Annotated in this window: 49 protein-coding genes and 2 tRNA genes (2 of these 51 cut by a window edge); 22 read left to right on the forward strand and 29 right to left on the reverse strand. The window is 67.7% G+C overall.

The features are described from left to right. Positions 1–495, reverse strand: partial view of a peptidylprolyl isomerase gene (locus J7I98_RS12270; protein ID WP_214920682.1) — the 5' portion only. It extends 33 nt beyond the left edge of the window; the window shows 495 of its 528 coding nt (coding positions 1–495); the start codon lies at positions 493–495; its stop codon lies beyond the left edge, outside the window. A gap of 311 nt (positions 496–806) precedes the next feature. Between J7I98_RS12270 and J7I98_RS12275 the strand changes: the two genes are divergently transcribed. The 3 genes from J7I98_RS12275 (at position 807) to J7I98_RS12285 (ending at position 4,131) form a co-directional block, all read left to right on the forward strand. Beyond that, positions 807–1,529, forward strand: a complete 723-nt coding sequence (locus J7I98_RS12275; protein ID WP_308377733.1) for a DUF5324 family protein — start codon at positions 807–809, stop codon at positions 1,527–1,529. A gap of 159 nt (positions 1,530–1,688) precedes the next feature. Then, positions 1,689–3,446, forward strand: a complete 1,758-nt coding sequence (locus J7I98_RS12280) for a histidine kinase (RefSeq protein ID WP_214920684.1) — start codon at positions 1,689–1,691, stop codon at positions 3,444–3,446. A 25-nt stretch (positions 3,447–3,471) separates the two neighbouring features. Next, the gene (locus J7I98_RS12285) at positions 3,472–4,131 is read left to right on the forward strand and encodes a response regulator transcription factor (protein WP_214920735.1); all 660 of its coding nucleotides are present in this window, start codon (positions 3,472–3,474) and stop codon (positions 4,129–4,131) included. A 56-nt stretch (positions 4,132–4,187) separates the two neighbouring features. Here the strand turns inward: J7I98_RS12285 and J7I98_RS12290 are convergent. Continuing rightward, positions 4,188–4,260 (reverse strand) — tRNA-Ala (locus J7I98_RS12290). A gap of 163 nt (positions 4,261–4,423) precedes the next feature. On the opposite strand from J7I98_RS12290, the gene J7I98_RS12295 reads away from it, so the two are divergent. Further along, complete coding sequence (locus tag J7I98_RS12295; protein ID WP_214920685.1) at positions 4,424–4,972, forward strand: DNA-binding protein; 549 nt, start codon at positions 4,424–4,426, stop codon at positions 4,970–4,972. A 31-nt stretch (positions 4,973–5,003) separates the two neighbouring features. Beyond that, positions 5,004–6,374, forward strand: coding sequence for a serine/threonine-protein kinase (locus tag J7I98_RS12300; protein ID WP_214920686.1), 1,371 nt, complete (start codon positions 5,004–5,006; stop codon positions 6,372–6,374). A 25-nt stretch (positions 6,375–6,399) separates the two neighbouring features. On the opposite strand, the gene J7I98_RS12305 is transcribed toward J7I98_RS12300, so the two are convergent. From J7I98_RS12305 to dnaA, 12 genes are all read right to left on the reverse strand, one after another. Next, positions 6,400–7,746 (reverse strand): hypothetical protein, encoded by a 1,347-nt coding sequence (locus J7I98_RS12305; RefSeq protein ID WP_214920687.1) that lies wholly within the window; start codon positions 7,744–7,746, stop codon positions 6,400–6,402. After that, entirely contained in the window at positions 7,743–9,665 is a 1,923-nt protein-coding gene (locus J7I98_RS12310; protein WP_308377734.1) for a VWA domain-containing protein, read from the reverse strand. Before J7I98_RS12310 ends, J7I98_RS12305 begins: the two co-directional genes overlap by 4 nt. A gap of 199 nt (positions 9,666–9,864) precedes the next feature. After that, positions 9,865–9,999 carry a DLW-39 family protein gene (locus tag J7I98_RS12315; protein ID WP_003958712.1) on the reverse strand — a complete coding sequence of 45 codons (135 nt, stop codon included), beginning with the start codon at positions 9,997–9,999 and terminating at the stop codon, positions 9,865–9,867. Positions 10,000–10,170: 171 nt separating this feature from the next. Next, positions 10,171–10,244, reverse strand: a tRNA-Ile gene (locus J7I98_RS12320). 61 nt (positions 10,245–10,305) lie between these two features. Next, complete coding sequence (locus J7I98_RS12325; RefSeq protein WP_308377735.1) at positions 10,306–10,908, reverse strand: DUF3566 domain-containing protein; 603 nt, start codon at positions 10,906–10,908, stop codon at positions 10,306–10,308. A gap of 93 nt (positions 10,909–11,001) precedes the next feature. Further along, positions 11,002–13,644, reverse strand: coding sequence for a DNA gyrase subunit A (gene gyrA, locus J7I98_RS12330; RefSeq protein WP_214920689.1), 2,643 nt, complete (start codon positions 13,642–13,644; stop codon positions 11,002–11,004). A gap of 49 nt (positions 13,645–13,693) precedes the next feature. Then, positions 13,694–15,796, reverse strand: coding sequence for a DNA topoisomerase (ATP-hydrolyzing) subunit B (gyrB, locus tag J7I98_RS12335; protein ID WP_214920690.1), 2,103 nt, complete (start codon positions 15,794–15,796; stop codon positions 13,694–13,696). A 269-nt stretch (positions 15,797–16,065) separates the two neighbouring features. Then, positions 16,066–16,617 carry a DUF721 domain-containing protein gene (locus tag J7I98_RS12340; RefSeq protein WP_251020499.1) on the reverse strand — a complete coding sequence of 184 codons (552 nt, stop codon included), beginning with the start codon at positions 16,615–16,617 and terminating at the stop codon, positions 16,066–16,068. Between the two features lie 116 nt (positions 16,618–16,733). Then, positions 16,734–17,864 (reverse strand): DNA replication/repair protein RecF, encoded by a 1,131-nt coding sequence (gene recF / locus J7I98_RS12345; RefSeq protein ID WP_214920692.1) that lies wholly within the window; start codon positions 17,862–17,864, stop codon positions 16,734–16,736. 30 nt (positions 17,865–17,894) lie between these two features. Beyond that, complete coding sequence (gnd, locus tag J7I98_RS12350) at positions 17,895–18,773, reverse strand: phosphogluconate dehydrogenase (NAD(+)-dependent, decarboxylating) (protein WP_214920693.1); 879 nt, start codon at positions 18,771–18,773, stop codon at positions 17,895–17,897. A 177-nt stretch (positions 18,774–18,950) separates the two neighbouring features. Next, positions 18,951–20,081, reverse strand: coding sequence for a DNA polymerase III subunit beta (dnaN, locus tag J7I98_RS12355; protein WP_214920694.1), 1,131 nt, complete (start codon positions 20,079–20,081; stop codon positions 18,951–18,953). Positions 20,082–20,922: 841 nt separating this feature from the next. Further along, entirely contained in the window at positions 20,923–22,737 is a 1,815-nt protein-coding gene (gene dnaA, locus J7I98_RS12360) for a chromosomal replication initiator protein DnaA (RefSeq protein WP_214920695.1), read from the reverse strand. A gap of 360 nt (positions 22,738–23,097) precedes the next feature. Here dnaA and rpmH point away from each other — a divergent pair, with 360 nt between their 5' ends. The 9 genes from rpmH to J7I98_RS12405 all read left to right on the forward strand — a co-directional run bounded on the left by rpmH (position 23,098) and on the right by J7I98_RS12405 (position 29,904). Beyond that, entirely contained in the window at positions 23,098–23,235 is a 138-nt protein-coding gene (gene rpmH / locus J7I98_RS12365; RefSeq protein WP_078606731.1) for a 50S ribosomal protein L34, read from the forward strand. Positions 23,236–23,255: 20 nt separating this feature from the next. Continuing rightward, positions 23,256–23,630, forward strand: a complete 375-nt coding sequence (rnpA, locus tag J7I98_RS12370; RefSeq protein ID WP_214920696.1) for a ribonuclease P protein component — start codon at positions 23,256–23,258, stop codon at positions 23,628–23,630. After that, positions 23,627–23,968 carry a membrane protein insertion efficiency factor YidD gene (gene yidD / locus J7I98_RS12375; protein WP_214920697.1) on the forward strand — a complete coding sequence of 114 codons (342 nt, stop codon included), beginning with the start codon at positions 23,627–23,629 and terminating at the stop codon, positions 23,966–23,968. Before rnpA ends, yidD begins: the two co-directional genes overlap by 4 nt. A 3-nt stretch (positions 23,969–23,971) precedes the next feature. Further along, complete coding sequence (gene yidC / locus J7I98_RS12380) at positions 23,972–25,207, forward strand: membrane protein insertase YidC (protein ID WP_214920698.1); 1,236 nt, start codon at positions 23,972–23,974, stop codon at positions 25,205–25,207. Positions 25,208–25,221: 14 nt separating this feature from the next. Next, positions 25,222–25,734, forward strand: coding sequence for a R3H domain-containing nucleic acid-binding protein (locus J7I98_RS12385; protein ID WP_214920699.1), 513 nt, complete (start codon positions 25,222–25,224; stop codon positions 25,732–25,734). A gap of 105 nt (positions 25,735–25,839) precedes the next feature. After that, positions 25,840–26,556 carry a 16S rRNA (guanine(527)-N(7))-methyltransferase RsmG gene (gene rsmG / locus J7I98_RS12390; RefSeq protein ID WP_214920700.1) on the forward strand — a complete coding sequence of 239 codons (717 nt, stop codon included), beginning with the start codon at positions 25,840–25,842 and terminating at the stop codon, positions 26,554–26,556. Positions 26,557–26,809: 253 nt separating this feature from the next. Further along, complete coding sequence (locus J7I98_RS12395; protein WP_214920737.1) at positions 26,810–27,886, forward strand: ParA family protein; 1,077 nt, start codon at positions 26,810–26,812, stop codon at positions 27,884–27,886. Continuing rightward, positions 27,883–28,980 (forward strand): ParB/RepB/Spo0J family partition protein, encoded by a 1,098-nt coding sequence (locus J7I98_RS12400; RefSeq protein ID WP_214920701.1) that lies wholly within the window; start codon positions 27,883–27,885, stop codon positions 28,978–28,980. The genes J7I98_RS12395 and J7I98_RS12400 overlap by 4 nt, the downstream gene beginning before the upstream one ends. Before the next feature lie 306 nt (positions 28,981–29,286). Further along, a complete protein-coding gene (locus J7I98_RS12405) occupies positions 29,287–29,904 on the forward strand; it encodes a GNAT family N-acetyltransferase (protein ID WP_214920702.1) in 618 nt (205 codons plus the stop codon). Between the two features lie 78 nt (positions 29,905–29,982). Here J7I98_RS12405 and trxA read toward each other — a convergent pair whose 3' ends face one another. From trxA to J7I98_RS12440, 7 genes are all read right to left on the reverse strand, one after another. Then, on the reverse strand, positions 29,983–30,330 hold the full coding sequence (gene trxA / locus J7I98_RS12410) for a thioredoxin (RefSeq protein WP_214920703.1): 348 nt from the start codon (positions 30,328–30,330) through the stop codon (positions 29,983–29,985). Between the two features lie 45 nt (positions 30,331–30,375). Then, positions 30,376–31,350 (reverse strand): thioredoxin-disulfide reductase, encoded by a 975-nt coding sequence (trxB, locus tag J7I98_RS12415; RefSeq protein WP_214920704.1) that lies wholly within the window; start codon positions 31,348–31,350, stop codon positions 30,376–30,378. A 124-nt stretch (positions 31,351–31,474) separates the two neighbouring features. Continuing rightward, positions 31,475–32,353, reverse strand: coding sequence for a zf-HC2 domain-containing protein (locus J7I98_RS12420; protein WP_214920705.1), 879 nt, complete (start codon positions 32,351–32,353; stop codon positions 31,475–31,477). Next, a complete protein-coding gene (gene sigM / locus J7I98_RS12425) occupies positions 32,350–33,054 on the reverse strand; it encodes an RNA polymerase sigma factor SigM (protein ID WP_214920706.1) in 705 nt (234 codons plus the stop codon). The genes J7I98_RS12420 and sigM overlap by 4 nt, the downstream gene beginning before the upstream one ends. Positions 33,055–33,082: 28 nt before the next feature. Next, positions 33,083–34,798, reverse strand: a complete 1,716-nt coding sequence (locus tag J7I98_RS12430; protein ID WP_214920707.1) for a protein kinase family protein — start codon at positions 34,796–34,798, stop codon at positions 33,083–33,085. A gap of 121 nt (positions 34,799–34,919) precedes the next feature. Next, a complete protein-coding gene (murJ, locus tag J7I98_RS12435) occupies positions 34,920–37,100 on the reverse strand; it encodes a murein biosynthesis integral membrane protein MurJ (RefSeq protein ID WP_214920708.1) in 2,181 nt (726 codons plus the stop codon). A 136-nt stretch (positions 37,101–37,236) separates the two neighbouring features. Next, positions 37,237–39,528, reverse strand: coding sequence for a DUF6049 family protein (locus J7I98_RS12440; protein ID WP_214920738.1), 2,292 nt, complete (start codon positions 39,526–39,528; stop codon positions 37,237–37,239). Positions 39,529–39,709: 181 nt separating this feature from the next. Here J7I98_RS12440 and J7I98_RS12445 point away from each other — a divergent pair, with 181 nt between their 5' ends. Then, on the forward strand, positions 39,710–41,152 hold the full coding sequence (locus J7I98_RS12445; RefSeq protein WP_214920709.1) for a CCA tRNA nucleotidyltransferase: 1,443 nt from the start codon (positions 39,710–39,712) through the stop codon (positions 41,150–41,152). Positions 41,153–41,263: 111 nt separating this feature from the next. Here J7I98_RS12445 and J7I98_RS12450 read toward each other — a convergent pair whose 3' ends face one another. The 4 genes from J7I98_RS12450 to J7I98_RS12465 all read right to left on the reverse strand — a co-directional run bounded on the left by J7I98_RS12450 (position 41,264) and on the right by J7I98_RS12465 (position 45,043). Further along, positions 41,264–41,641, reverse strand: a complete 378-nt coding sequence (locus J7I98_RS12450) for a hypothetical protein (RefSeq protein ID WP_251020502.1) — start codon at positions 41,639–41,641, stop codon at positions 41,264–41,266. Between the two features lie 239 nt (positions 41,642–41,880). After that, positions 41,881–43,146 (reverse strand): MFS transporter, encoded by a 1,266-nt coding sequence (locus tag J7I98_RS12455; protein ID WP_214920710.1) that lies wholly within the window; start codon positions 43,144–43,146, stop codon positions 41,881–41,883. Positions 43,147–43,224: 78 nt separating this feature from the next. After that, positions 43,225–44,307, reverse strand: coding sequence for an inositol-3-phosphate synthase (locus J7I98_RS12460; RefSeq protein WP_214920711.1), 1,083 nt, complete (start codon positions 44,305–44,307; stop codon positions 43,225–43,227). Positions 44,308–44,359: 52 nt separating this feature from the next. Next, complete coding sequence (locus J7I98_RS12465; RefSeq protein ID WP_214920712.1) at positions 44,360–45,043, reverse strand: PadR family transcriptional regulator; 684 nt, start codon at positions 45,041–45,043, stop codon at positions 44,360–44,362. 366 nt (positions 45,044–45,409) lie between these two features. Here J7I98_RS12465 and J7I98_RS12470 point away from each other — a divergent pair, with 366 nt between their 5' ends. Both J7I98_RS12470 and J7I98_RS12475 read left to right on the forward strand, forming a co-directional pair. Further along, entirely contained in the window at positions 45,410–48,094 is a 2,685-nt protein-coding gene (locus J7I98_RS12470) for a transglycosylase domain-containing protein (protein ID WP_214920713.1), read from the forward strand. An 84-nt stretch (positions 48,095–48,178) separates the two neighbouring features. Then, positions 48,179–49,663, forward strand: coding sequence for a glycosyltransferase family 87 protein (locus J7I98_RS12475; protein WP_214920739.1), 1,485 nt, complete (start codon positions 48,179–48,181; stop codon positions 49,661–49,663). A 64-nt stretch (positions 49,664–49,727) separates the two neighbouring features. On the opposite strand, the gene J7I98_RS12480 is transcribed toward J7I98_RS12475, so the two are convergent. The 3 genes from J7I98_RS12480 to J7I98_RS12490 all read right to left on the reverse strand — a co-directional run bounded on the left by J7I98_RS12480 (position 49,728) and on the right by J7I98_RS12490 (position 52,375). Further along, positions 49,728–50,759, reverse strand: coding sequence for an alanine racemase (locus J7I98_RS12480; RefSeq protein WP_214920714.1), 1,032 nt, complete (start codon positions 50,757–50,759; stop codon positions 49,728–49,730). A gap of 70 nt (positions 50,760–50,829) precedes the next feature. Then, positions 50,830–51,948, reverse strand: coding sequence for a peptidoglycan bridge formation glycyltransferase FemA/FemB family protein (locus J7I98_RS12485; protein ID WP_214920715.1), 1,119 nt, complete (start codon positions 51,946–51,948; stop codon positions 50,830–50,832). A gap of 112 nt (positions 51,949–52,060) precedes the next feature. Then, positions 52,061–52,375 (reverse strand): hypothetical protein, encoded by a 315-nt coding sequence (locus tag J7I98_RS12490; RefSeq protein WP_214920716.1) that lies wholly within the window; start codon positions 52,373–52,375, stop codon positions 52,061–52,063. A gap of 266 nt (positions 52,376–52,641) precedes the next feature. Here J7I98_RS12490 and rpsF point away from each other — a divergent pair, with 266 nt between their 5' ends. The 4 genes from rpsF (at position 52,642) to rplI (ending at position 54,346) form a co-directional block, all read left to right on the forward strand. Then, positions 52,642–52,932 (forward strand): 30S ribosomal protein S6, encoded by a 291-nt coding sequence (gene rpsF, locus J7I98_RS12495; RefSeq protein ID WP_006604399.1) that lies wholly within the window; start codon positions 52,642–52,644, stop codon positions 52,930–52,932. 75 nt (positions 52,933–53,007) lie between these two features. Next, the gene (locus J7I98_RS12500; protein ID WP_214920717.1) at positions 53,008–53,601 is read left to right on the forward strand and encodes a single-stranded DNA-binding protein; all 594 of its coding nucleotides are present in this window, start codon (positions 53,008–53,010) and stop codon (positions 53,599–53,601) included. Between the two features lie 43 nt (positions 53,602–53,644). Next, positions 53,645–53,881 (forward strand): 30S ribosomal protein S18, encoded by a 237-nt coding sequence (gene rpsR / locus J7I98_RS12505; protein ID WP_003949403.1) that lies wholly within the window; start codon positions 53,645–53,647, stop codon positions 53,879–53,881. An 18-nt stretch (positions 53,882–53,899) separates the two neighbouring features. Beyond that, positions 53,900–54,346 carry a 50S ribosomal protein L9 gene (gene rplI / locus J7I98_RS12510; RefSeq protein ID WP_214920718.1) on the forward strand — a complete coding sequence of 149 codons (447 nt, stop codon included), beginning with the start codon at positions 53,900–53,902 and terminating at the stop codon, positions 54,344–54,346. Positions 54,347–54,442: 96 nt separating this feature from the next. Here the strand turns inward: rplI and J7I98_RS12515 are convergent, their stop codons facing one another. Next, entirely contained in the window at positions 54,443–55,780 is a 1,338-nt protein-coding gene (locus J7I98_RS12515) for an MATE family efflux transporter (RefSeq protein ID WP_214920719.1), read from the reverse strand. A 458-nt stretch (positions 55,781–56,238) separates the two neighbouring features. Here J7I98_RS12515 and dnaB point away from each other — a divergent pair, with 458 nt between their 5' ends. After that, a protein-coding gene (dnaB, locus tag J7I98_RS12520) for a replicative DNA helicase (protein WP_214920720.1) crosses the window boundary here: on the forward strand, positions 56,239–57,671 show its 5' portion. Its footprint extends 43 nt past the window's final position; the window shows 1,433 of its 1,476 coding nt (coding positions 1–1,433); its start codon is at positions 56,239–56,241; its stop codon lies beyond the right edge, outside the window.

The raw sequence follows: 57,671 nt of genomic DNA on the forward strand, positions 1-57,671 counted from the left end.
GACGTCGTCGAGCGGACGGTCGGTGCGCGGGTTGGTCGGAACGTTGATGATGGCGTCCACGACCTTCTGGCTGGCCGGGTCCGTGACCTCGCCGAAGATGGTGTGCTTGCGCGTCAGCCAGGACGTCGGCGAGACGGTGATGAAGAACTGCGAGCCATTGGTGGCCGGGCCCGCGTTGGCCATCGCCAGCAGGTACGGCTTGTCGAAGGCGAGGTCCGGGTGGAACTCGTCCTGGAACTGGTAGCCGGGGCCGCCCGTGCCGTTGCCCAGCGGGTCGCCGCCCTGGATCATGAAGTCGCTGATCACCCGGTGGAAGACGGTGCCGTCGTACAGCCTGTCCCTGGTCTTCTCGCCGGTGGCCGGGTTGGTCCACTCCCGTTCGCCGGTGGCGAGCTCGACGAAGTTCTTGACCGTCTTCGGCGCGTGGTTCGGCAGGAGCCGGACCTGGATGTCGCCGTGGTTGGTCTTCAGGGTGGCGTAAAGCTGCTCGGCCACGATCTGCCTTCCTTAAGTGCTCACTTGCGTCCTGCGATCCTCCCACGGACCGGTTTGTGACGAGTAGCGCCGAACCGGCGCGCGGGACGCCGAACCGTGGCATTGTCGTCCGCAAGCTCCCCTTGCACCGTATTGCCCCAAGGTCTGCTTCATTGCCCCCGAGGTCTGCTCCCAGCACGCCCGAGATTGCCCCGAGTCGCCTTCCATGACCCGGATGCCCGCCCGCACATGCCGCGAAGGCGACCGGGAGGCATGATTTCGAAATGGGTGGAAAGGCGAAATACCGAACCGCCACCAAGGAGGAGGATTCAGTGACCCGCATCGACAGCGTGCGCGCCGCATCCGAATCGGCGAAGGGAAGCGTGCTGCACGCCGCGGAAGTGGTGGCGCCCTACGCCGGTACGGCCAAGGACCAGGCCACGCGTTACGCGCACGACGCCCGCGCACGGCTCGCGCCCAAGATGTCCCATGCCTCGCATCAGGCAGCTCGACAGGCCCGTGTCCAGTACAAGGCGCATGTGGTGCCGCGGATGGAACACGCCCGCGCACATGTGCCCCCGAAGGTCGACCTGGCCGCCCGCAAGGCCGCCGTCCGCACCAAGCACGCTGCCCGGCAGGCCGCCGACTACACGGTGCCCCGGGTGGAGCACGCGGTGGCGGCGGCAGGACCCGTACGCGAGGAGGCCGCCGCGCGCAGTGCGGCAGTGCTGGCCGCCCTGCGAGGACAGGTCACGCAGAAGGAGATCCGCAAGCTCGTCAGGAAGCACGAGCGGCGGGCCAGGGCCGGACGGATGGCCAAGGGTCTCGCGGTAATCGGCGTGCTGGCGGGCGGTGCCTTTGCGGCCTGGAAGTGGTGGGACAAGCAGGCCAACCCGGACTGGCTGGTCGAGCCCCCGGCGGCGACCGAGGTGTCCGACCGTGCGCCGCTGGCCTCGGTCGACGGCAGCGCCCAGGACACGCTGGACCCGGAGGTGCAGGCCAAGCAGGCCGAAGCCGAGGCGGAGGCGGCGAAGCGACGCGACGAGAACCAGTGACGTAACGGCTGACGTAACGGCTGAAGTCCGTACGTCCCGTACGTCGACGGGTGTCCGGGAGGCTTGTGGGTCTCCCGGGCACCCGTGTTCTCTTTCGTATCGGCAGAGCGCGACGAAGGTCGGCCGCGGCCGACACCGCCCACTGCCTAGAGTGCGGCCGTGGACGTGTCATCGAAATTCCGGGCCGCACAGCAGTGGCTCGCGGGCCCCGAGCCCTGGTCAACGCGCCGGATCGCGGGCGAGGTCGTGCTCGCCGCGATTCTGGCGCTACTGGCGGCCGGGACCCAGGAATTGATGGGCAGTACGGGACCGGCCCAGCTCGGTACGGCCCTGGCCGTGGCCGCCCTGTCGCTGCTGCGGCGCCGCCTGCCCGCGAGCGTGCTGGTGGGTGCCGGCGGGACGGCAGCGCTGGTGGCAGGGTTCGCCGCGCTGCTGGTCGTGGCGGGGTGGTCGGCGGGGCGCCGGATCGCGGGGGCAGGGCGGGCGCTGGCCGCGTTCACCGCTTCGTACGTCCTGTTCCTCACGGTCGGAGTGGTCTCCGAGTGGCCGGACTTCACGCCGCCGACGCTGATCCTCTTCAGCACGCTCTACTTCCTGGCCACGACGGTCGTCCCCGGCCTCGCCAGCCGCTACTGGACCCAGCGCCGCACCTTGCTGCACACCCTCCAGGAGCACAACGCCCAACTGCTGCGTGAGCGCGCCATGGTGGCCGGCCAGGCACGGCTGCGCGAGCGGCAGCGGATCGCCCAGGACATGCACGACAGCCTGGGCCACCAACTGGCACTGATTTCCGTGCACACAGGAGCGCTCGAAGTCGACCCGGCGCTGACAGACCGGCAGCGGGAGGGTGTCGGCGTACTGCGGAACGCCTCGGTGGCCGCGATGCACGAGCTGCGCGAGGTCGTCGGCATCCTCAGGGACGGGGTGGAGCGGGACCCGGGCATCGCACACGGTCCACCGCCGCCCGCCGACGACCCGCATCCGGCGGCGCGCGGCGCTGCGGGCATCGAGGGCCTGGTGGCGGCGGCGCGGGCGGCGGGCAACGGCGTACAGCTGCGGCGTACGGGCGAGCAGCGGCCGCTGGCCGCAGCTGCGGATCACGCGGCGTACCGCATCGTGCAGGAGGCTCTGACGAATGCGTACAAGCACGCCCCCGGCGCGTCGATCACCGTGGAACTGCGATACGAACCCGACTCCCTCGTCGTCGAGATCGCGAACGGGCCCGCCCCGGCGGACGCCCGCGATGCCGTCAGCGGCGGTCAGGGCCTGACGGGGCTGCGCGAGCGGGCGCGGCTGGTCGGCGGCATGGTCCATGCGGGGCGTACGGACGGCGGGGGCTTCCGGGTCGCGGGCGTCCTGCCGTACGGCACGGACGGCGCGCAGCAGACCAAGGAAGCGGCGCCTTACGCAGGGCCTTACGCAGCGCCTTTCGTCGACGCGGAGGACGACTTCCGGCAGCAGTCGCCGACGGTGCTTCTCGGGAACGGTGGTCCGGTCATGGACTGGACCGTTTCACAGAGGGAGCTGGCAATGGGCGGCAAGGGCACGGGGCGTACGAATGGGGTCGTGCTGGGCTGCGGGATAGCGGCGGGGGCCTTGCTCCTGCTGATGGTCGCGGGCGCTTTCGGCCTCCTCTTCATGGCGGACTCGCTGGACAAGGGCATGATCGAGCCGAGCCAATACGAGGCTGCGAAGGTCGGTACGGCCGAGTCGGAGGTCCGCGACGAACTGCCGGACGGCGAGTCGTTCCTGGCATCGGGGCTGCAGGACAAGGGGCCCACGGCCCCGAAGGGTTCCAGCTGTCTCGTCCTGATGTCCTCGGAGACCGGCGACAGCCCTACGGCAGAGCCGGTGTTCCGGTTCTGCTTCAAGGACGGCAAGCTGATCGAGAAGAAGTCGTACGACGTCGAGCGATAGATGAGCGGTGACTGTGGAAGCACACGTGACGGGTCCGCGCGTCAGAGTCGTGATCGCCGACGACGAGCCCCTCATCCGGGCCGGGATCCGGATGATCCTCACCTCGGACCGGGGGATCGAGGTCGTCGCGGAGGCGGCGAACGGCCGCGAGGCCGTCGAACTGGCGCGCTCGCACGCGGCGGACGTGGTGCTGCTCGACCTTCAGATGCCGGTGATGGACGGGCTCACGGCGCTGGCGGAGCTGGGCAGGGCGGTGCCCGCGGCGCGCGTGATCGTACTGACGACCTTCGGCGAGCGGGAGAACGTTCTGCGGGCGCTGGAGCACGGGGGCGCGGGGTTTCTCCTGAAGGACTCGGCGCCCGCCGAGCTGATCCGGGCGGTACGGGCGGCCGCGGCCGGGGACGCGTATCTGTCGCCCGGCGCGACCCGGCACGTGGTGGAGCAGCTGGCCTCGGGCCGGGCGCCGGCCCGCGCCGAGCAGGCGCGGCGGCAGGTCACGGCGCTGAGCGGGCGGGAGCGGGATGTCCTCGCGCTGCTCGGCGAGGGCCTGTCCAACGCGGACGCCGGCAAGCGGCTCCATATGAGCGAGGCCACAGTGAAGACGTATGTCAGCCGGATCCTGGCGAAGCTGGAGTGCGACAACCGGGTGCAGGCGGCGCTGCTCGCCAGGGACGCAGGGCTGTGAACCACAAAAAATACCCCTCTGACCTGCGTAAACAGGTCAGAGGGGTATCTGCGCTGTGGAGCCTAGGAGATTCGAACTCCTGACATCTGCCTTGCAAAGGCAGCGCTCTACCAACTGAGCTAAGGCCCCGGGAATGGGTGGACGTGACCGGTCGGAAACTGCACCGTGGCCACCGCCGCAGACCAGAGTACCGGGTCTCCCCCCAGATCTTGCAAAAGGATTGGGACTCCCCGTGCGCGACCACGCTCCGTAAGATGCTCGGCGAGGTTCGCAGCAGCGAAGGGGAGACGCAATGGATGCAGCGCAACAAGAGGCGACAGCTAGAGCACGAGAGCTTCAGCGCAGTTGGTACGGGGAGCCGTTGGGGGCGCTCTTCCGTCGGCTGATCGACGACCTCGGCCTGAATCAGGCCAGGCTCGCGGCGGTGCTCGGTCTGTCCGCACCCATGCTGTCCCAGCTGATGAGCGGCCAGCGCGCCAAGATCGGCAATCCTGCCGTGGTGCAGCGCGTCCAGGCTCTGCAGGACCTGGCCGGCCAGGTCGCCGACGGCAGCGTCAGTGCCGTCGAAGCCACCGACCGGATGGAAGAGATCAAGAAGTCACAGGGCGGTTCCGTGCTGAGCAACACCGGTCAGACCACTGCCAGTTCCGGAGCCCCGACCGTACGACGCGTGGTGCGCGAGATCCAGTCGCTGCTGCGCTCGGTGGCCGCCGCCGGCGACATCATCGATGCGGCGGACACTCTCGCCCCGACCCATCCAGAACTGGCAGAGTTCCTCAGGGTGTACGGCGCAGGGCGCACCGCGGACGCGGTCGCCCACTACGAGGCGCACCAGAGCTGAGAGCAGCGGACCGGGGAGCGGGCACAGCGCAATGGGTGAGATCTTCGCTGGTCGGTACGAGCTGATCGACCCGATCGGGCGCGGTGGAGTCGGCGCCGTCTGGCGGTCCTGGGACCACAGGCGTCGCCGTTATGTGGCGGCAAAGGTGCTGCAGCAGAGCGATGCGCACACGTTGCTGCGCTTCGTCCGCGAGCAGGCACTGCGGATCGACCACCCCCATGTGCTCGCCCCGGCCAGCTGGGCCGCGGACGACGACAAGGTGCTGTTCACCATGGACCTGGTGGCCGGCGGTTCCCTGGCGCATGTGATCGGGGACTACGGCCCGCTGCCGCCCCGCTTTGTCTGCACCCTGCTCGACCAGCTCCTTTCCGGTCTGGCCGCGGTGCACGCCGAAGGTGTGGTGCACCGCGACATCAAGCCGGCGAACATCCTGCTGGAAGCCACCGGCACCGGGCGGCCGCATCTGCGGCTGTCCGACTTCGGTATCTCGATGCGCAAGGGCGAGCCCCGCCTCACCGAGACCAACTATGTGGTGGGGACGCCCGGTTATTTCGCGCCCGAGCAGATGCTGGGCGCGGAACCGGACTTCCCGGCCGACCTGTTCGCGGCCGGCCTGGTCGCCCTTTATCTGCTGCAGGGTCAGAAGCCGGACTCCCAGGCTCTGGTGGAGCACTTCGCGACGTACGGCACGCCGGGCGCCCCCCAGGGCATCCCGGAGCCCCTGTGGCAGGTCATCGCCGGGATGCTGCAGCCCGATCCGCAGGCCAGGTTCCGTACGGCGACGGGTGCGCGCAAGGCGCTGACCACGGCCGTCGAGATGCTGCCCGAGCCGGCGCCGGGCGAGGAGCCGGTGGAGATCTTCGACCAGATCGGGCCGCTGCCGCCCGGCTTCGGCCCGGCAGGCCCGGAGGCGCCCGCTGCCGGCCCCGGAAGCTTCGTACAGAACGCCCAGGGCCAGGCACAGGAGCATGCGCAGGGCCATGCACAGGGCGGCCGGCAGGCGCCCGTACAGCAGCCCGCCGCGCCCGCCCCCATGTCGGAGACAGGCAGCTTCCACCTGGCTCCGCCGCCGCAGCAGCCCGCCTACCCCAGCCCGCACCCGCACCTGGCGCAGCCGTCGACTCCCCCCACATCGACGCCCACGTCCGCACCCGCGCATGCGCCCTCCCCCCTCTCCGGCGCGGCACAGAACCCCTCCCAGAGCCCCGTGGCCGCGGTCCAGTACGAACAAGCCCTTACTCGTCCATACACCGCTCAGGGCCCGGAGGTTCCCACTCCGGCTCACGCTCCCGTCCCGGCCCCGCACACGCGCCCGGGACCGCCCCCGAAGGTGACGGTCCCGGTGCTGCTGCTGGCGCTGGTCTGTTTCGCGGTGGGCATCTGGGCGCTGACCCAGACCTGACGCCCGCCCAGTACGCCGCTGGTGTCTACCAGGCGGCGGGCGGCCCGTACTGCGTGGGCGCCCCGCTGTCGGCCCCCTGCCCCGCACTGGGCGCTCCCGCCGCCGCGCGCCGCCTGGCGACGAACATCCACACGCCGAGTCCGAGCACCAGCACAGTGCCCGCCCCGATCCCGGCCGCCGCGACGAGCCGCATCGTGCCGCTCTTCTCCGCCTCGGACGAGCTCTGCCCGCTCTCGGCCGCGCTCAGGTCGTCGTCGGTGACCTGAAAGTCACCGGCCGGTCCCGCGTAACCGGGCGCGCTCTTCGTGTCGCCCTTCACATTCAGCCGCAGCGACAGGCCGAGCGGTTTCGACCCGAACTCCTTCTCCACAGCGGGATTGAGACTGACCCTCAGGTAGTACCAGCCCGCGAAGCGCATCCCGTTGACGGAGTCGTTCGAGTCGAAGCGGTTCTCGTACGCCACGGGCGGCAGCGGATCCAGCGCGGTCGACTTCTGCTTGCCGTCGTACGCGACGTCGGACGTACTGTCGACGAGCCCCCGCGCCGGGTTGTACACCGCCATGGCGAGAGCGTTGGGCACGTACCCTTCGCCCGCCGCGCTGCTCAGGTCGGCGCTGGCGAAGAGCTGCTGCCCCCAGTCGACAGGCACCTTGTAGAACAGCGTCTCGCCCGGCTTGATCTTGTCCCGCCATTCGCCCTGCTTCAGCCCGGGAGCACTGAAGAAGCTCGTCCCGCCCCGGCGTTCCTGCGGCCCGCCCGTCGGCGGCTCGGGGGAGGCGCTGGGCCAGTTCTCGGGCGCGGCCGTGGGCCCGGCCGCCTTCAGCCCCGGCTCCGTCAGATGCCGGATCTCCAGTTCCCAGGGCTCACTCGACGAAGTGGCCTCGCTGTTCCGCTCGACAAGGACGTAGTACGTGTCGGCCTCCTGGCAGGAGGTGCTGTCCTTGTCGATGGTCCGGTGTGCGTAGGTGCCCACCGGCCGCGCGAATTCGGCGGACTGGAACTGCGCGGTGCCGTAATTGCAGGAATTCCCGTCGCGGTCCTGGAGCGTCACCTTGAGCTCGTCGGCGTACGACACCTTCGTGCCGAGCTTGGGCACCGCCGTGGCCGACACATAGGCGTTGGACTTCGCGTCGAGGACCACCCGGTAGAAGAGCTTGCCGCCCGGCTTGATGGAGTCCTTGTACGTACCGCCGGCCTTCAGCTGCTCGGCATCGGTGTTGACCACCGCGCCCTTGACCGGCTGCGCGGACGGCTCGTAGGTGTACGGACTGGGCTCCCCCGCCGCCCACGCCTGTCCCGGCAGAGCCGCCACCGCACACAGTGCCGCCAGCGCGGCCGGCGCCACTCTTCCCCTGCTGCGCTGCCTCTTCACGCGCCACCCCTTGTCGTCTTCATGGCCGACCTGCGCCGCATCGCCGCGAACACGAGCCCCGCGGCCAGGACAACCGCGCCGCCCGCCACCGCGGCGGTCACAGTGCCGGTCCATCCTGCCCCGGCAGCCTCACCACTGTCTGCGTGGGCCGCCGAACCACCCTTGTTGTCCGCTTTCTTGTCCGACTTCGCCACGACGGGCGCGTCGTGCTGCGGCCCCGCCAGCTCGTCACCGATCACATCCACCCGCAGTACGACGCCGACGGCCGCGTTCTCGGCGAACTTCGCGGCGTTCGGTCCGAGCGAGACCGCGATGAAGTACTCGCCCGCCGAACGCACCGGCACGACATGGGACGAGGTCTCCCAGCGGTTCGTCCAGGCCACCGGCACGGTGCCGAGGTCGACCGCGGCCGGCTTGCCGAGATACATCCGGTGGTCGTTGAACTCGCTGCCGCCCGCGATCGGTTTGCGGCCCGCGCTGTACGCCGCGGTGTCCACGAAGCTGGTCTCCGTGCTGCTCTCCTCCAGCGTGGGCTCATTGCCGAAGTCCACGGCGTAGCGCAACTGCTGCCCCCAGCCGACCCGCACCTTGTACCAGCGGGTCTGGGCGGGCAGCAGCTGGTCGCGCCATACGCCATTGTCCAGCGCCCTGGCGTCGTTGAAGCCGGTGCCGCCCTCGACGTCCTTCGGATCACCTGCGGGCGGTACGGCGTCCTTGCCCGCCTTTCCGTACTCGGTCGCGGACTCCGCGGGCACGGTGCCCTCGGCGAGCGGCTGCTCCGTTCCGTACCGGAGCTCGAAAGGCCAACGCGCCCGGTCGGAACCAGAATCGCTTGTGCGGTGTACAGAAAGTAGATAGCGCCCGGCCGGGTCGCAGAACCGGTCACCGTCGGAGGAGGGGATGCGGCTGACAGCAGTGGTGAGCACCATCGCACCCTCGTCCTGCCCGAAGTGCTCCTGCGCGCTGTCGCAGGTCGAGCCGGACTTCCCGGTGGAGGTGAGCTTGAGCTCGATCCCGTCCCCGTAACCGGCCTTGACTCCCAGCTGCGGCACGGCAGTCACCGCAAGGTCGGCGGCCGACTTCTCGTCGAGCTGCGCCGCGTACCAGCGGGTCTCGCCGGGCCCGATGGTGTCGGTGTACTGGCCGGGCGCGATCCGGGCAGCGCCGGTCGCACTCGCACCGCCCTCGATGTGCTCGCCCCGGAACCGGTAGCCGTTCGCGGAGAGTTGGGAGGCCCGCTGGAGCTGCCTGGCCAGCGCATCGGCGTCAGGCGCGTCGTAGTACGAGCCGTGGCCGGCCTCAGCGATGCATTCGAGCTGCTGCCTGGCCCTGCCTCGCACCTGGAAGCCGATGGCGTCGATCCGCAGGTCGACCCCGTCCTCGCCGAGCTGCTTGGCGACCTCGCAGGGCTGCGGCGTCCCACAGGTGTCCTCGCCGTCGGAGATCAGCAGGATCGTGCGCCGCCCGAGCGCGCCGCCGGCGGGCTTCGGCAGGTCCTGTGCGGCCTTCTGCAGGGACAGCCCGACGGGGGTGTCTCCCTTGGGCTTCACCCCGTTCACGGCCTGCTTCATCGCATCGCGGTCCAGCGGCCGTACGGGCCGTACCAGCCGTGTGTCGGTGCAGCCGGAGGCCCGGTCGGCGCCGTACACCCGCAGTCCTGTGGGGTAGCCGTCGGGAAGCGTGTCCACAACGGTGGTCACCGCCCCGCGGGCAGCCTCCATCCGTGTACGTCCCGTGCCGTCGTCGTCGGCCATGGAGCCGGAGGAGTCGAGCACCATCACCAGGCTGCTCCTGCCGTCCGCCCCCTCCGCCTGCCCCGTTCCGTCCGCGGCCACGGCGGGCAGCGGCCCCGCCACAACACCGAGCAGCGCCCCGCCGATCAGCGCGGCCGCCGCCCAGCGGCCAAGTCGTGCCTTCACCCGTTCCCCCTCCCCGGGACCCTTCGCACCAAGATCCCACCGCTTTGCTTATGCAAGTTATTGATTTGCGTCGGCGAATTCAAGAGGGAGGTGTCACGGTCCCGCAACAACGACTCGCCGCACCCGCACACACATCCCGCGGACAGCACAAAGCCCCGGTCGCTCGGCGACCGGGGCAAGTGTTACGGACTACTGGGTCTCACACACCCGAACCTGCGGGCACGGAGTCAGTCGCCTCCGTCCACAGATCCTGCTCGGCGCGATCCGCCTGGATCTGGCGGTACACGAGGAGCCCGCCGATGGCGGCCAGTGCGACCAGGAGAAGCTTCTTCACCGCGCGACCTCGTCTTTCCTTGACGTAGGAGACATCTGGCGCCCGACTATACACACCGACCGATACCGATCGGTGACCTAGTTCCCACCCGATTCGGGCCGTCCGCAGACACGCAAAAGGCCCGGTAGATCTTTCGATCTACCGGGCCTTCGACCTTTATCAGGTCCGCGGTGGGGCTAACAGGATTTGAACCTGTGGCCTCATCCTTATCAGGGATGCGCTCTAACCAACTGAGCTATAGCCCCGCGCTGCCCCTGAAGATTAGCGCACCTCGGGGGCAGTACCAAAATCGGTTCCGCCCGCTTCCTACTCGTCCTCGGCGAGCGTCAGCTCCACGCCGCCGACGAAGCCTGCGGACAGGTTGTAGATGAACGCGCCGAGCGTCGCGAGCGCCGTGGCGAGCACCACATCGATCATCGCGATGACCGACGTGAAGATCAGAACTCGCGGCAGCGAGAGGAAGGACTGCAGGTCGAAGCCGTTGCTCTCGTTCGAGCCCGTCGCCTCGCTGATCGTCCCGCCCACCGTGGAAAAGACGCCCATGGCGTCCATGACCATCCACAGCACCGCGGCCGCCACCACCGTGCAGATGCCCAGCGCGATGGAGAGCAGGAAGCTGACCTTCATCACCGACCACGGGTCGGCCTTGGCCACCCGCAGCCGCGCCTTGCGCGTACGCGGCGTCGTCTTCGCGCCGGTCCGCGGGCGGCGCACCGCTGCCGCCGCCTGCTGCCCGGGGCGCTGCTGGCCGCCCTGCGTACCGCCGGCCTGAGGCGACGGGTACGCCTCCGGCGGGTGGTACGGCTGCGTCGACTGGCCCTGCCCCTGCTGCTCACGCTCACCGGGCAGCGCCCCGCCGCCCGCGTACGCGTCGTACTGCTGGGGCTGAGGCCCTCGGGTATCGGTCACAGTCCCCCCCTGGGAGTCCGCGGCAGAGCCACGGGCACCGGATGATCCAGAACCGGAAGCGGTCGCTCCGGCGCCCGTGGCTCCACTCACGCTTTACTCCTCGTGCTCCCCGGCCGAAGGCTGGGCACCTTCGACGGATTCGGCAGATTCGGCAGAAGCCTCGGCCACATCGCCTTCGACCGCATCGGCATCGGCCTCTTCGGGACCGTCCACCTCGTCAGCCTCGCGACCGGCCTCGGCATTGCGAGCGATACCGACAACGGCGTCGCGCTTGCCCAGGTTGATCAGTTGGACGCCCATGGTGTCACGGCCCGTCTCCCTGACTTCGTTGACTCGCGTACGAATCACACCACCGCCGAGTGTGATGGCGAGGATCTCGTCCGTCTCCTCGACCACCAGCGCGCCGACCAGCGAACCCCGGTCCTCCACGATCTTGGCGGCCTTGATACCCAGGCCGCCGCGACCCTGAACGCGGTACTCGTCGACGGGGGTCCGCTTCGCGTACCCACCATCGGTGGCGGTGAACACGAACGTACCGGCCCGGACGACATTCATCGAGAGAAGCTCGTCGCCTTCGCGGAAACTCATTCCCTTGACACCCGACGTCGCACGCCCCATGGGCCGCAGCGCGTCGTCCGTCGCCGTGAAGCGGATCGACTGGGCCTTCTTGCTGACCAGCAGCAGATCGTCCTCGGCCGACACCAGCTCCGCGCCGATCAGCTCGTCGTCGCTGCCGTCCGCGGTCTCCCGCAGATTGATCGCGATGACGCCGCCCGAACGGGGCGAGTCGTAGTCCTTCAGCGACGTCTTCTTCACCAGGCCGCCCTTGGTGGCCAGGATCAGGTACGGCGCCGCGTTGTAGTCACGGATTGCCAGGATCTGGGCGATCTTCTCGTCCGGCTGGAAAGCCAGCAGGTTGGCGACGTGCTGGCCGCGCGCGTCCCGGCCGGCATCCGGCAGCTCGTACGCCTTGGCCCGGTACACCCGGCCCTTGTTGGTGAAGAACAGCAGCCAGTGGTGCGTCGTCGATACGAAGAAGTGGTCGACGATGTCGTCCTGCTTGAGCTTCGTACCGCGAACACCCTTGCCGCCGCGCTTCTGCGAGCGGTAGTCCTCGGTCTTCGTCCGCTTGACGTAGCCACCATTGGTGATGGTGACGACGATGTCCTCCTCGGCGATCAGGTCCTCGATGGACATGTCACCGTCGAAAGGCACCAGCTTGGAGCGGCGGTCGTCACCGAACTTCTCGACGATCGCGGACAGTTCCTCGCTGATGATCTGCCGCTGACGCTCCGGCGAGGCGAGGATCGCGTTGTACTCGTTGATCTTCGCCTGGAGCTCGTCGTGCTCGGCGACGATCTTCTGGCGCTCCAGAGCGGCCAGCCGGCGCAGCTGCATCTCCAGGATCGCGTTCGCCTGGATCTCGTCGATCGACAGCAGGCCCATCAGGCCCTCGCGCGCGACATCGACCGTGTGGCTGCGCCGGATCAGCGCGATGACCTCGTCGATCGCGTCCAGCGCCTTGAGCAGACCGCGCAGAATGTGCGCCCGCTCCTCCGCCTTGCGCAGGCGGAACTTCGTACGCCGGACGATGACCTCGATCTGGTGCGTGACCCAGTGCCGGATGAAGGCGTCCAGCGACAGCGTGCGCGGCACGCCGTCCACCAGGGCCAGCATGTTGGCGCCGAAGTTCGTCTGCAGATCGGTGTGCTTGTACAGGTTGTTCAGGACGACCTTCGCGACCGCGTCCCGCTTCAGGACGATGACCAGACGCTGGCCGGTCCGCGAGGACGTTTCGTCACGGACGTCCGCGATGCCGCCGACCTTGCCGTCCTTCACGAGGTCGGCGATCTTCTGCGCGAGGTTGTCCGGGTTCGTCTGGTACGGAAGCTCGGTGACCACCAGGCACTGGCGGTTCTGGATCTCCTCGACCGCGACCACCGCGCGCATCGTGATCGAGCCACGGCCCGTCCGGTACGCCTCCTCGATGCCCTTGCGGCCCACGACCAGCGCACCGGTCGGGAAGTCGGGGCCCTTGATGCGCTCCATCAGCGCATCGAGCAGCTCCTCGTGACCGGCGTCCGGGTTCTCCAGGAACCACTGCGCACCGGCCGCCACCTCCCGCAGGTTGTGCGGGGGAATGTTGGTGGCCATACCGACTGCGATGCCCGCCGAACCGTTGATCAGCAGATTCGGGAAGCGCGCCGGCAGAACCGTCGGCTCCTGGTTGCGGCCGTCGTAGTTGTCCTGGAAGTCGACGGTCTCCTCGTCGATGTCCCGGACCATCTCCATGGCCAGCGGCATCATCTTGCACTCGGTGTACCGCATGGCGGCGGCCGGGTCGTTGCCCGGGGAACCGAAGTTGCCGTTGGAGTCCACCAGCGGCATGCGCATCGACCAGTGCTGTGCCAGGCGCACCAGGGCGTCGTAGATCGAGGAGTCGCCGTGGGGGTGGTACGTACCCATGACGTCGCCGACGACACGGGCGCACTTGTAGAAGCCCTTCTCGGGCCGGTATCCGCCGTCGTACATCGCGTACAGCACGCGGCGGTGCACGGGCTTCAGGCCGTCCCGTACGTCGGGCAGCGCACGCGACACGATGACGGACATCGCGTAGTCGAGGTACGAGCGCTGCATCTCCGTCTCGAGCCCCACGGGCTCGACACGCATGCCGACGCCCTCGACGACGGGCGGCTCTTCGGGGGTCACTGGGACAGGAGTGTTCTCGTCGGCCATTGCTGGTCAAAGTCCTTTCGAGCTGCGGCTGGTGGCTTGCACGGCCGACTCAGATGTCGAGGAAGCGGACGTCCTTGGCGTTGCGCTGGATGAACGAGCGCCGCGCCTCGACGTCCTCACCCATCAGCACCGAGAACAGGTCGTCGGCCTGCGCCGCGTCGTCCAGGGTCACCTGGCCGAGCACACGGTGGTCCTGGTCCATCGTGGTGATGCGCAGCTCCTCGGCGTTCATCTCACCGAGACCCTTGAAGCGCTGGATCGAGTCGTCCCTGATCCGCTTGCCGTTCTGCTTGCCGAGCTCGACGAGCGCGTCGCGCTCACGGTCCGAGTAGGCGTACTCGAAGTCTTCCCGACCCCACTTGATCTTGAACAGCGGCGGACGCGACAGGTACACGTGCCCCGCCTCGACCAGCGGCCGCATGAAGCGGAACAGGAACGTCAGCAGCAGCGTGTTGATGTGCTGACCGTCGACGTCGGCGTCCGCCATCAGGATGATCTTGTGATAGCGGAGCTTCTCGATGTCGAAGTCCTCGTGCACACCCGTGCCGAACGCCGAGATCAGCGCCTGGACCTCGGTGTTCTGGAGGATCTTGTCGATCCGCGCCTTCTCGACGTTCAGGATCTTGCCTCGGATCGGCAGGATGGCCTGGTACATCGGGTTACGGCCGGACTTCGCCGAGCCACCGGCGGAGTCACCCTCGACGATGAAGATCTCGCACTTCGTCGGGTCGTTCGACTGGCAGTCGCTCAGCTTGCCCGGCAGCGAGGCCGACTCCAGCAGGCCCTTGCGACGCGTCAGATCGCGCGCCTTGCGGGCCGCGACGCGCGCCGTGGCCGCCTGGATCGACTTGCGGATGATGTCCGCGGCCTCGTTCGGATTGCGGTCGAACCAGTCGTTGAGGTGCTCGTGCACGACCTTCTGCACGAAGGTCTTCGCCTCCGTGTTGCCCAGCTTGGTCTTCGTCTGGCCCTCGAACTGCGGCTCGCCCAGCTTCACCGAGATGATCGCGGTCAGACCCTCGCGGATGTCCTCGCCCGCGAGGTTGTCGTCCTTCTCGCGCAGGAACTTCTTCTCGCGCGCGTACCGGTTGACCAGACCCGTCATCGCCGCACGGAAGCCCTCTTCGTGCGTGCCGCCCTCGTGCGTGTGGATCGTGTTCGCGAAGGAGTAGACACCCTCGGTGTACTGCGAGTTCCACTGCATCGCGATCTCGACCGAGAGCATGCGCTCCTTGTCCTCGGCCTCGACGTCGATGACGGTCGGGTGAATCAGCTCACCCTTGCGCGAGTTCAGGTACTTCACGAAGTCGACGATGCCGCCCTCGTAGTGGTACGTGACCGTACGGACCTGGTCGTCCTCCGTACCGTCCGCCGTGTCCGCTCCCGCCACGGCCTTCGCGGACTCCCGCTCGTCCGTCAGCTTGAGCGTCAGGCCCTTGTTGAGGAACGCCATCTCCTGGAAACGCCGCGACAGCGTCTCGAAGGAGTAGTCGGTCGTCTCGAAGACGTCCGGGTCGGCCCAGAAGGTGACAGAGGTGCCGGACTCCTCCGTGGCCTCGTTACGGGCCAGCGGCGCCGTCGGCACACCGAGCTTGTAGTCCTGCGTCCAGCGGTAACCGTCGGTCTTGACCTCGACAGACACCCGCGACGACAGCGCGTTCACCACGGACACGCCCACGCCGTGCAGACCACCGGAAACGGAGTAACCGCCGCCGCCGAACTTGCCGCCCGCGTGCAGAACGGTCAGCACGACCTCGACGGCCGGCTTCCCTTCCGACGGGATGATGCCGACCGGGATACCACGGCCGTTGTCGACGACGCGCACGCCGCCGTCGGCCAGGATCGTCACATCGATCATGGACGCGTGACCCGCCATGGCCTCGTCGACGGAGTTGTCGACGACCTCCTGGACAAGGTGATGCAAACCACGCTCACCGGTCGAGCCGATGTACATGCCGGGCCGCTTGCGGACCGCGTCCAGGCCCTCAAGCACAGTGATCGCGCTGGCGTCGTAGGCCGCCGCGACGGCAGCCGGTACTGCGCCCGGAACTGCAGCCGGCACTGCAGCCGCGCCGTCCTTGTCGGCAATGGACAGAATGTTCTCGTTGGGGTCGCCGGAATCGGCCACGAAGCGCCCTTTCTGGCACAGCACAGGCCGACCCGCGACAAACGGGACCGGCTGCGTCGTTCTGTATAAGTCGACGTGTCCCGCGAGCGGGCGGGATTGTCCACCAGTCTACCGGTAGCGCGGACACTCATGGGGGTTTGCCGGTACCTGAGTACCCATGTGCCGTCCTGAACCGGAGCCGTCCGACTCCCCATATCCGGGAAGGGGCTCCAAGAGGCTCACGCGGGCATTCAGCGCTTCGGCCTGTCAACCTCCGGCTACCGTGAGGGACGCCTCATGCGTACACCCGCTCCTCAGCCGTACGTATCCCCGGGCCCGGTGCTTCCCGGCGCCCGCAGAGGACCGAACCGGCGCTGCGGCCCGCCCGGGCCCCAGATCTTGATCATCCGCACCGTGTCCCGGCCGAGGTCTTTGTTCAGCCGCGTCAGCAACTCCCGTTGCATCAGGCGCAACTGCGTCGCCCACGCCGTCGAATCGCACTGCACGGTCAGCACGCGCTCGTCCTCGTCGTACCGCTGGGGAACGCAGTGCTTCGCCAGATCCCCGCCCACGATTTCCGGCCAGCGGCCCATCACTCCGCTGACCGCCATCGGCATCTCCCAGCCGCGCTCGGTCTTCAGCCGGTCCAGGGCAGCGCCCAGCGCCAGCGGATCGCGGCCGTCGGCCCCCGACCCGGACCGCAGGCCGCCGCCGCGCCGCGCCTGCTTCTTCTGCTGCGCCGCCGCGCCACGCGCCCGCGCCTGCTCCTTGGCCGCACGCAGGGCCACACGCGCCAGATCGACGCCGGACGGCTCGGGCACGGAGGGGCGAGGGGTCGAGAGTCCGGGCGTCGAGGATCCGGGCATCGAGGGCCCAGGCACCGAAGGGCCAGGCACCGGAAGCTCAGGTTCCGCCGGCGCACCCTGCGAGCCCCGCAAGCCCTTGGCACCCTGCGAGCCCCGAGCGCCCGGCAGCTCCGCGCTCATACGCGCGCCACCTCGCCATCGGACACCGCATACCGCGCACCGGCCAGCACCCCCGGCACATCGTCGTCCACCGCCGCCGTCACCAGCACCTGCTCGCCCGGCGCCACCAGCTCGGCCAGCCGCTCGCGGCGCCGCGCGTCCAGCTCCGCGAAAACGTCGTCGAGCACCAGCACCGGCTCGTTGCCCTCGGCCCGCAGCAGGTCGTACGAGGCCAGACGCAACGACAGCGCGTACGACCAGGACTCGCCGTGGCTTGCGTACCCCTTGGCCGGCAGCTGCCCCAGCCTGAGCACCAGGTCGTCGCGGTGCGGGCCGACCAGCGTCACGCCCCGCTCGATCTCCTGCTTGCGGGCATCGGCCAGCGCCGCGATCAGCTGGTCGTACAGCTCCTCACGGGTGTGCGCCGCCGCTATGCCCTCGCCTACGGAACTGCGGTAGTCCAGGCCCACCGGGCCCCCGCCCGGTGCCAGCTGCTCGTACGCCTTGTCCGCCATCGGCTGCAGCGTCGCGATCAGATCCAGCCGCTGAGCCAGCAGCTCCGCACCGACCTGCCCAAGGTGCTGGTCCCAGACGTCGAGGGTCGACAGATCCATGGAGCGGCCGCCGTGCCTGCGTGCCATCGCAGCCGACTTCAGGAGCGTATTGCGCTGCTTCAGCACCCGCTCGTAGTCCGACCGCACCCCCGCCATGCGCGGCGAACGTGCCGTGATCAGCTCGTCGAGGAAGCGCCGCCGCTCGCCCGGATCGCCCTTGACCAGCGCCAGATCCTCGGGCGCGAACAGCACGGTCCGTACGATCCCGAGCACATCACGCGGCCTGACCTGCGAAGACCTGTTGATACGAGCCCGGTTCGCACGGCCGGGATTCAGCTCCAGCTCGACGAGCTGCTGCCGCTCGCCCTGGGTGACGGCGGCCCGGATGACGGCCCGCTCCGCGCCCATCCGTACCAGCGGAGCGTCGGATGCGACCCGATGGCTGCCGAGCGTCGCGAGATAGCCGACCGCCTCGACGAGATTCGTCTTGCCCTGGCCGTTGGCCCCCACGAAAGCGGTGACGCCCGGATCGAGAGGGACCTCGACCCGGGCGTACGAGCGGAAGTCGGCCAGCGACAGATGCGTGACATGCATGGTGTACGCCGACCTTCTTCCAGCTCTGAACTACTTCTTGGACTCGACCGCGTGACCGCCGAACTGGTTGCGCAGGGCAGCGATCATCTTCATCTGCGGGGAGTCCTCCTGACGGGACGCGAAGCGCGCAAAGAGCGACGCGGTGATCGCGGGCAGCGGCACCGCGTTGTCGATCGCGGCCTCGACGGTCCAGCGGCCCTCACCGGAGTCGGCGGCGAACCCGCGGAGCTGGTCCAGGTGCTCGTCGTCGTCGAGAGCGTTGACGGCCAGGTCCAGCAGCCAGGAACGGATGACCGTGCCCTCCTGCCAGGACCGGAAGACCTCGCGCACATCGGTGACGGAGTCGACCTTCTCCAGCAGCTCCCAGCCCTCGGCGTAGGCCTGCATCATGGCGTACTCGATGCCGTTGTGGACCATCTTCGCGAAGTGGCCGGCGCCGACCTTGCCCGCGTGCACCGAGCCGAAGTCACCCTCGGGCTTGAGGGCGTCGAAGACCGGCTGGACCTTCGCGACGTTCTCGGCGTCGCCGCCGTACATCAGCGCGTAGCCGTTCTCCAGGCCCCAGACACCGCCCGAGACGCCGCAGTCGACGAAGCCGATGCCCTTGATGCCGAGCTCGACGGCGTGCTTCTCGTCGTCCGTCCAGCGGGAGTTTCCGCCGTCCACGACGACGTCCCCGGGCTCCAGCAGCTCGGAAAGCTCGTCGATGGTGGACTGGGTCGCGGCACCGGCCGGGACCATCACCCACACGACTCGCGGGCCCTTGAGCTTGGCCACAAGCTCCTCAAGGCTGTGGACATCGGCGACATCCGGGTTGCGGTCGTAACCGATGACGGTGTGGCCTGCGCGGCGGATGCGCTCACGCATGTTGCCGCCCATCTTGCCGAGGCCGACGAGACCGAGCTCCATCAGAGATTCCTTAAGCGTTGTGGCGATTCGTACCCGAGAACGAGCCTACGCCCGGCCTGCTGGGAGGATCTGACTGGCATCAGCAGGCCCGGGCCACCAGGGCACCGGGCCTGTGCCGCCGCATCAGCGCACAGTGTCGGCGCAGGGACTCCCTCGGCGCGCGGGGGCAGCTAGGGGTCAGCCCGAGAGCCGCACCGGCATGATCAGGTACTTGTACGCCTCGTCCGCCTCGGCATCCATCGCGGGCCTGCCGCTGAGCAGCGCCGGCTTGGTGGACGTCGTGAAGGAGAGCTGGGCGACCGGGGAGTCGATCGCGCTCAGGCCGTCCAACAGGAACGTCGGGTTGAAGGCGATCGAGATGTCGTCGCCGTCGAGGTTGGCGTCGACCCGCTCCACAGCCTGTGCATCGTCGCTCGATCCCGCTTCGAGGATCAGCACGCCCTGCTCGAAGCTGAGCCGCACCGGAGTGTTCCGCTCGGCGACCAGAGCCACACGCTTGACGGCCTCGACGAACGGGGCGGTCTCGATGACGGCGATCGAGTTGAACTCGGTCGGGAAGAGCGTCCGGTACTTCGGCAGGTCGCCTTCGAGCAGGCGCGTGGTCGTACGCCGGCCGGCGCCCTCGAAACCGATCAGGCCTTCGCCCGCGCCGGAACCGGAGAGCGCGATGGTGACCGTGTCACCGCTGGTCAGCGACTTGGCGGTGTCGAGCAGAGTCTTGGCGGGCACCAGCGCGACAGCGGAGGCTTCCGGGTTCTCCGGCTTCCACAGGAACTCGCGGACCGCGAAGCGGTAGCGGTCGGTGGAGGCCAGCGTGACCGAGTCGCCCTCGATCTCGATGCGTACGCCGGTGAGGACGGGCAGCGTGTCGTCGCGGCCGGCGGCGATGGCCACCTGGGCGGCGGCGGAGGCGAAGACCTCACCGGGAACCGTGCCGGTCGCGGTCGGCATCTGCGGAAGTGCCGGGTACTCCTCCACAGGCAGCGTGTGGAGTGTGAACCGCGAAGAGCCGCAGACCACGATCGCCCGTACACCGTCTGTGGAGATCTCCACCGGCCGGTTGGGAAGGGCGCGGCAGATGTCGGCGAGAAGCCGGCCGGAGACGAGAACGGTGCCGTCCTCCTCCACGTCCGCCTCGACCGAGACCCGCGCAGACACCTCGTAGTCGAAGCCGGAGAGGCTCAGAGCGCCGTCCTCCGCCTTCAGAAGAAGGCCCGCGAGGACGGGCACCGGCGGACGGGCCGGGAGGCTGCGAGCCGTCCAGGCCACCGCCTCCGCGAGTACATCGCGCTCCACCCGGATCTTCACCGGAACCGCCTCCTGCTTGTTGCTGGCTCGCCCTGCTGGCCGTCGTCGTCTGGGGTCGTCTGGCTGTGTTGCCGGAGACCAGTCTGACGCACGGCACCGACAGTCGGTGCGGCTCGGGGTCAAGTCGCGGCGAGAGGTCCTGGAGGCTCCGGGCTCGAGTTGTGCACAGGCCCTTCTTCCAAGCGAATTCCGAGCTAACTCTAAGTGGGAGTAGTAGTAGGGCCTGTGGAAACGGTGGATAACCCCGTATTCGCAGGTCAGAGGCGCTTTTTTGTCCACCGGCCCTGTGGGCGCAGCCCGTGGACAACCCGGGGTTTCTGTGGACACGCGAAAGTTCTGCACAGCCGGTGCACAGGCCGGTGGGAGTTCTCCCCAGTGCTGTCCCCAGCTTTACCCACGTTCCCCACAGCCCAACCGACCCCCTTGGTGTGACGGCTTTCACTCGACGCAGTGAGCCCGGGCGTTTCGTTGCCGAACAGTGGACAGGGGTGTGGAGAAGCTGTGCACAACATCATCCTGCCTGTGGGCCGGCAGTGGACAACCTTGATCACACCCTGTGGACAGTTTTTCTGTCCACAGCCTGTGGAGGGCGGTTGACCACAAATCCCCAACCACCTGACCTGGGGTGATCAAGTCTGAGCAACCGGACCTGTGGACCCACTCTGGACAACTTGGGAGTCCCCAGGGTGTGGACGGAACATCCTCCCCTGTTCTGTGGAGAACAGAGCCATGCGGGTGCGTATTCGAACACCGCAGAGACACCGAAGAGGGTCCGAACGACGAAGGGCGCCCCGGGAGTTCGTCCCGGGGCGCCCTTCCGACGCTGTTTTACGCGGCCGTGTCAGCCGTTCTTGATGCGGTTCGTGAGCTCGGTGACCTGGTTGTAGATGGAGCGCCGCTCGGCCATCAGCGCGCGGATCTTACGGTCGGCGTGCATCACGGTCGTATGGTCGCGGCCGCCGAACTGGGCGCCGATCTTGGGCAGCGAGAGGTCGGTCAGCTCACGGCACAGGTACATCGCGATCTGCCGGGCCGTCACCAGCACGCGACTGCGCGAGGATCCGCAGAGGTCCTCCACCGTCAGCCCGAAGTAGTCGGCGGTCGCGGCCATGATGGCGCTCGCGGTGATCTCGGGCGACGCGTCCTCGCCGCCGGGGATCAGATCCTTGAGCACGATCTCGGTGAGCCCGAGGTCCACCGGCTGCCGGTTGAGCGACGCGAAGGCCGTCACCCGGATCAGCGCGCCCTCCAGCTCGCGGATGTTGCGCGAGATACGGGAGGCGATGAACTCCAGCACCTCCGGCGGAGCGTTGAGCTGCTCCTGCACCGCCTTCTTGCGGAGGATCGCGATGCGCGTCTCCAGCTCCGGCGGCTGTACGTCGGTGGTCAGGCCCCACTCGAAGCGGTTGCGCAGCCGGTCCTCCAGCGTCACCAGCTGCTTGGGCGGCCGGTCGGAGGACAGCACGATCTGCTTGTTCGCGTTGTGCAGCGTATTGAAGGTGTGGAAGAACTCCTCCTGCGTCGACTCCTTGCTCGCGAGGAACTGGATGTCGTCGACAAGCAGGATGTCCACGTCGCGGTAGCGCTTGCGGAAAGCGTCGCCCTTGCCGTCGCGGATCGAGTTGATGAACTCGTTCGTGAACTCCTCGGAGCTCACATAGCGCACACGCGTCCCCGGGTAGAGGCTCCGCGCGTAGTGCCCGATCGCGTGCAGCAGATGCGTTTTTCCGAGTCCCGACTCCCCATAAATAAAGAGGGGGTTGTACGCCTTCGCCGGCGCCTCGGCGACGGCGACCGCGGCCGCGTGCGCGAAGCGGTTGGACGAGCCGATGACGAAGGTGTCGAAGAGGTACTTCGGATTCAGGCGCGCGTGCGGCTCGCCAGGACCGGGCGGCGACGAGGGCTGGGCGGCCAGCGGCCCGGGCGCGCCACCGCCGGTCGGCGAGGAGCCGGGGCCGCCGCGGTGCGGTGCCTGCTGGTCCTGGTGGTCGCGGCGGTCGAGCTGGCGCTCGTGACGCGGCGCCTGGTCGTAGTGCGGCTGCTCGTACTGCTGGCGCTCGGGCGCCTGCGGCCGGTAGTCGTGCTGCTGGGGGCGTCCGGTGTACGGGTCGCGCTCCTGGTAGCCGCCGAGCCGGGGCTGCTGCCAGCCGTGGTCCTCCTGCGGGCCCGGCCAGGCACCGGGCTCGTGGCGCGGCTGCCGGTAATCGGGGTACGCGGGCCGAGCGGTCGGGAGATCATCGGCGGCGGGCCGGTGCCCGTAGCCGTCGTACGACTCGTGCTGAGACTGCTGCTGCGAGTCGTCGTGCGACGGCCCCTGGTACCGGGGCTGCTGCGACTGCTGGGACTGCTGCGCGGACGGGGCTGGCGGCGGGGCGGAATCTCCCGCCGAGTCGTCGACGGTGATCGCGATCCGGATGGGACGGCCGCACTCGCGGCTCAGGGTCTCGCTGATGAGCGGGGCGAGCCGCCCTTCGAGGACGCGCTTGCCCCATTCATTGGGGACGGCAAGCAGTGCGGTGTCGGCCACCAGGGCGAGCGGCTGGCAGCGCTCGATCCACTGCTTGTCCTTGGGTTCGATGCCCTGCTGCCCCTCTCCGAGGAGATGCTCCAGCACCCGTGGCCACACTGCGGCAAGATCGGCAGGTACGTCAGCCACAGGGCACGCTCTCTCACAGGTCCCACGAATGTGTGGTTCTTGGGACGGGATGGGAAGGACAGGCAGGAAAGGAATCCAAGTTCAGCCACGGTAGTCGGGGCGCGTCACGCGGTTCAAGTTGTTGTCCACAGGCTGTGCATAGTGGACCACGGCGAAGACCCGGTTTGACCGGATGGCGTAGCCGCGCGTACCGTGACCAGGTCGAGTTGTCGATGGCTGCTGCCGCCTGCCTCCGATGGGCAAAGATCACGATCTGTGGTCGTGAAGCGGTGCACACGGGCGTTGCGAGCTTCCTCGTGGGCGCACGGTGACAGCCAGGCGATGTCCCGCCATCACCCGATTCATTTCTGGAGCCCCCGAGTGAGCAAGCGCACCTTCCAGCCGAACAACCGTCGTCGTGCCAAGACCCACGGCTTCCGCCTGCGCATGCGCACCCGCGCCGGTCGCGCCATCCTGGCGACCCGCCGTGGCAAGGGCCGCACCCGCCTTTCCGCCTGATCTCGTAAACGAGTCATGACGTGCTGCCTACCGAGAATCGGCTGAGGCGGCGCGAGGACTTCGCGACCGCGGTACGCCGAGGACGCAGGGCCGGTCGCCCGCTCCTCGTCGTCCATCTACGCAGCAGCGGTTCAACGGACCCGCACGCGCCTGGGGAGAGCGTTCCCCCGACGCGTGCGGGTTTCGTCGTCAGCAAAGCCGTCGGCAACGCGGTCGTACGCAACGTGGTGAAGCGGAGACTTCGCCACCTTGTCCGCGATCGGTTGTCCCAGCTGCCCCCCGGTAGCCTGGTTGTCGTACGGGCATTGCCCGGAGCAGGCGATGCCGACCATGCACAGCTGGCCCAAGACCTGGATGCCGCCCTTCAGCGGCTGCTGGGAGGGGGCGCGCGATGAAGTACCCGCTGCTGGCTTTGATCAAGCTGTACCAGTGGACGATCAGTCCGTTGCTCGGGCCTGTGTGCCGCTATTACCCGTCGTGCTCCCACTACGGTTTTACGGCCATCGACCGGCATGGAGCGGTGAAGGGCACGGCCCTGACCGCCTGGCGCATTCTGCGGTGCAATCCGTGGTCGCCCGGCGGTGTGGACCATGTCCCGCCGCGCAAACGTCCGCGTTGGCACGAAGCGCTGCGCAACGCGTGGAGCGGCAACCGCGACACCAAGGGCGGGCAGTACTCCGCCGCTGAGCCCAACCTGGCTGCAGAGACCTCGCCCAATGCTCAAGGAGCCTGATTAGTGGACACGATTGCCAGTCTGTTCAGCTTTATCACCACACCTGTTTCGTGGGTCATCGTCCAATTCCACACGATGTACGGGGCGATCTTCGGACCTGACACGGGCTGGGCCTGGGGTCTGTCCATCGTGTCCCTCGTGGTGCTTATCCGGATCTGTCTGATCCCGCTGTTCGTCAAGCAGATCAAGTCGACGCGCGGCATGCAGGCGCTCCAGCCTGAGATGAAGAAGATCCAGGAGCGCTACAAGAGCGACAAGCAGCGTCAGTCCGAAGAGATGATGAAGCTGTACAAGGAGACGGGTACCAACCCGCTCTCCTCGTGCCTTCCCATCCTGGCGCAGTCGCCGTTCTTCTTCGCCCTCTACCACGTGCTCTCGAGCATCGCTTCGGGCAAGACGGTCGGCGTCATCAACGACTCGCTGCTGGCCAGCGCGCGTGAGGCCCACATCTTCGGTGCTCCGCTGGCTGCCAAGTTCACGGACAGCACGGCGAAGGTGGCGTCTTTGGACGCTTCCCTGATGGATGTGCGCATCGTCACCGCCGTCATGATCATCCTGATGTCGGCGTCGCAGTTCTACACGCAGCGCCAGCTGATGACGAAGAACGTCGACCTGACGGTCAAGACGCCCTTCATGCAGCAGCAGAAGATGCTGATGTACATCTTCCCGATCATGTTCGCCGTCATGGGCATCAACTTCCCCGTCGGTGTCCTCGTCTACTGGCTGACCACCAACGTGTGGACCATGGGCCAGCAGATGTACGTGATCCACGGCAACCCGACTCCGGGCAGCAAGGCGCAGGCCCACCTGCTGGAGCGGATGCAGAAGTCGATCTCCAAGCACGGCAAGGTGCGCACCCGCCGCGAGCGCAACGTCATCAAGCAGATCGCTGCCAAGGGCCGCGAGCGCAACGAAGCCGAGCGCAAGTTCGTCAAAGGCCTCGCCATGGTGCGTCTGACCGTCCAGCCGGACGGCACCGTGGCGAAGGGGGAGCCTGCAGCCGAGGTCGAAGAGGGCACGACGGCCGAGACTGGCCACAAGCGGCAGCAGCCCAAGCGCCTGAGCAAGTCGCAGCGTCAGGCAGGCAGCGAATCCGTGGCGAAGACCTCGCTGCAGAAGGATGAGCCGCAGGACGCCAAGCCCAAGCCGGCCGGCAAGTCTGCTCCCGGTTCCGCACGCCAAGCCAAGTCCGGGCAGCGCAAGGGCCAGCAACGGCCCAAGCACCCGTCCAAGAAGTAATAAGGAGTCCATCCGTGACGGAAGGCACCACCTCCGTGGCCGCTGAGGGTGGCGACACCCTGACCCGCCTCGAGCAGGAAGGGGAAATCGCGGCCGACTACCTCGAGGGTCTGCTCGACATCACCGACCTCGACGGCGACATCGACATGGATGTCGAGGCCGACCGGGCCGCGGTTTCGATCATCAGTGACGCGGGCAGCCGTGATCTGCAGAAGCTCGTGGGGCGTGATGGTGAGGTGCTTGAGGCACTTCAGGAGCTCACGCGTCTCGCCGTGCACCGCGAGACCGGGGACCGCAGTCGGCTGATGCTCGACATCGCGGGATTCCGGGCCAAGAAGCGCGAAGAGCTCGCAGAGCTTGGTGCCAAGACCGCGGACGAGGTGAAGAGCACCGGTGAGCCGGTGAAGCTGAACCCGATGACGCCCTTCGAGCGCAAGGTCGTGCACGACGCGATCGCGGCCGCGGGTCTGCGCAGCGAGTCCGAGGGCGAGGAGCCGCAGCGCTTCGTCGTTGTGCTTCCGGCCTGACGGGTCCATTGCCTTTCGGCCCCGTCTGTTCGCAGGCGGGGCCGATCTTTGTCAGCCTGATAGTCAGCCACCAGTTCGGTAGCGCGGTACGGAAGGACGGTCCCCGTGACGGAGGAAGCAGCGCTTCCCCAGGCGCCTGAAGAGGCACGGGCGGTATTCGGTGAGTGCTTTCCAGAGGCCGTCCGGTACGCGGAACTGCTCGCGGACGCCGGGGTAGAGCGAGGCCTGATCGGCCCTCGTGAGGTGCCGCGTCTGTGGGAGCGGCACCTGCTGAACTGCGCGGTGCTCTCCGAGGTTGTCCCCGAAGGCGTCACGGTCTGCGATGTTGGCTCCGGCGCCGGGCTTCCGGGCATCCCGCTGGCGCTGGTGCGCCCGGACCTGAAAATCACTCTGCTGGAGCCTCTGCTGCGGCGTACGAACTTCCTTCAGGAAGTGGTCGAGCTGCTGGGCCTGGACCATGTGACGGTCGTCCGTGGCAGGGCCGAGGAGGTCCTGGGCAAGCTGCAGCCCGTCCATGTGGTGACAGCTCGGGCGGTGGCACCGCTGGACCGACTGGCCGGCTGGGGTGTTCCCCTGCTGCGTCCGTACGGCGAGATGCTGGCGCTGAAGGGCGACACCGCCGAGGAAGAGATTAAGAGCACACGCTCTGCACTGAGCAAGCTTGGTGTGGTGAAGACCGAAGTGCTGCATGTCGGCGAAGGAGTGGTTGATCCGCTCTCGACGGTGGTGCGTGTGGAGGTCGGGGAGAGCCCCGGAGGGGTGCGATTCGCGGCGAAGCGGGCCAAGGCAGCGCGGACTGGGCGTACGCGCCGCCGCCGTTGATCTTCCCTGTCTATCAACGATGCTCCATACAAGCTGCCATACGTACGCATTTCGGAGTGTCGTGAAGGTGTAGCTGCGCAGCCGGTGCATCGTGTTTCACGTGAAACGTCGCTCTCTGCTGCATGGAATCATCAGCCGCGGTCGTGCGGCTGCCGAGCCGCGCGACCGTAGGCCCGCGAGGGTTGCAGGGTTGTCCACAGGCGTGGATTACTCCACAGAAGAACGGGCCTCGCTGGTTCATGACCCCGAAAGCATGGCAGGCTCTGTGCATTGCGAGCCTGAAGTCGAGGAGAGTGAATCCTTGCGGTCCGACGCCAACATCGCGGGACCGATGACCGATCCGGTCCCCGGTCCCCGTACCGAGTCGGCGGGGGAGGATGTTTCACGTGAAACACCGCCCCCGATGGACGACACCCCCATTGGTCGTGCTGCCCAATTGGCGGTAGAAGCTCTCGGCCGTGCCGGCGAGGGCCTGCCCCGGCCTGAGCAGACACGGATCATGGTGGTTGCCAACCAGAAGGGTGGCGTCGGGAAGACCACGACAACGGTCAACCTGGCTGCATCACTCGCGCTGCACGGTGCCCGTGTTCTGGTGGTCGACCTCGATCCGCAGGGCAACGCCTCCACGGCGCTTGGGATCGACCATCACGCCGAAGTCCCCTCTATCTATGACGTCCTGGTGGACAGCAGGCCGCTCTCCGAAGTGGTCCAGCCGGTCCCGGATGTCGAAGGTCTTTTCTGCGCGCCGGCCACCATCGATCTCGCCGGTGCGGAGATCGAGCTGGTGTCACTTGTGGCGCGGGAGAGCCGACTGCAACGGGCGATCCTGGCGTACGAGCAGCCGCTGGATTACATCCTCATCGACTGTCCGCCCTCGCTGGGCCTGCTGACCGTCAACGCACTGGTCGCCGGCGCCGAGGTCCTGATCCCCATTCAGTGCGAGTACTACGCACTCGAGGGCCTGGGGCAGCTCCTGCGGAACGTCGATCTCGTGCGAGGGCATCTCAACCCCGACCTGCATGTTTCGACGATCTTGTTGACCATGTACGACGGCAGGACCCGGCTCGCCTCCCAGGTGGCCGACGAGGTGCGCACGCACTTCGGCAAAGAGGTGCTCAGGACGAGCATCCCTCGGTCCGTACGGATCTCGGAAGCCCCGAGCTATGGGCAGACGGTCCTCACCTATGATCCGGGCTCCAGCGGATCGCTCTCGTATCTTGAAGCGGCCCGTGAGATTGCGCTGCGTGGCGTGGGCGTGCACTACGACCCGCAGCATGCCCAGTCGGGCACCCAGAACAGCCAGCAGAGCATGTCGGAGGGGATCCAGTGAGTGAGCGACGTAGAGGCCTGGGGCGAGGGCTCGGAGCGCTGATTCCTGCGGCTTCGCAGGAGAAGCCGGGTCCGCCGTCAGGGCCGGCCTCGACTTCCCCTACGGCGGTGCCGGTCATGACCGCGGAGCGGGGCGTGGCGGCGGCGAAGGTCACCTCGCTTCCCGCAGGTCCCGTTTCACGTGAAACGGAAGTTCCCGCGCAGGTGCCGGAGCCGGTGGGTCCCGAGGAGGTTGCCGGTGCTCACTTTGCCGAGCTGCCGCTGGACTCCATCAAGCCGAACTCCCGGCAGCCCCGAGAGGTGTTCGACGAGGACGCTCTCGCGGAGCTGGTCACCTCCATCAAGGAAGTGGGCCTCCTCCAGCCCGTCGTCGTACGGCAGCTGGGTCCCGAGCGCTACGAGCTCATCATGGGGGAGCGCCGTTGGCGGGCATGCCGGGAAGCCGGCCTGGAGAGGATCCCGGCGATCGTCCGCGCCACCGAGGACGAGAAGCTTCTTCTCGACGCTCTGCTGGAGAACCTGCACCGGGCTCAGCTGAACCCCCTGGAAGAGGCTGCGGCTTACGACCAGTTGCTCAAGGACTTCAACTGCACGCACGACCAGCTGGCCGACCGCATCGGGCGCTCGCGCCCGCAGGTCTCCAACACGCTGCGACTGCTGAGGCTTTCGCCCTCGGTTCAGCGCAGGGTGGCTGCCGGGGTGCTGTCGGCAGGGCATGCCAGGGCGCTGCTCGCGGTGGAGGACTCCGAGGAGCAGGACCGTCTGGCGCATCGGATCGTTGCCGAGGGCCTCTCGGTGCGTGCTGTCGAGGAGATCGTCACTCTGATGGGCTCACGTCCTCAGAGCACCCCCAAGGCCAAGGGCCCGCGTGCCGGTGCCCGGGTCTCGCCTGCGCTCTCCGGTCTTGCCTCGCGGCTCTCCGACCGCTTCGAGACACGGGTGAAGGTCGATCTGGGGCAGAAGAAGGGAAAGATCGTCGTCGAGTTCGCGTCGATGGAAGATCTCGACCGGATCCTCGGCACGCTCGCCCCTGGGGAGGGTCGCGTCCTGGAGAGGGGACCCGCTGAGGAAGGCGAAGAGGACGCCGAGGGGTGATCCCTCGGAGAACCGTTGCAGAGGCGGGTTGTGTCCGGCACGTTCCGGAACACGGCCCGCCCTTTGCTTTCCTACGGTATCCGTGCGACCGATGGGTGGATACGATGCGTTCTGGTATGGCACATCCACCTTGGTTCACTTCAGAAGGAGGCCGGTGGCCATGCGATCGGTGAGCCGCACCCAGCTGGTGACAGCAGGGCTCAGTCTCGGTGCGGTCGGCGGCTTCGTCGGCAGCCTGATTCGGGAGCGGGGCGCGCTGACGGCCGCCCGCAGTGCGGCAGGCGAAGGAAGTGAGGAACAGCTTTCATGGGGCGACGGCTCGTACCGCTCACGTTGGACAATCTTCCGGATCTCCCCAAGCGCTGCCGTTCCTGTGTCTTCTGGGAACTTGATCCCGTCAGTGGAGAAGCAGCGGTAAAGGCAGGCACGCCCGAGCTGGAGAAGGAAGCGTGGATCTCCGCTGTCCTGCTGGAGTGGGGCTCCTGCGGCCGGGTCGTCTACGTTGACGACGTTCCTGTGGGATACGTGCTGTACGCACCGCCGGCGTACGTACCGAGGTCCACGGCATTTCCCACGAGCCCGGTGTCCCCCGACGCAGTGCAGCTGATGACCGCCTGGATCATGCCCGGTTATCAGGGTCAGGGGCTGGGGCGCGTGATGGTGCAGACCGTCGCCAAGGACCTCCTCCGGCGAGGATTCAAGGCCATTGAGGCATTCGGCAACGCCCGCTGGACTGAGCCCGCCTGTATGTTGCCGGCCGACCATCTGCTGGCGGTCGGATTCAAGACCGTACGCCCCCATCCGCTGCATCCCCGGCTGCGGCTGGAGCTGCGGACGACGCTCTCCTGGAAGGAAGACGTCGAGTTGGCGTTGGACAGGCTGTTGGGTGCGGTTCAGAAGGAGCCGGTGCTGCGCCCGTTGTGAAGGCGCATACGCCTGTGGGCCCATCCCCCGGAAGGGAGATGGGCCCACACATGTTTCACGTGAAACAGAGACAGGCGGTCAGGCCTTGGCGACCTCGTCACCGATGAAGTCCCCGAGGTCGCGGAGGAGCGCAGCCTTCGGCTTGGCGCCGACGATGGTCTTGGCGACCTCGCCGTCCTGGTAGACGTTCAGCGTCGGGATCGACATCACGCCGTACCTGGCAGCGGTGGCCGGGTTCTCGTCAATGTTGAGCTTGACGATCTCGATCTGGTCGCCGTGCTCGGCCGCGATTGCCTCAAGGGACGGGGCGATCTGGCGGCACGGACCGCACCAAGCGGCCCAGAAGTCCACCAGAACAGGCTTGTCGCTCTTGAGGACGTCCTGCTCGAAGGAGTCGTCGGTCACGTTCTTCAAGGTGCCGGCCACGGCAGCCTCCTTAACTTCGTGGGGTGTGGGGTGGGGAGTGGCAGATCAGGCGGTGGCGGTCTTCTCGGGTTCCGCAACCTTCTCGCCGTCGGCGAGGGCGGCCAGGAAGCGCTCGGCGTCGAGTGCGGCCGAGCAGCCCGTCCCCGCAGCCGTGATGGCCTGCCGGTAGGTGTGGTCTACGACGTCACCGGCCGCGAAAACGCCGGACAGGTTCGTGCGCGTCGACGGTGCGTCGACCTTCACGTAGCCCTCGTCGTCGAGCTCCAGCTGGCCCTTGAATAGTTCGGTGCGCGGGTCGTGGCCCACGGCGATGAACAGTCCGGTCACTGCAAGCGGGGAGGTCTCGCCCGTCTTGGTGTCACGCAGGGTCAGGCCCGAGAGCTTCTGGGCGCCCTGGAGCTCGGCGCACTCACTGTCCCAGGCGAACTTGATCTTCGGGTCGGCGAAGGCGCGGTCCTGCATGGCCTTGGAGGCACGCAGAGTGTCCCGGCGGTGGACGACGGTCACGGACTTGGCGAAGCGGGAGAGGAAGGTCGCTTCCTCCATCGCGGTGTCGCCACCGCCGACGACGGCGATGTCCTGGTCCTTGAAGAAGAACCCGTCACAGGTGGCGCACCAGGAGACGCCGCGTCCGGAGAGTGCGTCCTCCTGCGGGAGGCCGAGCTTGCGGTGCTGGGAGCCCGTCGAGACGATGACGGCCTTGGCACGGTGGACGGTGCCTGCGGTGTCTGTGACCGTCTTGATTTCGCCTGTGAGGTCGACCGACACGACATCGTCCGGAACGAGCTCGGCGCCGAAGCGCTCGGCCTGGGCCCGCATGTTGTCCATCAGGTCGGGGCCCATGATGCCGTCTCGGAACCCGGGGAAGTTCTCCACGTCGGTGGTGTTCATCAGAGCACCGCCTGCGGTCACAGCACCCTCGAACACCAGCGGCTTCAGCGACGCACGCGCGGTGTACAGCGCGGCGGTGTAACCGGCGGGCCCGGAGCCGATGATGATCACGTTTCGGACGTCGCTCACGGGTTTTTTCCTCGTCTCTGCGGACTGCCTGCTGCCTACGGGGCTTGGTCTTGGACTCTCACCCCACCCAACGGATCCTACGGGGCATGCATTCCCGAGGTGTCCGAGCCCACTCGGGCGCGTTTCAGCGGTGAGGGTAGGCCTGCGTCAGCAGAACCTTGCCCTTGGCGGGCGGAGTCTCGTTGACGCAGGCGGCGTCGACGACATACGCCTCCACCTTCGTGACATCGGTGGGGTGCGGCAGCACGACGAGGAAGGCGCTCTTGCCGTTGTACGTCCCCTCCTCGGCGGCGAGCGGCACGGCGTTGCGGCCGATCCCCTCCTGCACGCACGGCGGCACGTAGACATCGGCCCCCCGCATGGGGGTGTTCTCGATATCTACGGACGGCGCCTTCTCGGGCTTGCCCTGCGACATCGGCTGCTTGGCGATCAGAGACTGCACGCGGTTCTCGAGAGCGGGCTTCGAGAACGCTGTCCCACGATCCTGCGAGGCGGTGACGTCACCGCTGGTGGACGAGTCACCACCACCCGACGGTCCGACGGACTGCAGCAGGAGCAATCCCATGCCGATTGCGGCTGTCCCGAAGACGGCCCCGATGACGGCATTACGGCGGCGGCGAGTCGCCTGACGGCCGGGCCCTGTCGTCGCGCGGGGGCGTCCCGCCGGGCGGTCCGGGGTGGCCACTTCGGCCACGCGCGGGGCAGGCGTTGTTTCACGTGAAACAGGGGTGGTCTCTTCAGGCGCTGTGGAGTCCAGGAGCGCCTCGGCGGCCAGTGCGGCGTCGATACGGCCGACAACATCGGCAGGCATCCGATGCGCACCGGGCAGTGTGCCCAGCAGCCCGCGGATCTCCTCCAGAGAGGCCTGTACGTCGGCGCACAGTGCGCACCCGTCCAGGTGGCGACGTACGTCCGCCGTGCGGGAAGGGGTGAGGATGCCTTCGGCGAGATCGGAGATCTCCGAGACGTCCGGGTGCTGAGTCGTGCCGGCCGTCGATGTCATGCGCGCCCACCTCCGCCCTTCACAGCAGCAGGATCACTTGGTCCTGCATCCTTTGGTCCCGACGCCGGTGGGACGGATGCCCCGTGCGTCCGGTTCCTTCCCCCGCCGAGGTCATTGCTATCCCCGGTATTCGTGCGCAGATGGGTGAGTAGTGGCAGCAGTCGTGCCCGGCCGCGCGCGCAGCGGCTCTTTACGGTCCCTGTCGGTACTTCGAGGACGCGCGCAGCCTCCGCGACGGGGTACCCCTGCATGTCCACCAGCACCAGGGCTGCCCGCTGCTCGACGGGCAGGGTGGCCAGAGCCGCGATCAGTTCCCGGTGGAGGTCCTGGCGCTCTGCCGGAGCCTCGGCAGACTCGTGGGGTTCGAGGAGCTGATCCAGGCGCTCGGCGTCATCGACGGGCGCTGTCTTGCGGGAGGCAGCCTTGCGTGCTCGGTCGAGACAGGCGTTGACGGTGATGCGGTGCAGCCAGGTGGTCACGGCGGACTGGCCGCGGAAGGTGTGGGCGGCCCGGTAGGCGGACACCAGGGCGTCCTGAACCGCGTCAGCGGCCTCCTCACGGTCGCCCAGCGTGCGGAGGGCTACCGCCCAGAGCCGGTCGCGGTGGCGACGTACGAGCTCACCGAAAGCGTCTGGGTCGCCCTTGACATGGCGGGCCAGTAGATCCTGGTCGCTTGTGTCGCCGAGTGTGACGTCGTCCAACGGTGAGCCCCCTCCCCTGGTGTGGCGGTCAGCCGGTGACTTTGATCTCCGAGATTCCACCACGGAAGGCGCCGGGTGAGCCGTCGGTCGGCAGCGATGTGATGTGGATCAGGATGTACCGGGTCCGGACGGGCTTGTCGAGCGTGGCTTCCAGCTTGTCTGCTGCCGGCTCCAGTGCGGTGATCTCCTGGGAAAAATCGGAGAGCGCGGAAGGATTCGAGGCGTTCTCGTCCGCTGCGAGCACTTCGACGGTCTGACCGCTGCGGTACATGTCGATGTCGACGCCGGACACGTCCTGGGCGCTGCCGAGATCAATGATTATCCCGCTGCCGTCCTTGCGCTGCGGAAGATTGCCGAAGTTGGCGTAGCCCCTGTACTGCGGGGTGATCCAGGCGGTGCCCGTATCGTCGTCGATGGCTTGGGGTACGTCCTCCGCCTCTATTCCGTCGCCGTTCGGCGCGTACACGCGGGCGTCGGAGATCCGGAGCGGCTTCGGGTCGGGCTTCTTGGGCTCTTTGCCGTTGTTGGTCTGCGAGGACGTCTTGTCGTCGGAATCCTGGTCTCGGTCCAGGAGGGTGTCCGCAAGCTGCCAGCTGCCCAGGCCGAGCGCGGCGATGAGCAGCGCCGCCACACCCCACTTGAGCACCTTGCCGGTGCGGCTCTGGAGCGGGCGGGGCGGGGCTGCCACGAGGGGCTGGCTGGCCTGCGCACCGGAGTGCGGGCCCGGCCTGCCGTAGGTGCCCTGCTGGTAGGTGGTGCGCTGGTACTCGGGCGGCGCAGTGAACGTGGGCTCCGGCGGACGGATGCGGGGCATGGCCGCGACGGCCTTCGCCAGCTCGTCCGGGGTGGTGCAGGGCGGTTCCTGGCGTGAGGCGGTCGCACCGTCGTTGATCAGCGCACGCATCGCGAGCTCCGAGAGCCCCCGGTGGATGCCGGCGCGTACCTGGTCGGGGGCGATGAGCCCGACGCCCTTGGGCAGCCCGGAGAGGCCGTACGCGTCCCTCTCGTACGGCCAGCGCTGTGTCAGGGCGGCGTACAGCAGTGCGCCGATCGCCTCGGTGTCCGTGCGCTGCGGCCGGTCGGATGTGATGCCACGCAGGGCGGCGTTCACCGCGAGCCCGCGGATCCGGTACTGGCCCGACGAGGTCCGCAGGATGGCGCCCGGGGTGAGCTTGAGGTGGGCGAGGCCCTCGCGGTGGGCGGCGGCCATGGCCTGCGAGATCTGGCTGACGAGCTGGTACGCCTCGTGGGCCTCCAGCGGGCCCGCTGCGACCATCGCCGTCAGCTCTGTGGCGTCCGGCAGCCACTCGTGGACGACGTAGACGAGGTCGTTCTCCTCCACCGCGTCCAGGACCTGGACGAATCGGGGGTCGCCGAGCAGCGCCGACGAGCGGGCCGCGGCGAGCACGGACCTGGCCCGTGCGTGGTCCGCCGGCAGCAGGTGGACACCCACGGCGCGACGGAGCTTTTCGTCGACCGCGCGCCAGCTGCTGAATCCGTCCAGACGGGTGACGCATTCTTCGAGCCGGTAGCGTCTGGCGAGCTTGTGCCCGCTGTGCAGCTCGGGTGTGGCGATGGGGGTATCGGAGCTTTGTCCCTCACCGTCCGCTTCGCCCTTTTTCTCGTCCGCTGTGTCCTGGGCTTCCGCCACCCCGTCGGCCGTGGCCTTGTCCGCCTTGGCGGTCAGCGGTTCATCACCGCTGTTGTCGGCCACGTCGACGGCAGCCGTGCTACGTTCCGCCACCGTCGTTCCTGCCTCCCCATCCGTTGCGCGCTGTTGAACAGCCATGCCAATTGTGCCCACAGTCCGGCGCTATGCACGACACGCAGCGGCCGATGATGGTTGTGCGGGGCCAGCCCGGAGGTTAGCGCCCGAGCCGCCCGCGCACCATGCCCACCATGGCGTTGAGCTCCTCGATCCGCATCCGCTTCGCGGCGACGAAGAAGACGCCGAGCAGCACGATCCCACCGACGACCAGCGCCGCCAGCGATCCGAGAGCGTCGCTGCCCAGGACGTGCATGATGCCGAAGCCGGCAGCGCCGCCCAGGATTGCCGCCGGTACGGAGGCCCCGGCCAGACGGGCGTACGTACGCAGGACGTGAGTGCCGTCCAGATCGCCGCCCAGCCTGTTGCGCAGGCGCCGCCAGGCGATACCGACGCCGATGGCGTAGGCCAGGCCGTACGAGGCCGCCATGCCGACCACGGCCCACTGTGCGGGCAGGACGACGTAGCAGACGGCTGAGGCAGCCGCGTTGATGGCGGCGACGATGACGGTGTTGTAGAAGGGCGTGCGGGTGTCCTCGTACGCGTAGAAACCGCGCAGGACGACGTACTGCACGGAATACGGGATGAGGCCGAGCGCGAAGGCCATCAGGATGAAGCCCATGGCCTGGGCGCCCTCGTGGCCGGTCGAGGCGAACAGCAGGGTGCACATGGGGACGCCGAGCGCGAGGAACGCGAAGGAGACGGGGACGATCGCGACGGCCGAGTTGCGCAGTCCCTGGGAGATGTCGTCACGGACGGCACCCGGGTCGTTGTCGTGTGCGGCACGGGAGATGCGGGGCAGCAGGGCGGCCATGACGGAGACGGTGATGATGGCCTGCGGCATGCCCCAGATCAGCTGGGCGTTCGAGTAGGCGAGGATGCCCGCGCCGTCCTTGCCGGAGGCCGCGCCGGCCGCCGTGGCGAGCTGGGTGACGACGACTACGCCCGCCTGGTTGGCGAGGACGAAGAGAACGGTCCACTTGGCGAGCTTGACCGTCTTGCCGAGGCCGTGGCCCTTCCAGTCGAAGCGCGGACGGAAGCGGAAGCCGGTCTCGCGCAGGTACGGGATCATCGCCAGGGCCTGGACGACAAGGCCGAGCAGAGTGCCGATACCCAGCAGCCTGACGCCCTCCGCAGGGATGGTCTCGACGCCCATCCGGGACTCGGCAGAGGTGCCGTAGACCCAGATGAACAGCCCGAACGTGACGATCATGACGATGTTGTTGAGGACCGGCGTCCACATCATCGCGCCGAATTTTCCGCGGGCGTTGAGGATCTGGCCCATGACCACATGCACACCCATGAAGAAGATCGTGGGCAGGCAGTAGCGGGCGAAAGTGACGGCGACGCTGTTGGCGTCCGGGTTGTCGGCGATGGTGGGCGACATCGCGTGGACCAGCAGCGGCGCCCCGAACACGGCAAGCACGACGATGGCGCCGAGAACGACCATGACGAGGGTGAGGAGGCGGTTGGCGAACGCTACGCCGCCGTCCTCGTCGTTCTTCATGGCGCGCACCAGCTGCGGCACGAAGACCGAGTTGAGGCCGCCACCGACGGTCAGAATGTAGATCATCGTGGGCAGGGTGTACGCCACGGTGAAGGTGTCACCGAGCAGGGCCGCACCCAGAGCCGCAGTGATCACCAGGCTGCGTACGAAGCCCGTGAGGCGGGAGACCAGCGTGCCCGCTGCCATCAGTGCGCTCGACTTCAGCACGCTCGCCGCACGGCCCGCGGGCTTCTTGGGCGGGGGCGCCGGGGCCGGTTCGGGAGCGGCCGCAGGAGTGGCTCCGCCTGCCTCCTGCTGGTCGCGGTAGAGGTGGGCGAAGGCATCCTGCTCCGGCAGCTCCTCGCCCGCCTGTGTGACCAGGTCGTCCACGCCGACGAACTGGGTGGTCGCGGCATCGTCGCCGTACGGCAGACGGCGCGACGGGCCGTCCTCCGGCTCCGGCGGCGGGGTCTGGGCCCATACGCGCGGATTCGGCGCATGCTGCGGCGCGGACGGCTGCTGGTACAGCGGCTGCGGCTCCTGGTAGGTGCCGGGGGGCGGCGGGGGGTGCGAGGCGCGGTCGTAGAGCGCCTCCGTCACCGGATCCTGCGCGGAGGGGTCCTGCGACCGGTAAGGGTCGTGGCTGTAGGCGTCCTGGACATACGGGTCCTGGGCGGTCTCGGGCTGCTGCGGCGACGGCACATGGCCCGCTGCCGTGGGCTCCGGGGGCAATCCCCTGGAAGGCGCAGTGCCGCCCGCGCCTTGTCCACGGTCACCGTCGTACGGCGCGTTCACTGGTGCTCCCCTCGAGCTTCCTGTTCCGGCGAGCTGTGCCCCGCTGGGTGTGCGGCCACCGATCCGGGGACTGTCCCCCGGAAAGGCGCAGCATTGCAACCCCTCATCGTCCCCGGCCGGCCGGCCACGGCGTTGCTCAACGGTCCACTTTCTCACCCGTGCCCGACGGGTTGCCGCTTTCCGGTCCAGTGTCCGGTGTCGGGTCACTCGGCTGCTCGGGGCCGTCGGCCCCGTCACCGGCCTCACGGGCCGCCGCACGCTTGCGCTGGGTGTACATCCTGACGCCCGCGAGAACGAGCAGCAGCACGCCTCCGGCGATCACCAGCATGACGGTGGGAGTGAACTCGTTGACGTCCACCGTGAACTCCATGGAGCGGCCGTACGGTGTGCCGTCCTCGGTGTAGAGCTGTGCGACCACCGGGACCGGGCCGTTGGCGTTCGCGGTGGCAGTGAACTTCACCGACTGGCTGTGGCCGCCCGCGACCTTCACCGGCCGCTCCGCGATGGTCTGCTTGCCGTCCAGTTTGAGGCGGGTGGGCTTGGTCGACTCCAGCCGCAGCACCAGGTGCTCGACGCCCTGCACCAGCTTGTTCTGGACGGTCACCGGAATGGTGGCGCTGCGCCCCGACAAGGTCGCATCGGATTTCTGGATGAGCTGCACCTCGTCGGTGAGGCTCACCAGGTAGCTCTGAACACCGTTCCGGTACGCCTGGGCGGTCCGCTCGTTGCCGCGCCAGGACGTGGACATCGCACGGTAGATCGCGTTGCCGAAGGGCGTGACCACCCGGTCCTGTGCGGTCAGGATCACCTTGAAGTTGTCGAGCTTGTCCTGCGTGGCCTTGATGTCCTGGAAGGCCTTGGCGGGAAGCTCCTGCTTGCGCAGCGCTCCGGGGTACTCGGCCTCACCCGGCACCTGGGTCGTGGCCTTGGCATCAGGCTTGGCTTTCGCCGCCGCCACCATGTCCAGCGGCTGGGACCAGCGCTGGGCGTCGAGCCCGTGCAGGGCGCTCGCCATCGACTGTGCCTGGCTCGCGGACGGCAGCCGCTGCGGGGCGACGACGATGCTGCGCTGCTTGGTCTCGTTCTGAAGGGTGATCGCCAGCGTCTGGGCGAGGAACTTCTGCACCGCGAGTGTGGAGTCACCCGCCGTCGACATGTCGCCCTGGAAGGCGGTGGAGAGCCGGGCGTCGGCGACCACGGCCGTCGTGCCGCCGCCGATCGGCCGGGCCGCGGAGGGTGTGTACGGCAGGCCACCGGTCTCCTGCAGGCTGTCGCTGCGCGCGATCACGTTGTGCGCACCGGCCGAGGTGGCGACGTCGACGACCGAGGGATCCACGGCGCCGTCCACCGGCCACGCGAAGTCCGTCGAGGGCTCCGTGAGGAGGATCGACTGCACGGCCGTGGCAGCGACATCGGTCGCCGGCTTCAGGTGGCTGAGGGATCCGGGGACGTCCTTGCCGCGGTGCGCCAGAGAGGCCAGATCGGGGTCGGCGAACGGGAGCGCCACGACCTTCCGGCCCTGCACGGCCTTCTGGAGATTGTTCAGCCACCGGTTGGCGACGGCCTGGTTCTTTCCGGCGACCGTTGTTTCGCCGTCCTCGGACTTGACCTGGTAGCCCTTTGTCATCGCGTCGACGGTGGCGAGCAGGTCCGGGTCCACGACCCATGTCACGGGCAGCTCATTGCCGAGCGAGACGAGCCGCTCCAGCCGTCCGCCCGGTGCGAGCTCCGCGCCGAGGTCGTCGTTCTTGAAGACCGGAGTCTGCTGCTCGTCCGAACCTGTCTCGGCGGTGAGATGTGTGGAGGAAATCAGCGGCCAGAGATAGGTGAGCTGGGTCTTCTTCTCCGTGTCCTCCGGCTGCCAGGGCAGGAAGGTCCGCTCGATGCCCAGCACCTGCTCGTACGGGCGGCTCGGGGTCTGTCCCCAGAGGGACACACCGAGCTGGTAGACGCCCTGGTCGTCGAGACCCAGCTTGCCGACCGGCACCGTGATGCTGAATTCCTCGCTTATCCCGGCGGGGAGCTTCGCGAACTTCTTGGTGAACTTCCCGCCGATCTCCGCGGCGTCGAGGCCGTTCGTGTACCCGGTGCGTTCGGCCGCCGAGTCGATCGCGGACCTGCTCGACATCCGCGGCCCGACGCCCAGCCCGACATGGGCGTCGGTGACGGTTTCCTTGCCCCTGTTGGTGATCGTGCCCGAGACCGTGACCTTGCCGCCCTCCACCGGGGCGCTGGGGGTCAGTGTGTCGAGGGACACGTCGACGGTGCGTGAGCCGGTGCCGTCCTCCGCGGCGTGCGCGGGGGCAGCTGCAGGGAGGCACAAGAGGCCCGCTACCAGGGGGGTGCCGGCGAGCAGCGCTGCTGTGCGCCGCAGCCACCGGCGGGCAGGTGAGGGAGTCGTCCCCTGGAAGTCTGCCGCCTCGGCCACGCGCTCGCCCGTCCTTGTCGTCGTCTGCTGCCGGTGGTGGTTGTCGATTAATGCGTCCACGCATGGTAACGAGGTGCGCTGTGGCGAAGTGCTGCGGACTGCGCCACATGATCGCGAGAGTGTTCCGGGCGGAGGGAAACTGGGGAGCTTCGTCCGGCTGGGGCACGTACCCTTTTCTGTTGTGCCGAACGCCAACGAAGACAATCCCAGTGCCCTGAGCCAGGTGCAGCGACGCGCAGTCAGCGAGCTGCTGCGCGTCGCCCCTGTCGCCGACGACCTCGCTCGCCGCTTCCAGGAGGCGGGCTTCAGTCTCGCCCTGGTCGGGGGATCGGTCAGGGACGCGTTGCTCGGCAGGCTCGGCAACGACCTGGACTTCACGACCGACGCCCACCCCGAGGACGTACTGAAGATCGTCCGGCCGTGGGCGGACTCGGTGTGGGAGGTCGGGATCGCCTTCGGGACGGTGGGATCCCAGAAGATGGGCTACCAGATCGAGGTCACGACGTACCGCTCCGAGGCGTACGACAGGAACTCGCGCAAGCCCGAGGTGTCCTACGGCGACTCCATCGAGGAAGATCTCGTACGCCGCGACTTCACCGTCAACGCGATGGCCGTCGCGCTCCCGGAGAAGGAGTTCATCGACCCGCACGGTGGCCTGGAGGACCTAGCGGCCCGTGTTCTGCGCACTCCCGGGACGCCCGAGGAGTCGTTCTCCGACGACCCGCTGCGCATGATGCGCGCAGCACGGTTCGCCGCTCAGCTCGACTTCGAGGTGGCGCCCGAAGTTGTGGCCGCGATGACGGCCATGTCCGAGCGCCTGGAGATCGTCTCGGCGGAGCGGGTACGTGACGAGCTCAACAAACTGATTCTCTCCGACAACCCGCGCAAGGGTCTGAGGCTTCTTGTCGACACCGGGCTCGCCGAGTACGTGCTTCCGGAGCTGCCTCAGCTGCGCCTGGAGAGTGATGAGCATCACAGGCACAAGGACGTCTACGAGCACTCGCTGACCGTGCTGGAGCAGGCCATGGACCTCGAAGAGGACGGTCCGGACCTCGTTCTGCGGCTGGCGGCTCTGCTGCATGACATCGGAAAGCCGAGGACGCGGCGCTTCGAGGCGGACGGTCGGGTCTCGTTCCATCACCACGAGGTGGTGGGGGCCAAGATGACCAAGAAGCGCATGACCGCTCTCAAGTACTCCAACGACCTGATCAAGGACGTCTCGACACTCGTGGAGCTGCATCTGCGCTTCCACGGGTACGGGACCGGGGAGTGGACCGACTCGGCGGTGCGACGGTACGTACGCGACGCGGGCCCGCTGCTGGACCGGCTGCACAAGCTGACCCGTTCTGACTGCACTACGCGCAACAAGCGCAAGGCGGGCGCGCTCTCGCGGGCCTACGACGGGCTTGAGGAGCGCATCGCGGAGCTGCAGCAGCAGGAGGAGCTGGACTCCATCCGGCCCGATCTGGACGGCAACCAGATCATGGAGATTCTGGGCATCAGGCCCGGCCCGGAGATCGGCAAGGCCTACAAGTTCCTGCTTGAGCTGCGGCTGGAGAACGGCCCGATGGAGCACGAGGCGGCGGTCGGGGCACTCAAGGAGTGGTGGGCGGCTCAGAGCTGAGCGCATGTTTCACGTGAAACATGACGGAGTGCGGATGGGCTGAGGGGCGGTGTTTCACGTGAAACACCGCCCCTTCCGCGTCAGCCGAGCCAGCCAATCCAGTCGCTTCGGCTAGTTGGCCTTCAGGTCCGTCAGGCACAGGACGACGCTGGTCCTGCTCTTACGTCGTCCTGAAGTCTCGGTGTAAGCCGTGTACTTGGTCTTGTCGCAGAGGTTCATGTCAGCGGTGTCGTCGTGAACCTCGGCGATCTTGAACTGGGCGGCTGAGTTGCCGCAGCCGACCGCCTCCATGTTCGGCGTGAACTCGGTGCCGTTATTCTTCATGCAGTCACCGACCGCCGCCGCCTTCGCGTCCGACTCGAAGACCTTGTCCCAGCCGAACTTCAGGCCGCCCAGAGCGCCGAGCAGCAGCACGATGATGGTGAGGTTGCGTATCACCGACATGTTCTTGGGTGCTTGCGGCGGAGGCGGCGGGCCTTGCGGCGCCATGTGGCCGGGGTAGCCGCCCTGCTGCTGTGGGTACTGCTGCGGCGTATAAGGCTGCTGCGGGTACTGCTGCTGAGGCGGGTAAGGCTGTTGCTGCTGGGGATAGCCGTAGCCGGGCTGCGGCGGGTAAGGCTACTGCGGGGGCTGCTGTCCGTACGGCGAAGGGCCTTGCTGCGGCGGATAGGTCATACGGGACTCCCCCTGAGAATGCGCTGCGCACATGAGTGTTTGACGCGCGCACGCTATAGGACGCCACCAACGCGCTTCCAACGGGACACGATCGCAGCCGCCATCGCATAGACGACCGCGACGGTGACGACCAGAGCGGCCGAGCGGCCGTCGGGGGGCAGTATCAACGCCGCCACCGCCGCGGCCCCTACGAACGCGACGTTGAACAGCACGTCGTAGACCGAGAAGATCCGCCCGCGATAGGCGTCGTCGACCTCCGACTGCACCACCGTGTCCGTGGTGATCTTTGCGGCCTGCGTGGTGAGCCCGAGCACGAAGGCGGCGGCCATCATCGGTACAGGTGCGAAGGGCAGGCCAAGAGCCGGTTCGAGTACGGCGGCCGATCCGGCGCACACCACCATCCATCCGTACGCTCCGAGCCGCCCCACTGCCCACGGGGTGAGCACAGCGGCCGCGAAGAACCCCGCCCCCGACATCGCGACAGCGACCCCGAGCAACGCCAGCCCGTCCGAGCCGTCCGACCAGGCGTACCGGCACAGCATCAGCACCATCACCGTGAGCGCGCCGTAGCAAAAGCGCATCAGCGTCATTGCGGCCAGCACACGGCGGGCGGGCAGGCGCTCCGCGAGATGCCGCAGCCCGTCGGCGAAACCGCGTGCCGTTGAGGCCAGCGCGGCACCCAGTCCCGGCAGGACCAACTCGGGGTCGGGGCCGAGCAGCTCACGGCTCATCCGCAAGGACGCCAGGGCGGCGCAGAGGTACAGCGCGGCACCCACCAGAACCACCGCCGCATCGGAGTCCGACGCCACGAGCCGTACCGCGAAGGCGAGACCACCGCCGGCGGTTGCGGCGAGCGTGCCCGCGGTCGGCGAGAGCGAGTTGGCCATGACGAGCCGGTCGGCGTCGACGACGCGTGGCAGGGCGGCCGAGAGTCCGGAGAGCACGAAGCGGTTGACGGCGGTGACGGAGAGGGCCGAGGCGTAGAAGAGCCAGTCCGGCACGGAGGCCAGGATCAGCAGCGCTGTGCCGCAGGCGAGCACCGCCCTCAGCAGGTTCCCGTACAGGAAGACCTGGCGACGCTGCCAGCGGTCGAGCAGTACGCCGGCGAAGGGGCCCACGACGGAATAGGGGAGCAGCAGGACGGCCATCGCCGAGGCGATGGCGCCGGGGGAGGTCTGTTTCTCCGGGGAGAAGACGACGTACGAGGCCAGTGCCACCTGGTAGACGCCGTCCGCGGACTGCGAGAGCAGTCTCACCGCCAGCAGGCGGCGGAAGTTGGTCAGGCGCAGGAGGACACGCAGATCACCTACGACGGGCATGCGAGCAAGGGTCACACACGAGGAGGGTCCCCGGGCGGATTGCCAGGGGACCCTCAACGATCGGACAGCGGCAGAGCTTTAGCGCTCGACCTCGCCCTTGATGAACTTCTCGACGGCGCGGTGGGCCTCGTCGTCGAAGTACTGCACCGGCGGGGACTTCATGAAGTACGAGGACGCGGAGAGGATCGGGCCGCCGATGCCGCGGTCCTTGGCGATCTTCGCGGCGCGCACGGCGTCGATGATGACACCCGCGGAGTTCGGGGAGTCCCAGACCTCGAGCTTGTACTCCAGGTTCAGCGGGACGTCACCGAAGGCGCGGCCCTCGAGGCGCACGTACGCCCACTTGCGGTCGTCCAGCCACGCCACGTAGTCCGACGGGCCGATGTGGACATTGTCCGCACCGAGGTCGCGGTCGGGGATCTGCGAGGTGACTGCCTGCGTCTTCGAGATCTTCTTGGACTCCAGGCGCTCACGCTCGAGCATGTTCTTGAAGTCCATGTTGCCGCCGACGTTCAGCTGCATCGTGCGGTCCAGGACGACGCCCCGGTCCTCGAAGAGCTTCGCCATCACGCGGTGCGTGATGGTGGCGCCGACCTGCGACTTGATGTCGTCGCCGACGATCGGGACGCCCGCCTCGGTGAACTTGTCGGCCCACTCCTTGGTGCCGGCGATGAAGACCGGGAGAGCGTTGACGAAGGCGACCTTGGCGTCGATGGCGCACTGCGCGTAGAACTTCGCAGCGTCCTCGGAACCGACGGGCAGGTAGCAGACGAGAACGTCGACCTGGCGGTCCTTGAGGGTCTGGACGATGTCGACCGGGGCCTCGGCGGACTCCTCGATGGTCTCGCGGTAGTACTTGCCCAGGCCGTCGAGGGTGTGGCCGCGCTGGACGGTCACACCCGTGTTGGGCACGTCGCAGATCTTGATGGTGTTGTTCTCGCTGGCGCCGATGGCGTCCGCGAGGTCGAGGCCGACCTTCTTCGCGTCGACGTCGAAGGCGGCCACGAACTCGACGTCACTCACGTGATAGTCGCCGAACTGCACGTGCATCAGACCCGGGACCTTGCCCGCCGGGTCGGCGTCCTTGTAGTACTCGACGCCCTGCACCAGCGAGGCGGCGCAGTTGCCCACGCCGACGATGGCTACGCGAACCGAACCCATTGGCGGTTGCTCCCTGTGTGTACTCGACGAGGCCCTGCGGTGTGCAGGGGCCTCACTTGGCGGTGTCGTCGGACGGATCCGGCGGGGTGTCATCCCGGTGCCGGGGCAGGCCGCCCGTCTCTCCAGATGTGGTGTCTTGGCGAGCTGAGTTCTCGGGGGTGGACCGTCGCTGGTCCCGCCCCGCCCGCTCGCTCTCGATGAGCTCGTTCAGCCAGCGCACTTCGCGCTCCACGGACTCCATGCCGTGCCGCTGCAGCTCAAGCGTGTAATCGTCCAGGCGCTCCCGGGTACGGGCCAGGGAGGCGCGCATCTTCTCGAGACGCTCCTCCAGCCGGCTCCTGCGGCCCTCGAGCACCCGCATCCGCACCTCGCGCTCGGTCTGCCCGAAGAAGGCGAAACGGGCCGCGAAGTGCTCGTCCTCCCAGGAATCCGGGCCGGTGTGGGAGAGCAGCTCCTCGAAGTGCTCCTTACCTTCCGCCGTCAGCCGGTAGACGATCTTGGCGCGGCGTCCCGCGAGCGAAGCGGCAAGCGCGTCCTCCGGAGCGCTGCCCGGCTCCTCGATCAACCAGCCGTTGGCGACCAGCGTCTTGAGGCATGGGTAGAGGGTCCCGTAACTGAAGGCACGGAAGACCCCCAGCGAGGTATTGAGCCGCTTGCGCAGCTCGTAACCGTGCATCGGCGACTCGCGCAGCAGGCCGAGCACGGCGAATTCGAGGATGCCTGAGCGCCTGCTCATTCCTCGCCTCCCCAGTCGCCGACGGGCCTTATGCCGAGCTGATGTATCGACTCGATACATCCAGACGATAGAACGGGAGTCCCGATGCGACAAGTGGGGGCAGAGTGAACGGCGTCACATCACTGATTCGCAGGACGCAACTTGCCTGATTTGGGGTGAAGATCGGCACTGGGTGGGTTTTGACGGTGCGTAGTCTGTGCGGCATGCAGACCACCGGGAACCAAGTGACGCCAGGTAGCGTCCTCGTCCTGGATGCACATGAGGCCGTACGGATGAGCCCGCCCCCGGGCTGGTCCGTACTTCGGGGGGACCGGAACTCAGCTGCCGCTTCCAGGCGATCTCGCCTGCCCGAGGAGTAGTCGTTCGATGAGCGAGCACCGTCGCAAACCGCCACAGTCGCAAGACAGCGGGCGTGCCGCGGCCCGGCGAGCCGCGCAGCAGCCGTCAGGCCGCCGCGCGGCTCCCACGCGGGGCACCACCACCGGGTCGCCCTCCGGTTCGTATGAAGAGGAGCGCCAGTACGGCAGCAGAGCGGAGGCCCGCCGTGCCGCCCAGCGGGGCGCCAGTGGCGGCTCGCGGCGGCGCGGGCCCGAGGCCGGCGGCGGAGGGGGGCACGAAGGGCCCCGCCGGGGTCGTGGCGGCCCGCCTGCCAAGAAGCGGTTCATCGACTACCCGCGCTCGGACAAGTACGGGTGGAGACGGTTCGTACCGTCCTGGAAGCAGGTCGCCGGCACCTGCTTCGGCTTCTTCGCGATCCTGGTCGCGGGTGCAGGTGTGGCCTTCGCCTGGGTCGACAAGCCAAACCCGCAATTGATGGCGGAGGCGCAGAACAACGTCTTCTACTGGGACGACGGTAAGCAGCTCGCTGCGACCGGCGGCCAGCGCAATCGCCAGAACGTCGGGATCGGCGAGATTCCGAAGCACATGCAGGACGCCGTTATCGCGGCCGAGAACGAGTCCTTCGACGACGACTGGGGCGTCGACCCTGTGGGAATCGGCCGGGCCGTTTTCAACATGGCCACGGGTGGGGAGACCCAGGGCGGCTCGACCATCACCCAGCAGTACGTGAAGAACACGTACCTGGAGCAGGATCAGACGCTGAAGCGCAAGTTCACCGAGCTCTTCATTTCGATCAAGGTGGGCGTCCAGGAAGACAAGAAGGACATCCTGGCGGGTTACCTGAACACCGCGTATTTCGGTCGCGGCGCGTACGGGATCCAGGCCGCGTCCCAGGCGTACTTCGGCAAGGACTGCGTCAAGCTGAACCCGGACGAGAGTGCTTTCCTCGCCCAGCTGCTCAAGGGGCCGAACCTGTACAACCCGGACGGCGGCATTGGCGACAACGCCAGGTCTGAGCTCAACACCGAGCGCGCCAAGGAGCGCTGGGAGTGGATCCTCGACCGCGAGGTCGAGGTGGGCCGCATGGAGCAGGCCGATCGGGACAAGTACAGGACGTTCCCCGAGCTCAAGGACTCCGACCAGGCCACCGGCCTCAGTGGCCAAAAGGGCTACCTGGTCGAGACGGCCAAGAAGTACCTGATGAAGCAGACCGACATCACGCCGGAGCAGCTCGAGCGTGGTGGCTACCGTGTCTACACGACCTTCAACAGGGAAAAGGTCGAGGCGATGGAAAAGGCGGTGAGGAAGACCCGCAAGGAATTCCTGGACGCCAAGCAGCGGCCGGATACGGATAGATTCGTCCAGTTCGGCTCGGCCTCGGTGGATGTGAAGTCCGGCAAGATCGTCGCGCTCTACGGCGGCGAGGGCTGGGACAAGAAGCACTTCACCAACAACGCCGACACTTCCGGTGTCCCGGTCGGCTCGACCTGGAAGCCCTACGTCCTCGCTGCGGCGATGCAACACGGCACCCAGAACACCAACGGCAGCGGACTCTCGCCGATGAGCAAGTACAACGCCAACGACATGCTCGTCATCAGGGACCGCAACGGCGACCCGATCCCGGGCAAGGACGGGCAGCCCTTCCGGCAGAAGAACGAGAGTGACACGGAGTACGGCTACGTCACGCTGAGGGAAGCGATGGAGAAATCCATCAACTCCCCCTTCGTGCAGCTCGGCTTCGACGTCGGCCTGTCCAGGGTGGCCGAAATGGCGGAGGACACCGGAATCCTCAAGCAGAGCATGGACCAGCGGAACGCGTCCTTCTCCCTGGGTACGTCTACGCCGAGCGCCATCCGCATGGCCGACTCGTACGCGACCTTCGCCGCCTCTGGGGAGCACCACGACCCGTATTCGGTAACCAAGGTCGTTTACGACGGCGAGGAGCAGGAAGGGTTCGATCAGCCCGCACCCAGCCGGGCGATGGACGAAGACATCGCCAACAACATCACCGACGTCCTCAAGAACGTCGTCGAGAACGGCACCGGCACCAAGGCCAAGAAGCTTGGCCGCCCGGCCGCCGGCAAGACCGGCACCACCGACAAGAACAAGTCGGCCTGGTTCGTCGGCTACACCCCGCAGCTGTCGACCTCGGTCACCCTGTTCCGTACGGACCCCGAGTCCCGCAAGCTGCTCTCCATGAACGGCACCGGCGGCGTCCCGTCCATCCACGGTGGTGACATTCCCACCGAGGTATGGACGAACTACATGCGCGAGGCACTCAAGAAAATGCCTCCGTCGGACTTCCCCGCCGCCGAGCCGATCGGCGAGAAGGCGGACTCGGTCGGTGCGCCGAGCCCGACACCGAGCCCGACGCCGTCCGAGACGCCGTCCGAAACCCCGTCCGAGACCCCGTCGGCGACGCCCTCGGAAACGGCCCCGTCCGAGACCACTGACCCGGAGAAGCCCTGTAAGCCGTTCGACTGGGAGTGCGAAGAAGACGGCGGCACAGACACGGGCGGTACGGACACCGGTGGCACCGATACGGGTGGCACGGATACGGGCGGTACGGACACCGGTGGTACCGATACCGGCGGCACGGACACCGCCGGTACGGATACGGGTGGTACGGACACCGGCACCACCGACACCGGTGGCAGCGGAAACGGCAACGGAAACGGCAGTGACGGCGGCCTCTTCGGAGGCGGCGGCTGACGCACCACCGCCAGCCAACCCATGACGAGGGCCGTCGCACCCAGTGCGGCGGCCCTCGCCGTGTGCACAGCCCCGTACGGCAGGATGACCCCCATGACGAGCGTGCACGAGGATCGGCCCGTAGTACGGCCCACGCAGCAGGACGAAGTCGCCGCAGCCGGCAGCGAGCTGATCGGCGGCCCCGTCGGCCGGTGGGCCAGGATGGGCGCCGGCCGACTGACACCCGTCCGCGTCATCGCCCTGGTGGCGCTCGGCATGTTCGCGCTCGGCATGGTGCAGAAGATCCCCTGCTACGACTGGGCCTGGTTCCGCGGCACCAGTTCGCAGTACACGCACGCCTGCTACTCCGACATCCCCCACCTGTATCTCGGGCGCGGCTTCGCCGACGGCCTTGTGCCGTATTTCGACCGGCTGACCGGTGACATGGAGTTCCTCGAGTACCCCGTCCTGACGGGCCTCTTCATGCAGGTGGCGGCCTGGCTGACGCTCCCCTTCGACGGCTCCGTACAGGGCCGCGAGCAGGCGTACTGGATGGTCAACGCCGGCATGTTGATGATCTGCGCCGCCGTCACCGCGGTCTGCGTCGCCCGTACGCACCGACACCGCCCCTGGGACGCCCTGCTCGTCGCCCTGGCGCCCGCGCTGGCCCTCACAGCCACCATCAACTGGGACCTGCTCGCAGTCGCCCTCACGGCCGCCGCGATGCTCATGTGGTCCCGGGGGCGCTCCCTCGCCTTCGGCATCCTCATCGGACTGGCGACCGCCGCGAAGCTCTATCCCGTACTCCTGCTCGGACCCCTCCTTGTGCTGTGCTGGAGGGCGGGCAAATTCCGGCAGTACGGTGCGGCAGTACTCGGCGCTACAGGGGCCTGGCTCGCGGTGAACCTGCCCGTCATGCTTCTCGCCCCCGAAGGGTGGAAGAAGTTCTACACCTTCAGCCAGGAACGGTCCGTCGACTTCGGGTCCTTCTGGCTGATCATCACCCAGCGCACCGGCAAGCCCCTCGACGTCGAAGCCGTGAACACGTACGCGACGCTCCTGATGGTCCTTGTGTGCGGGGGCATCGCTGCGCTGACGCTGACGGCCCCCCGCCGGCCGCGCTTCGCCCAGCTGGCCTTCCTGGTCGTCGCCGCCTTCGTCCTGACCAACAAGGTCTACTCACCGCAGTACGTCCTGTGGCTGATCCCCCTCGCCGCACTGGCTAGGCCGCGCTGGCGCGACTTCCTGATCTGGCAGGCCTGCGAGCTCATGTACTACTTCGGTATCTGGATGTACCTGGCGTACACGACGAGCGGCGACAAGCACCAGGGACTGCCTCAAGAGGGCTACCAGCTGGCCATCGCCCTCCACCTGCTGGCGACGCTCTACCTGTGCGCCCTCGTCGTACGCGACATCCTCATGCCGGAGCGGGACGCCGTACGGCGTGACGGTTCGGACGACCCGTCGGGCGGTGTGCTCGACGGGTCGGAGGACGCCTTTGTGCTGGGGCGGGCGGCGCACCCTGCGCGGCATGCCGTGCACCACTTCGAAGGGCCGCGTGTGGAGTGGGGCACTACGTCCCGGACCTGAAGCCCGGGACGTCTGCTCAGCGGTCAACCAGCTCGTCGGTCAACTGGCTCAGCGGTCGACGAGCTCAGCGGTCGACGATGCGGTCGAACTGCGTTGTCGTGTGGCGCAGATGGGCCACCAGCTCCTCGCCCACCTTCGGCTCCTGAGAGTCCGCGGGGACGAAAAGGATCGACACCTGCATGTGCGGCGGCTCCGCGAACCAGCGCTGCTTGCCCGCCCACACGAACGGCGCGAGATTGCGGTTCACCGTGGCCAGACCGGCGCGCGCCACACCCTTCGCACGTGGCATCACGCCGTGCAGCGCCTTCGGCGCCTCCAGGCCCACACCGTGCGACGTGCCGCCGGCCACCACGACCAGCCAGCCGTCGGAGGCCGCCTTCTGCTGGCGGTAACCGAACCGGTCGCCCTTGGACACCCGGGTCACATCCAGCACCGAGCCGCGGTACTCCGTCGCCTCGTGGTCGCCCAGCCACAGCCGCGTACCGATGCGCGCGCGGAAGCGGGTCTGGGGGAACTGCTGCTGCAGCCGCGCCAGCTCCTCGGCCTTCAGATGGCTGACGAACATCGTGTGCAGCGGCAGCCGGGCCGCCCGAAGGCGGTCCATCCAGCCGATGACCTCCTCGACCGCGTCCGAGCCGTCCGTACGGTCCAGCGGGAGGTGCAGGGCGAAGCCCTCGAGGCGCACGTCCTCAATGGCCGCGTGCAGCTGTCCGAGCTCCTCCTCCTTCACGCCGTGACGCTTCATCGAGCTCATGCACTCGATGACGACACGGGCGCCGACCAGGGCGTGCACGCCGTCGACCGACGACACTGAGCGGACCACCCGGTCCGGCAGCGGCACCGGCTCCTCGCCCCGCCGGAACGGCGTGAGGACGAGCAGATCGCCGCTGAACCAGTCCTTGACGCGGGCCGCTTCGTATGTGGTGCCGACGGCCAGGATGTCCGAGCCGAAGCGGGTCGCCTCGTCCGCGAGCCGCTCATGGCCGAAACCGTAGCCATTGCCCTTGCAGACCGGCACGATCCCAGGGAACTGATCGAGTACGGACTTCTGGTGCGCCCGCCAGCGCGCGGTGTCGACGTAGAGGGTGAGCGCCATGGCCGGTCCGGAACCTTTCTCGTGGCTGCGGTGTATCAGAGGTATGAAGGGAAACGGGTTCGAACGGAGATCAGCGGCGCGACATGTAGATGTCGAGCGCCTTGTGGAGCACCTTGTTGAGCGGGAAGTCCCACTCGCCGACGTACTCGACGGCCTCGCCGCCGGTGCCCACCTTGAACTGGATCAGGCCGAAAAGGTGGTCGGTCTCGTCGAGGGAGTCGGAGATGCCCCGCAGGTCATAGACGGTCGCGCCCATCGCGTACGCGTCGCGCAGCATCCGCCACTGCATCGCGTTCGAGGGCCGGACCTCGCGGCCGATGTTGTCGGAAGCGCCGTACGAGTACCAGACATGCCCACCGACGACGAGCATCGTCGCCGCGGACAGGTTCACGCCGTTGTGCCGCGCGAAGTAAAGCCGCATGCGGTTGGGGTCCTCGGAGTTGAGAACGGACCACATGCGCTGGAAGTACGAGAGGGGGCGCGGCCGGAAGTGGTCGCGCACGGCGGTGATTTCGTACAGCCGCTGCCACTCGGCAAGGTCCTCGTAGCTGCCCTGGACGACCTCGACACCGGCCTTCTCGGCCTTCTTGATGTTGCGCCGCCAGAGCTGGTTGAAGCCCTTGAGGACGTCGTCGAGCGAACGGTTCGCCAGCGGCACCTGATAGACGTACCGCGGCTGTACGTCGCCGAAGCCGGCGCCGCCGTCCTCGCCCTGCTGCCAGCCCATCTTCCGCAGCCGGTCCGCCACTTCGAAGGCGCGCGGCTCGATGTGGGTCGCCTCGACATCCCGCAGGCGCTTCACATCCGGGTCCTGGATACCGGCCTTGATGCTCGGCGCGTCCCAGCGGCGGATGACGACCGGGGGGCCCATCTTCACGGAGAAGGCACCCTGCTGCTTCAGGTGCGCCAGCATCGGCTGGAGCCAGTCGTCGAGGTTCGGCGCGTACCAGTTGATCACCGGGCCCTCGGGCAGATACGCGAGGTACCGCTTGATCTTCGGCAGCTGTCGGTAAAGCACCAGGCCGGCACCGACCAGCTCGCTGTTCTTGTCGAACCAGCCGAGGCTCTCGGAGCGCCATTCCGTCTTCACATCAGCCCACGCCGGGACCTGGCAGTGGCTAGCCGCGGGCAGGCTCTGGATGTACGCCAGATGCTGCTCTCGGCTAATGGTCCTCAGGGTCAGGCTCATGCGGGGCGCTCCTCGGCAGGTGTGTCCCCATGGGTCAGGGGCTCCGGCTCTCGCGCCGAAGCCTACTGCGCCAAGGGAGCGCCCTGTCTGGCCCCAGGGCGGGCGCGGGGGCTTAGCCGAGTACGCCGCCGAAGAGACCGCCGTGCGCCATGCCGAGGAAGAACCCGATGGCGGATGCTCCGAGGCCGACGATCAGCAGGAACCGCTCTCGCGTCGTCACCGAGATGAACTGGCCGTACGCGCCCGTGAGGATGCCCAGCAGGCCTGTCCACGAGCTGAGCAGATGCAGGCTGTGGAACATCGCCGTAATGAAGGCGATCGAGCCCAGCACCAGGGTCACGGCCATCAGCGTGTCCTGGAGCGGATGAGGCTTGCCGTCGGTGGCGAGGAGAGAGGCCGAGTTGTTTCGTCGCATTGCCTGTGCCATGGAGCACCTCCTGGCGGACGGCGGCGAACGATGACGCCGCACAGACCCGATGTGTACAGATTGTGGCCCTTGTCGGCCGGATTTCAACCCGAAGGTGGTGAGCAGGTACTCTGTACGGTCTGCACCGGTGTCTGCCCATGCCAGGAAATGAGCTCCTCTCTCGAAGAGGCGGCTTGTCAGTGGCGGCCGATACCGTTGCGTACGCATCACGACCCTCCTGCCACGGAACGACCGTGGCCGCTGAGTCCAAAGGAGGTGGGTTCCACATGCGTCACTACGAAGTGATGGTCATCCTCGACCCCGATCTCGAGGAGCGCGCTGTCTCCCCGCTGATCGAGAACTTCCTCTCCGTCGTCCGTGAGGGCAACGGAAAGGTCGAGAAGGTCGACACCTGGGGCCGTCGTCGTCTGTCCTACGAGATCAAGAAGAAGCCTGAGGGCATCTACTCGGTCATCGACCTGCAGGCCGAGCCTGCGGTCGTCAAGGAGCTCGACCGACAGATGAACCTGAACGAGTCGGTCCTCCGGACCAAGGTCCTCCGCCCCGAAACCCACTGAGCTCCGTAGCTCAGCGGTAATCGGGTCCGAGTAGCAACAAGCAGCCAGCAGCAATCCCCGCCGAGAGGTTCACCCATGGCAGGCGAGACCGTCATCACGGTCGTCGGCAATCTCGTCGACGACCCCGAGCTGCGCTTCACCCCGTCCGGTGCGGCGGTCGCGAAGTTCCGTGTCGCGTCCACTCCCCGCATCTTCGACAAGCAGACCAATGAGTGGAAGGACGGCGAAGGCCTGTTCCTCACCTGCTCGGTCTGGCGTCAGGCGGCGGAGAACGTCGCGGAGTCGCTTCAGCGAGGCATGCGCGTCGTCGTGCAGGGCCGGTTGAAGCAGCGGTCCTACGAGGACCGTGAGGGCGTCAAGCGCACGGTCTACGAGCTGGACGTCGAGGAAGTCGGCCCCAGCCTCAAGAACGCCACGGCCAAGGTCACCAAGACCACCGGTCGAGGCGGTCAGGGTGGGTACGGCGGCGGTGGCGGCCAGCAGGGCGGCGGCAGCTGGGGCGGAGCCCCCAGCGGTGGCGGCCAGCAGCAGGGCGGCGGCGCACCCGCCGACGACCCCTGGGCCAGCAGTGCACCGTCCGGCGGCGGTCAGCAGCAGGGCGGCGGCAGCTGGGGCGGAAGCTCCGGCGGTTCCGCCGGCGGCGGCTACTCGGACGAGCCCCCCTTCTAGGGCGGGCCCGTACCCCACTTCTTGATCACACAGGAGAAACACCATGGCGAAGCCGCCTGTGCGCAAGCCTAAGAAGAAGGTCTGCGCGTTCTGCAAGGACAAGGTCACGTACGTGGACTACAAGGACACGAACATGCTGCGGAAGTTCATTTCCGACCGTGGCAAGATCCGTGCCCGCCGCGTGACCGGCAACTGCACGCAGCACCAGCGTGACGTCGCCACGGCAGTCAAGAACAGCCGTGAGATGGCGCTGCTGCCCTACACGTCCACCGCGCGATAAGGGAAGGGTGACCGAAAAATGAAGATCATCCTCACCCACGAGGTCTCTGGCCTCGGCACTGCCGGCGACGTCGTTGACGTCAAGGACGGCTACGCTCGCAACTACCTGGTCCCGCGTGGTTTCGCGATCCGCTGGACCAAGGGTGGCGAGAAGGACGTGGCGCAGATCCGCCGCGCCCGCAAGATCCACGAGATCGCGACCATCGAGCAGGCCAACGAGATCAAGGCCAAGCTCGAGGGCGTGAAGGTGCGTCTGGCCGTTCGCTCCGGCGACGCCGGCCGTCTCTTCGGCTCCGTCACCCCCGCCGACGTCGCTTCGGCGATCAAGGCTGCCGGTGGCCCCGAGGTCGACAAGCGCCGCGTTGAGCTGGGCACCCCGATCAAGACCCTTGGTTCGCACCAGGTCTCCGTGCGTCTGCACGCCGAGGTCGCCGCGAAGCTCGGTGTCGAGGTCGTCGCCGCCTAAGCGGCTGCGTCTCGCAGAGCGAGTCAAAGGGCCGCACCCTTCGGGGTGCGGCCCTTCTGCACGTCACGGCCCTGCGGTTTCACGTGAAACATCGCCTCAGCGCGTGGCGCCCGTGACGACCCAGCGGCCCGAGCGGGCACGCAGCCAGAGGGTCACCATCCGGACGGTCATCATCAGCATCATCGCCCACCACAGGGCCGTCAGTCCGCCACCGAGCGCGGGCACCAGGAGTGCGACCGGCGTGAAGACCGCGAGTGTCGCCAGCATGGCCCATGCCAGATAGGGGCCGTCGCCCGCACCCATGAGCACGCCGTCCAGGATGAAGACGATTCCCGAGATGGGCTGGGAGACGGCAACCACCAGCAGTGCGGGCAGCAGCGCATCACGCACGACCTGATCACTTGTGAAGAGCGGTATGAACAGCGGCCGCGATACCGCGACCAGTACGCCGAGTACCACCCCGGAGACGATTCCCCACTGCACCATCCGCCGACAGGCTTCCTGTGCGCCCTTGGCGTCATTGGCACCCAGATAGCGCCCGATGATGGCCTGTCCGGCAATGGCGATCGCGTCTAGGGCGAAGGCGAGCAGGCTCCACAGGGACAGGATGATCTGGTGGGCCGCGACATCCGCGTCCCCGAGTCGGGCCGCCACAGCGGTGGCGATCATCAGGACGGCGCGCAGCGAGAGCGTACGGACCAGCAGGGGGACGCCGGCCTGGGCGCAGGCCCGTATCCCTGCCGCGTCGGGGCGCAGTGACGCGCCGTGCCGGCGGGCTCCCCGTACGACCACCCTGAGATAGACGGCCGCCATGCCGCACTGGGCGATCACTGTGCCCCACGCTGACCCGGCGATGCCGAGCTCGGCGCCGTACACCAGCCCCACATTGAGAACCGCGTTGGCGGTGAAGCCGCCGATGGCGACGTACAGCGGCGTCTTGGTGTCCTGGAGACCCCGCAGGACTCCGGTGGCTGCGAGTACGACCAGCATGGCGGGGATGCCGAGGCTGGAGATCCGCAGGTACGTAATGGCGTAGGGAGCCGCGGTGTCGGATGCGCCGAAGAGATCCACGAGCCAGGGGGCAGCGGGCAGGACGACCGCGATGACCGCGGCGCCGAGCAGGAGCGCGAGCCAGATGCCGTCCATGCCCTGGCGGATGGCGGACTGGAGATCGCCCGCTCCGACGCGGCGTGCGACCGCGGCGGTGGTGGCGTAGGCGAGAAAGACGAAGACACTCACGCCGGTCATCAGAAGGGCCGCGGCGATGCCGAGACCTGCGAGCTGGGGTGTCCCGAGATGGCCGATGATCGCGCTGTCGGCCATCACGAAGAGCGGCTCGGCGACCAGGGCGCCGAAGGCGGGGACGGCGAGTGCGATGATCTCGCGGTCGTGTTGGCGGCGGCCGTTCTTCGGAGTCGTGGAGGCCTGTGTCATGAGCCCAATCTAATCTTCCACAGGTAAGAGATGCAATGCCTTAGTGGTCCTTACCTGTGGACGCTTTGGCGGTTCGGCTGTGTGCCGTTTGTTCTGAACTTGGCGCGGGTGCGAAAGTTTTTCTCCCCCACAGCCGGTGGATGGAGAAACACCAGGTCAGGGCGGTGGGGGCGTGGGTGCTATGAGTTTGTCCACAGTGCTGTCCCCCGGTCCGTGCACAGGATCTGGAGAGTTCTCCACAGCAACTGGTCCTTCGTCCACATGGCCTGTGGATAACCAGATTGGCTGACGGTGCCCGCGGGCCTACCGTGGTCCGGCGCCCGCCTTCCGTTCCGGCCCTGGAAGCCTGTCGAACTCGATGCGCCGGAACCGGAGTCGGGCGTCTTATTTGTCAGAGCCGTGCCGTAAGAAAGAGTGGCACAGCGAGGTCCGCGAAGCGGACGGGAGGAGGTGGCCCGGTGAGCATTTCCGAGCCATTGGACGACCCCTGGGCCGACAGCGGTCCAGGTGACCGTCTGCCTCCCCGTCGGCGCAGCGGCGAGGGCAGAGGCCGCGACGAGCAGCACGACCGTGGAGGCGACGGCGGCGGCTGGGACGGCGGTTCCTCCGGTTTCGAGCGGGTGCCCCCGCAGGATCTCGACGCCGAGCAGTCCGTCCTCGGCGGCATGCTGCTGTCGAAGGACGCCATCGCAGACGTGGTGGAGGTCCTCAAGGGCAACGACTTCTACCGTCCTGCCCACGAGACCGTCTACACAGCGATTCTCGATCTCTACGCCAAGGGCGAGCCGGCCGACCCCATCACGGTGGGCGCCGAGCTGACCAGGCGCGGCGAAATCACGAAGGTCGGCGGGGCGTCGTATCTGCACACCCTGGTCCAGACGGTGCCGACGGCGGCCAATGCGGAGTACTACGCCGAGATCGTCCATGAGCGGGCCGTACTGCGGCGGCTCGTCGAGGCGGGCACGAAGATCACGCAGATGGGATATGCGGCCGACGGCGACGTGGACGACATCGTCAACTCCGCCCAGGCCGAGATCTACGCCGTCACCGAGCAGCGCACGAGCGAGGACTACCTCCCACTCGGCGACATCATGGAGGGCGCGCTCGACGAGATCGAGGCGATCGGATCCCGCACGGGTGAGATGACCGGTGTGCCGACCGGTTTCACGGACTTCGACTCACTGACCAACGGTCTCCACCCGGGCCAGATGATCGTCATCGCAGCCCGTCCTGCCATGGGTAAGTCGACACTGGCTCTGGACTTCGCCCGTGCCTGCTCGATCAAGAACAACCTGCCCAGCGTGATCTTCTCCCTCGAAATGGGGCGCAATGAGATCGCGATGCGCCTGCTGTCGGCGGAGGCCCGGGTGGCGCTTCACCACATGCGTTCCGGGACGCTGACGGACGAGGACTGGACGCGGCTGGCGCGGCGTATGCCGGATGTCTCGCAGGCGCCGCTCTACATCGACGATTCGCCGAACCTCTCGATGATGGAGATCCGGGCGAAGTGCCGTCGGCTGAAGCAGCGCAACGATCTGAAGCTGGTGATCATCGACTATCTGCAGCTGATGCAGTCCGGTGGCTCCAAGCGTGCGGAGAGCCGTCAGCAGGAGGTCTCGGACATGTCCCGAAACCTCAAGCTGCTGGCCAAGGAACTCGAGCTCCCGGTGATCGCACTGTCGCAGCTGAACCGTGGTCCCGAGCAGCGTACGGACAAGAAGCCAATGGTCTCCGACCTGCGTGAGTCGGGCTCCATCGAGCAGGACGCGGACATGGTCATCCTGCTGCACCGTGAGGATGCGTACGAGAAGGAGTCGCCGCGCGCGGGCGAGGCGGACTTGATGGTCGCCAAGCACCGTAACGGTCCGACAGCGACGATCACGGTGGCCTT

It is taken from the genome of Streptomyces sp. ISL-98 (assembly GCF_018614055.1).
GTDB lineage: Bacteria > Actinomycetota > Actinomycetes > Streptomycetales > Streptomycetaceae > Streptomyces > Streptomyces spiramyceticus.

Bases quoted from the DNA above. Each gene is read 5' to 3' on its own strand.
- J7I98_RS12295 (WP_214920685.1), top strand. From the start codon at position 4,424: ATGGATGCAGCGCAACAAGAGGCGACAGCTAGAGCACGAGAGCTTCAG.
- J7I98_RS12300 (WP_214920686.1), top strand. From the start codon at position 5,004: ATGGGTGAGATCTTCGCTGGTCGGTACGAGCTGATCGACCCGATCGGG.
- gyrA (WP_214920689.1), bottom strand. From the start codon at position 13,644: ATGGCCGACGAGAACACTCCTGTCCCAGTGACCCCCGAAGAGCCGCCC.
- J7I98_RS12340 (WP_251020499.1), bottom strand. From the start codon at position 16,617: ATGCCCGGATCCTCGACGCCCGGACTCTCGACCCCTCGCCCCTCCGTG.
- recF (WP_214920692.1), bottom strand. From the start codon at position 17,864: ATGCATGTCACGCATCTGTCGCTGGCCGACTTCCGCTCGTACGCCCGG.
- gnd (WP_214920693.1), bottom strand. From the start codon at position 18,773: ATGGAGCTCGGTCTCGTCGGCCTCGGCAAGATGGGCGGCAACATGCGT.
- yidD (WP_214920697.1), top strand. From the start codon at position 23,627: ATGAAGTACCCGCTGCTGGCTTTGATCAAGCTGTACCAGTGGACGATC.
- J7I98_RS12395 (WP_214920737.1), top strand. From the start codon at position 26,810: ATGGCAGGCTCTGTGCATTGCGAGCCTGAAGTCGAGGAGAGTGAATCC.
- J7I98_RS12405 (WP_214920702.1), top strand. From the start codon at position 29,287: ATGGGGCGACGGCTCGTACCGCTCACGTTGGACAATCTTCCGGATCTC.
- J7I98_RS12420 (WP_214920705.1), bottom strand. From the start codon at position 32,353: ATGACATCGACGGCCGGCACGACTCAGCACCCGGACGTCTCGGAGATC.
- J7I98_RS12450 (WP_251020502.1), bottom strand. From the start codon at position 41,641: ATGGCGCCGCAAGGCCCGCCGCCTCCGCCGCAAGCACCCAAGAACATG.
- J7I98_RS12455 (WP_214920710.1), bottom strand. From the start codon at position 43,146: ATGCCCGTCGTAGGTGATCTGCGTGTCCTCCTGCGCCTGACCAACTTC.
- J7I98_RS12460 (WP_214920711.1), bottom strand. From the start codon at position 44,307: ATGGGTTCGGTTCGCGTAGCCATCGTCGGCGTGGGCAACTGCGCCGCC.
- J7I98_RS12465 (WP_214920712.1), bottom strand. From the start codon at position 45,043: ATGAGCAGGCGCTCAGGCATCCTCGAATTCGCCGTGCTCGGCCTGCTG.
- J7I98_RS12470 (WP_214920713.1), top strand. From the start codon at position 45,410: ATGAGCGAGCACCGTCGCAAACCGCCACAGTCGCAAGACAGCGGGCGT.
- J7I98_RS12475 (WP_214920739.1), top strand. From the start codon at position 48,179: ATGACCCCCATGACGAGCGTGCACGAGGATCGGCCCGTAGTACGGCCC.
- J7I98_RS12480 (WP_214920714.1), bottom strand. From the start codon at position 50,759: ATGGCGCTCACCCTCTACGTCGACACCGCGCGCTGGCGGGCGCACCAG.
- J7I98_RS12485 (WP_214920715.1), bottom strand. From the start codon at position 51,948: ATGAGCCTGACCCTGAGGACCATTAGCCGAGAGCAGCATCTGGCGTAC.
- J7I98_RS12490 (WP_214920716.1), bottom strand. From the start codon at position 52,375: ATGGCACAGGCAATGCGACGAAACAACTCGGCCTCTCTCCTCGCCACC.
- rpsF (WP_006604399.1), top strand. From the start codon at position 52,642: ATGCGTCACTACGAAGTGATGGTCATCCTCGACCCCGATCTCGAGGAG.
- J7I98_RS12500 (WP_214920717.1), top strand. From the start codon at position 53,008: ATGGCAGGCGAGACCGTCATCACGGTCGTCGGCAATCTCGTCGACGAC.
- rpsR (WP_003949403.1), top strand. From the start codon at position 53,645: ATGGCGAAGCCGCCTGTGCGCAAGCCTAAGAAGAAGGTCTGCGCGTTC.
- rplI (WP_214920718.1), top strand. From the start codon at position 53,900: ATGAAGATCATCCTCACCCACGAGGTCTCTGGCCTCGGCACTGCCGGC.
- J7I98_RS12515 (WP_214920719.1), bottom strand. From the start codon at position 55,780: ATGACACAGGCCTCCACGACTCCGAAGAACGGCCGCCGCCAACACGAC.